Source organism: Kibdelosporangium persicum (assembly GCF_013280595.1).
Classification (GTDB): Bacteria; Actinomycetota; Actinomycetes; order Mycobacteriales; family Pseudonocardiaceae; genus Kibdelosporangium; species Kibdelosporangium persicum.
The window spans coordinates 1-57671 of record NZ_JAAATY010000022.1 but is presented as its reverse complement, the minus strand read 5'-3'; the positions used below and the strand labels follow the sequence as shown (position 1 = coordinate 57671).

The following is a 57671-nucleotide window of genomic DNA, read 5'->3' as shown; positions in this document are numbered from 1 at the left end:
AGGCGCCCACCTGCCTGCCGATCCGTTCGAAGATCTCCACCGTCACCGGTCCGGCCGGATTCCGGACGATCTGCAGCGTCAGCCGCGTGGCGAGCCACTGGTGGTGTTCGGCTATCGCATCGAACAGGGCCAGCGCGACCCGGCGGATCTCCTCCTCGGGCGTGGCCACAGCCTGGGAGGATTCGGTCTCCAGAGCCGAGGTGATGACCGTTTCCGTCGCCGTGTCCAGCAGTTGGTCCCTGTTGCCGACGTGGTAGTAGATCGCCCCGGACCCGGTCGCGAGGCGCTCGGACAGCGCCCGGACCGTCAGCGCGCCCTCGCCGCCCGAATCAAGCAGCCCGATCGCGGCATCGATGATCTGCTCCCGCGAGAGCACCTGGTTACGCCGCTGAGGCCGGCGGTCGCGCGTTGCCATACCGCCATAGTGGCACGCTTTGGAGCGTCGTACCAACTTGGTGCGTCGTTCCAACGCCCTGCGAGTCGGTAGGTGCCTTGGGTGGCGCGACGTTCGGGTTCATCCCTGTCGCGGGGTGTGGCGGCCAAGTGCCGGAAGCTGCGCAAGGTGTCTAATGGGGACACATGTGCTGGACGTCAGCCGAACGCGCAGCACAGTTTCACGGCGGGGTCAAACCGAACGTTAGTGATCTACGACAATCGGGTTGGTCACAGGGGTGGTGTTCGCCGACTTGCTCACCGCAATCCATTTGCGAGGAGGACTGCCATAAGGGCGGGGCGGTGCGGCCGGTCAGGTGGTGATGACTGCGTGACCCGATCGGGTGAAGTTCGCTAGTTTGGCGAGCGACGAATATAGAGCACACATGTGCGGTGCACGCGCTGCCTTCTTGTGTGTGTGACGTACATCGATGCAGTGTCTGCCGGTCGGATCAGTTCGTTTGCGTCGGAATGATGTGCTCAAAGATCCTCGGTGCATCGTCGTGTAGCTCTACGTGAGGGCCTCAGTGGCCTCTATGCGGTGATCGGGCTGTGTCAGTATTTGCCCGTGGCGAAGACCTTCAGCTACGCCGACGCGGTAAAGCGCCTGGGAGCCAAGGAGCATACGCTCGTCGCCGCCTTGGACAAGATCTTGGGTGGATCCCTGCTCGGTGGCGTGGCCTTCGGAGTTATGGAGTTGTTGAGTTGGTTTGATGCCAAGGTCGATGTTGTTCGGCTGAGTAGCGAACTGTTGATCAAAGCGGGTGAGAAACGACGCGGTGTCAGCCGGTACACCAGGACTCAACGTCTCCAGGCCGCCCATGCCATCGTTGTGGTGATCGCCTTCTTTGACGCCCTTCGTGAGCTGAAGTTGCCGGTGAAGCTGAAAGACCTCGGGTTGCGAGATCGTGAAGATCAGCTCGAACTCATCGGTTTGACTAGTCTGTTCGACGGCAACTGGCTGCTGCCTCACGCCAGTCAGCCCTACAGTCAGAATTTGAGCTCCATAGCATCACAGTACGAACGAGCCGGAGCGGCGCTGCTGCAACTGTTCAAGGAGCACGACGTCTGGAGCAAGCTCGAAGAAGACAACCAGAGCTGTGCCGAGGAACTCCTTGCCAACGTCAGCAAGCCCGCCACCAGCAGATACGAGGAATTGATCCGTCAAATCGCTGGTGACTATCCGGAACTGCGCTTCTGGTTGCAGGCGCACGAGAACAGCGCGGTGATGGCTGGCTTGGCGCAAGTCGAATCAGCCTTGCAAGCGATACAAGTTGGTGCCAAGCCCGACCGTCGCAGGGAGGAACTCGCGCGACGGTACCGCGCTGTGTTGGACAGGCCGATCATTGATCCCGACGAAGTATTCCCAGGGTTGTCGCTCCCGTCGACCCAAGCCGCCTACATCGACCCCGCCTACCAAGTCGTCCCGATGACCCCGACGGCGTCACCCGCAGTTCTATCATGGTGGAACCGGGTACCGGTCCGGCATGACCTGCATCAGTACCTCGTCGGATACCTGACCTCTCCTAAAGCGGCGACGCACCCTCTGGTCGTTCTGGGCGACCCGGGCTCCGGGAAATCGCTGCTGACGAAGGTCCTCGCCGCACGCCTGCCCGCCAGCGACTTTCTGACGGTACGGGTCGAGTTACGTACCGTACCAACCGAGGCGGACCTTCTGGAGCAGATCGAGCACGGGCTGCGGTCCGCCGTGCATGAAGACCTGTGCTTCGCCGAACTGTGCCGGTCTGCTGCGGACTCGCTACCCGTTCTCCTGTTGGACGGGTTCGATGAACTCCTTCAGGCCACCGGTGTCAACCAGACCAACTACCTGCACAGGATCGAACGGTTCCAACGCGAACACCTCGAACTCGGACGCCCGATAGCGGTTGTGGTCACCAGTCGCATCACCGTGTCCAGTGGGATGCAGATCCCACCGGACACGGACGTACTGAGGCTGACTCCTTTCAACGACGCGCAGGTAACGCAATGGTTGACGATATGGAACCAGTCGAACGCGGACTATTTCTCCCGCAACAACCTGGTTGGCTTACAGCCTGAACTTGCCTTGCGACATCGGGTCCTGGCAGTACAGCCCTTATTGTTGCTGATGCTGGCACTCTGCGATGCTGCGGACAACGTGCTGCATCGTCCGCACGACAGCCTCGGCCGCGCCGGTCTGTACGAGCGGTTGCTCATCGGGTTCGCCAGGCGTGAGGTGGGTAAAGACTGCAATGACCGTGCACCGAGAGATCTTGATGTCGCCATCGAGAACGAACTGGAACGGCTCGCTGTGGTGGCACTCGCCATGTTCCATCGAGGGTCTCAGTGGGTCACTGAAAAAGATCTCGATGACGACCTCCTGACACTCCTGGGCGTACAGCAACCGCAACGAGGACATGGCATGCGGACCCCACTGAGTGCCGGCAGTGCGGTACTCGGCCGCTTCTTCTTCATGCAATGTGCCGAAGCGCAGCGCGACTCACACACGCTGCGCACGTACGAGTTTCTGCACGCGACTTTCGGCGAGTATCTTGTCGCACGCTTCATCTGGCGAGTCCTGTGCGACCTGTTGCCCAACGAGTCGTCTCGTTCACGCCGACGAACAGACACTCCACTCCATGATGATGATCTTCACGCGATGCTGTCGTTTACACCCTTGACGTCAAGCAGATCCGTCATCGACTTCCTTGCCGAGATGGCAGCCGTCGAACACGAACGCGACAAACTCACGCACATCGTCCAGCGCCTTTTCGCGCTTTCTGTCGAACATCGGGCACGATCCCGAGACAGGTACCGGCCAGTTCTTCGACCGGCGCCCGCCCGCTACGCCATTTACAGCCTTAATCTGTTGGTGCTCTCGGTCGTGCTGCGCGACAAACTGGAGACCTCGACGCTCGGTATCGAGGACTGGTCGAAGCTCACCGCGTTCTGGCGATCGCAACTCTCGGCCGTGGAGTGGTCGGCTGTGATGCAATGCCTCAGCGTCTGGTGGTCAGACGTGTCAACTGTCACTGTGACGATCGGCGACACTTGGCCGACCTTTGTGGATCAGAGACGTCTCAACCGGTCTCTGCCACTCCAGGACGCCGCCCGGGAGTCACACTTCACCGCGGACCCGGTGAGTAACCTGTTCAGATATCCGTTCGAAGCACTACCAGAAGATCGATTCGACCCGGTGTACGCGCGTGCACTGCTCGAGGTGACCGCGTCCATAGGTGAACCTCATACTCGCGAACAGCGCTACATGCGCTGGGTCGACCAGTTTCCCCATGTGGTTTTGGACAACCTCAGGCGTGACGTCACAGTGGGCGTCGAGACACTGCGCCAACTGTCAACAACCTGCCTGAGCAGAAGCAGTGCCTTTATGGTGTTGGTGTGCGACCGCATTGGCCGCGGCGGCCCCGACACCGAACTGATCGAACTAGTCGAAGCCCTACAAAAGATGGGACTTCGCAGCAACAACTACGAGGTCGCACTTGTCGACGCATGGTTACGGCTCCACGAAATCGGACACCACTTCCCGGCTGAACGCTCCTACCCGGATCTCCTCGAGATGCTACTCAGCGTCGACCTTATACACATCGAGAAGGTCCGCCCCGACCTGATCAAACGAGCCCGGACCGCCGCGAAAGAGTTGGGTGTCCTCGGCTCAGAGAAAAATCAAGGCTGACAGCGGATCTCCGCGATGCCCACGTCGCAGGACCGCGGATCTATGCGGATCTATGACGTGACGGCGATAATCGCCAGGCCTTCGGGACTGAGCGCCGCCATCAGCACCTCGCCGTTCGGCGTTACCGAGGTGATCGCCGGTGGACGCAGATCCGTGCCGTTGACCCACATGTCTTCTCGCAGGCCTTCGGTGCCGGTGATCGCGCCGTTGGGGCTCAGCCGGAGCAACGAACTGTTCCCGGGGACCGGTTCACGGTGATAAAGGAGGTACTCGCCGGCTGTGGTCTGGCCGATCAGGATCGCGCCGTCGGCTTCGGTTCGTACGGTTGTGCCGTCGCTGAGCAGCAATTCGGTTCCCACCAGCATGGTGAGGTCATTGGCTGAGACCGCGGCACCGCGAGGATTGACCTGCCAGGCGACCGAGCCATCGGGAGCCACGCAGCCGAGCATGCCGTCGCTGAATCCGTACGCGCGACCCGTCAGGTCGACCCCGATCAGGCACGCCAGGAAGCCGAAGGCTTCCGCCGTCGCTTCAACAGTGGATTCCTTGCCAGTCAAGGGATCGAGCGACACGATGGTGCGGCCCGGACGTGTCTCGTCGTAACGGACGAAGGCTATCCGGCCGTCGGGGCGCAGTACCGGCTCACCACCGGGTGTCCATTGGGCAACACGAGTCCCGTTGCCGTCGAGCAGGAACAGCTCCGCGTCTGTCGCGGCATAAGCGGTGTCGTCGGCGGTGGCGAACAATCGTGCAGGGCCGGGCAGGTCGTGCACCGACCACGCGGGTGTGCCGTCTTGGTACTTGGTGATGGTGTTTCCGGCGCGTGCGATCAGCGAGCCGTCCGTCAGCATCACGGCGTCCTCGCCGGGCACCTCCGCCGCCATGACCGGGGAGGTAAGGCGGATCACCCGCACCGAACCGGCGAACGAGGGCGCACACACCTGGGCGATGCCGTCCGCGCCGGACCGGACCACGACGTTCAGGCGGCGCGGAGGTGAGGCGATGTCCGTGAGAGCGCTTGACTGCGGGCCCTGGACGATCCGCTCGGGAAGCCCGTCCGGACTGTTCCAGGGAATGCGCCCGGCCAGGCGTGCGGACATCACCATGGCCCGGGTCCGAACTCGACGCGCGTCGGCGGGGGCGACAGATTCGCCTCGATGTACTGGGTCAGCTGTTCGACGGTGGTCTCCTTGATGCCGTCCATGGTCCCCCTGATCGAGTCTTTCTGCGGTGGCGGCCAGAAACTGTAGACCTTCACCCGTCCGGCCCCGTCCCGGCCACCCATCGCCAGGCCGACATGGTCGACGCCGTTCCACAGCACGATGTCACCACGCGCCGGCGCGGGGCCGCCGGGATTGCCCGCGTTGTACGGCTGACGGGTGCGCGGGGTGAGCCGCCGGGCCAGGTAGTCGAACCAGGAAGTGCCGCCCAACGCGGCACCAGAGGCGACATAGGTCTCGTGAATCCACCGCCAGCTCAATGTGCCGGCGCGATAGGCGACGAGCAGCACCATCTCCCAGCAGTTGATCGTCATCGTGGGGGTGATCGTCGGGGCGGCGCTCTCCGACGCGGCAGACGCCCACGCGTCGAACGTGTCGCCCGATCCGGGACGCGACGGAACCCACGTCGCCTGGCTGCCGACCGCCGCGCCCATGGCGTCCGCGGTCACGGCTTGCAGGAGGTCGTGGATGGGGTCCACGACCCGGCTGTTCCAGCCGGCCATGAACTGCACGGCGGCGTCCCGGATGCCGGTCAGCGTCGGCACCGGGAGCCGCGGGTTGGTGTACATCTCCAGGATGTCGGGATTGCTGAACCCGTTGAGCGTCAACGCCGCCCGCCGCCAATCGGACGCTCCCACCACCTCGCGGAAGTACTCGATGCGCGCCTGCCGGGACGCCGCGCCGTTGATCGCGTGGATCGTGTCGGTGACGCGGTGCGGCGGCGGGGTCATCAGAAAGGCGCGGAGCGCGGCCTTGAACAACTCGACGTGCAGGGTCGGCGAGATCGCCCGGATCTCCGCGTCCCGATCCCCGTCGTTCATCTGGTCGAGCACCTGCACCGCACCATGGAAGTCGGGCGGCTGCTGGCCCATCTTCTGCTGTAGCTGGAGGTTGAGCTCGGAACCGCTGGGCTGTGCCGTGGACGTCAAGGGCTGACGTTGCACACCCAGCAGCCGGCACACCGCGGCATTGCCCGCCTGACGCTGGAGCTCGACGAGGCCCGCGCCCGGGGTGGCCGCCTTGTCGGGAATCGACGGCTGGGCCGGCCCACTCTCGTGGACGTGGTGGTCCCATTCCCTCGATCCCATCGGCCCAGGATGACGGCCCGTTCGGCGGCCGTCCAAGCCAGGAAGCCAGGATTGCCCCCGCGTGGCCCGTTCCTGCCCGATCGGGCGAGCGTCCGGTCTTGCCGTTCGTGCGCCGTCAGAGACGACCTCCGCGGGCGCGGGGCCGCGGTTCAGCCCGGTGTGCGACCACTGTGGTCATCCGGCTGGATGACACGGGGAGACAAGGTGTGAGAGTCCGGCGGCGACACCACTCTTTCGTTCAGGCTCCGGAGGCGTCACCCACCCAGCAGAGTGCATTTGTGGGTCGTGCCGTTGTGAGGCAGGTTCCGCCTCGATAACGTCGTTTCCGTTCAATGCTGGGACAACTCGGAGCAGGCCCGTGCACATCCGCGGCTCTGGCCGGGACTTGTCCGTCGTCCACTGTCGTCGAATGACAGGAATGTGGTCATGGTAGGGAAAAACCTGGTACGGGCCGTCGTGGCAGCGGTGATCGCGCTCGCCGGAGTCACCATCCCGTTGGCGGGCACCGCTTTCGCGGACCCCGCTGTCAAGATTGTGAACCGTGCGTTCGATCAGTGCCTGGATGCCGACACGGGCACACTCGATGCCAACGGCACGAAGGTGCAACTGTGGGACTGCCACGACGGTGACAACCAGTGGTGGCACTACGACCGGGACACGGGCACGCTCCGCAACGACGAATCTGGGCGTTGTCTCGACGTGGATCTGGCCGACCACAGGATTCAACTGTGGGATTGTCACGGCGGTGACAACCAGCGGTGGCGGGACGACCCGACAGGCCTGGCTCTGGAGTCCGACGCCCTCGACTCCTGCCTGGACGTCGCCCACGACTCCCTGAGGCAGAACGGAGCCGAGATCCAGGTGCAGGAGTGCACGGACGCACCGTCGCAGCAGTGGTCGTTCATTTATGACTGACTTACTGACTGAAGACACCGAGCGTCGGGCCTACGAACCCGACGCTCGGTGTCTTCTCGGGTCGGCTGGCCGCACCGAAACGCGCACAGATTGTCCGCACTTCGTCTCGATCACGTTGGCGGGAGGGGCTTCCAGAAAGGCGGAACGTTCCCGGTTCTCCGGGCGGACTTGGTCCGCCGACCTGGTCGCGATCGTCGGTAGGATCGGTGTAAGCGCCGCATGCTGGAGGTTTCCGCGATGACGCCAGATGATGGCCCGCAGTTCACCCTGCCGGGCTACAGCGGGCTGGTCGAGGTTGCCAAGGGCGGGGACAGCGTCGTGTACCGGGCCCGGCAGGAGGGACTGGACCGGGACGTCGCCGTCAAGGTGATTCTGGTCGACGACGCGGCCACGGCCGCCAGATTCCAGCGGGAACTGGAGATCACTGTACGGCTGGGGCGGCAGCACCCGAACATCGTGACGGTGATCGACACCGGCACGGTCGGTGAGGGCAAGCCGTGTCTGGTGATGGAGTATTACGACCTGGGTTCGTTACACGACCGGTTACGTGAGCGTGGTGCGTTCGCGGTGGAGGACGTCGTCGCGGTAGGTACCGTGGTGGCGGATGCGCTGGCATTCGCGCATGCCCAAGGCGTGTTGCACCGGGATGTCAAGCCACAGAACATCCTCATGCTGCCCACGTCATACGTACTGGCCGACTTCGGCTTGGCGCGGGGGATCGACGCAGGTCATTCCGTTTCGTTGGAGCGCTTCAGCTACCGGCACGCGGCACCGCAGATCCTCGACGGCGAGCCGCCCACAGTGGCGGACGACGTCTACTCCCTGGGTTCGACGCTGTACACGCTGCTTGACGGCAGGCCGCCGTTCGCGGCCGAGGACCCGGACTCCGACACAGCGTTGTCCTACATTCGGCGGGTGCGCAGCGACCGCCATCGGCCACTGTCCAGAGGGGACGTTCCGGCCGAGCTGGCCAGTATCGTCGACCGGTGCCTGTCGAAGGAGCGAGCCGACCGTTTTCCCGACGCTGCCTCGGTTCGTGCCGCGCTGGCCGCTGTGACCACCGACGCGCAGGCATGGGCGCCCCGGGCCACGGGTGGGACCAGGGCGACTGGCGACATCGCGGCGCGACTCGCGGGTACCGCGGTCGTGCGTGATCGGACCGCGGAGTCGTTCGACGCGCCGAAACCGCCGGAACCTGTTCGCACGGTGCGCCCCATCGCCACGTCCGCACTGGCCCATTTGGACAGTGGGGTGCCTGCCCAGGCAAGCGAGGAAGCCACGGGCAGTGGCAAGGATCTGGTGCTGGACGAACCTGCCGCGCCACCTGAGGACACGATCGAGAAACACAGGCCATGGCGGCGGATCGCGCTCCTCGGTGCGACCGCCGTCGTGGTCGGGACTGTGATCGGCGTGTTGATGGCCCTGTTGCGCGATTCGGCGCCGACGCGCCGCCCGGCGCCGTTGGACGGCGGGGTGTCGGTGCCGACGTACACCGGGCCGGAACCAGGGCGGACCGGCCTGCCTGAGGTCGACACCAGCGACCCCAAGCTCAGCCCGGCCATTGTCGGGCTGGAGGACCGGTCGACCAGCGTGGTGCTGCGATGGACCGACCCGACCGACAGAACCGGGACTTTTGTCGTGACGCGCAGAGCCGGCGACACGTACGAAGTCGTGGCACGCGTCTCGCAGGGCACGACGCAGTTCACCGTCGAAGGACTGGACCCTGCCGCGCGTCAGTACTGCTTCCAGGTAGTGGCCATTGTGGACAGTGGTCGCCGCGGCGCATCGCCGGAACGGTGCACCGGCATGCGCGGCTAGGTCGTGTTTCGGATGTCCCGGTCGATGAGAGTCTGCCCCGGCCGGAGGCCGGAATCGGCTCGGTGGCGTCAGGGGCCGCATCCGGCCCGGCTATCGCGATCGGGCATTTGAAACACGACCTACCGCCTGCGTAGGGGGCGCGGATCGACAGGCCACAAGAGCCGTCGATGCCATGGGACAACTCGCCGAGCCGCGCGTCGCAGCACGCGGAGGTCGGTCCAGGCTTCCGGACGAGGAGTTGGTGGATTGGGACCGAACGCGGCCTGGTCGGCGGCGCACGCGAGGCGTGCCGCCGGGTGGGGATCGCCGTGCCGCGGTAGCGGGAGCAGTGCCGCGAGACCGGCGGCGATGTCCGGAGCGGCCTGCGAGCCCACAGCGGGTCGCCCCAGCAGGACAAGCAGATCGAGGACTTCGGCCCACGCGCCCTGCGGACCGCGACGCCGGTGTCGCGCGCGCCGAACGGTCCGGGCGCCGGCCACCACGACCAACGGCAGCACCAGGAGCCCGATCAGCAACGCGATGGTCTGACCAAGCCGGCTCGCAGCGGGAGTACCGGTGGTTGCCGGTGGTGCTGCCTGCTGATGGCTGGGTGCCGGTGGTGTGGACCGAGGTGAGGCGGGCACGATCGCGCTCGTGGCGCGTTCCGCCAGTCGCGCGAGAACTTCTTGCCTTGCGGCGTCGACGGTGGGTGTCGAGCCGTCGCCCGACGGGGTCGGGTTGAACGCATGCCAGCCCCAACCGGCGAAGTAGACCTCAGGCCAAGCTGTCGCGTGTCTGCCGCGCACGATCAGCGTGCCGTCTTCGGCTCGCTCGCCAGGAGCAAAACCCACGACGATCCTCGTCGGCAGCCGGGCGGCGCGAGCCAGCACGGCGAACGCGGCGGAGAACTGCTCCGCCGTTCCCGCCTGTGCGCCTGCCTCTTCCGGCGGGCCGAGCAGGAACGTGGTCAGCCGCGCATAGGAGGTGCCGGTCGGCGCACCCGCGTCGAACTTGCGGCCTGAGCGCACGGCGTGCTCGATGGCGACGGCCTGTTCGTACGGGGTGTTCGCGTTGTGGGTGGCTTGCCGGGCGTATTCCGCGAGCTGCCACGGCAAGTTCGGCGTGGACAGGTATGGCGCGGTCACCGGGGTGTCGGGTACACCGGCCGCGGTGATGTCGTCCGGGCGGGCATCATCCAGGTCCCCGCTGATCTCGTAACGCGTTCCGGCCCGAAGTCCGCCGGGGACCACGCTGGATCCGGAGTCCGGGTCGACGTCCACGTTGGGCAGCGAGACGTGGACCGGATCGCCGACGGTGGGCAGCCAGGGACCGTCCAAACCGGACACATGTACGTTCGCGGTGACGCGAGTCCGGCGTTGCCCGGCAGGCAGGCTGGCCTGCTCGTCCGCGCCCAACGGCCGGTACAGCCCGCTGACGCGCCAGGAGGAGCCGGTGTACTCCGCCAGCGCGACCAGCCGGATCGGCCGGGGTTCACCTCGCACCCGCATCAGTTCCACGTCACCCTGGAGTGCCCACGCGGCCAGCCGGGGCAAGGGGCTTGGCTCGGACAGCCGATGCGAAGGCGGCCGGACCAGTTCTCGCGGCTCGAACGCGTCGCTCATCGGGAGAACCGCGGCGAACAGGCCGACACAGGCCGAGCCGACTGTCACCACGACGGCTGACGCGGGCGCGATGTGTCGGCCGTTGGGGCGGTCGAGAAACAGCCATCCCGCGGCGGTGAGCAGCAACAGGCCGGCAGCCGCCAAACCGTACCGATCTGCCTGCCCGTTGGTGAGCAACGCGGTCGCGACATACAGCACGCTGGCACCTGCCGGCGGCGCCACCAATGCACGACCGTCGCGCGCGACGCGTGCCGCGACAATCAATCCGACGATCGCGGCAAGCAGTGCGCCAGGAAGCATCAGGTCGATGGTGGCCGGAGCTGGCCGAGGCGCGGTCAGCAACCGGGGTACCGAGTCGCGCAACGCGGTCACGAGGCCAGTACCGGTCGAAATGGCCGCCAGAGACGTACCGAGGGCCACCACACCGGCGAGTACGCCCACCGCGATGCCGATCCTCATCTTGAGGCGTACGGCCAGCGCCACCAGAACAACCGGAGCGACGGCGGCGAGCATCATCGTCAGTAGTGCCTGCCATCCGGTCCACCCCTCCGACAGGTGGAACGAGGCCACCATGAGGAGTGCCGCGGCCCAGCACACACGGCCGATCACGGAACCATCCCCCGATCCCACAGCTCCAGCAGTTCCTCCGCGCGGGGACCGCGGAGCACAAGAACGTTGTCGGCGGTGTCGACGCGTCCGGTGTACCGAAGGTCGACCAGGAGCACGACGCCCACGACGGCACTGGCGGCAACCAGCACCAGCGAACCGGCGTCGGCGAGCGTGCCGCTGATCACCGCCACGACGTCACGGCTGTGCGGCAGCACGGCCGCTGGACGGTCGTCGCCTGGAGTTCCGGCCACATCGGCCAATGCCGCGAACAGGCTGGCTATCGCGGCGGCGTCGTCGCTGCCGGGCAACCCGCTGATCTCGACGTCCACGCCACCGGACACGGTGCGCAGCCGCACCGGACTACCAGCCTCGATCGCGGCACTCACCAGTGATGACGCCACCTCGACGGCATCCTCGAAGTCCACATCGACGTTGCGGTAACTGGAGATCCGGTCGTCGAGCAGAACGGCGAGCTGAGGCCGGGCGGGGTCGGCGTCTTCGCGGATCATGAGCGTGCCGGTCCGGGCACTGGTCGCCCAGTGCAGCCGTCGCAGGTCGTCTCCTGGCGTGTATTCCCTTAGTCCCACCAGGTCCGTGCCGCCGCGCTCGACTTGTTCGGTTGTTCCGTCGTGGTTGCGGCGTACCCCGGCTGGCAGCGTTCGGACCGTCAGCGTGCGGGGGAGGACATGCACGTTCACCGTGTCGCCGAGGCTGATGGTCCGGCGAGCAAGACCCGCTATGCCGTGCCGGTGCACCACCAGACGGCCGACGACACGCACTCCCCGCCGCAGAGTGGGAATCGCATATGTCATCTCCTTCGTCTCGCCGGGGCGCAGCCGGGAGGCCTGCACCGGAAGCGGCTCACCGTCCAGATGGTCGACGGCGTCCAAGGTGACAGGCCATGCGCTTCCCTTGTGCCGCACACGAAGCGTCGCGGTGCAGGTGCCGTACCGGGCGACTTGGACCGGAAAAACCGTGCGTTCCAACGAGATCGGTACCGGGACCGCGACCGACACGAGCCCCAGTGTCGCAAGCAGCAGCAGGCCCGCGCCGAAAGCGATCAGGCCGGGATAGCGCCACGCGATCCCCGTTGCCAGCAGTGCACCGCCGACCAGCAGCGCACCGCTGCCTCTCGGGGTCAACCAGCCCAGTACGCGGAACATGTGCGCTCAGTTCGTCGGGCTGGGCACGTCGACCTTGGCCACCGCGTCGGTGACGACCTGGTTCGCTGTTGTCCCAGCGAGGATCGCGTCTCTCGTGAGCACGAGGCGATGGGCCAGTACCGGCGCCGCGAGCCGTTGAACGTCGCTGGGGACGACATAGTTGCGGCCTTGTGCGGCGGCGTATACCTGGATACACCGCACGAGCGCTCGCAAACCTCGTGAGCTGGCACCGAGCCGGAGCCGCGTATCCGTTCGGGTGGCCATTCCGATCGACCGGACGTATCGCAGCAACGGCTCGGCCACGAACAACTGGCGCAGCATCCGTGTGTACGTGACCACCTCGTCCGGCCTGCTGACCGTCGGCACGTCCACGACCGCGCCCGCGCTGCCTGACGGCTGGAGCACTTCCAGTTCGTGCTCGACATCCGGGTAGCCGAGTGCGGTACGGATGAGGAACCGGTCGAGTTGTGCCTCCGGCAGGCGGTACGTGCCGTCCAGGTCGATGGGGTTTTGTGTTGCCACGACCAGGAACGGGTCGGGCACCAGGTGCACTGTGCCGTCCGCGGTCACTGTCCGTTCCTCCATCACTTCAAGGAGGGCGGACTGGGTTTTGGCCGCGGCGCGGTTGATCTCGTCGGCCAGCACGACGTTGCCGAACACCGGTCCCGGACGGAAGCGCACGTCGCCGGTGCGTGGGTCGTACACCGACGTGCCGGTGACATCGCTGGGCAACAGGTCGGGTGTGAACTGGATGCGGCGCGTCACGCCGCCCAGCGCCGCCGCGACCGACCGGGCCAGAGTGGTCTTCCCGGTCCCCGGGACGTCCTCGATCAGCACGTGGCCACCGGCGAACAAGGCCACCAGCACGAGGTCCACCGCGGAACGCTTGCCGCGTACGGCGATTTCGATGGCGTCGCCCAGTCTGGCGTGCAGGGTGCGGAATCCGACGATGTCACCGGTCGACAGGGCGGTTGGTGCGGTGGTCATCGACTTGCCTCCTTGCGACGGCGGCGCCGCCCTGCGATCAAACCGGTCAAGCCGGAAAGCAGCGACGGTATTGCTACCGGCACGACCGGGATCGGGCCGTTGCCCGACCTTTGCCGGGGAACGCCTTCGTGCTCCCATTCGATCTTCGCGGGCTGGCCTGCGCCGGCCTCGTTCACCGCTGTCACCTCGATTTCGACCTTGATACCGGCGAGGAAACAGTCGCTGCCGCAGGCGTACCGGCTCAGTGCGCCACGCCGGAACGTCTCGAGTTTGGCGTCGTCATCCCGATACGTTTCCCCGTTGCTGGCACGACCGACGAGCCGGTAGGCAGTGACCGTCCTGCCGTTGGGCTCGGCGGGTTGCCACCGCACCCACACGTAGAGGCGTCCGTCCTCGAAGTTGGCCCGTACGATGGTCAGGCTCGTGGGCGGTCCGGGCCTGGTGAAGACGGTCACCGCGTTGCTGGCGGGCGACGTCGGCAGGCCAGTGCCCTGCGGATGTCCCGGCGGTACGCCGATCACGAAGAAAGTGCCGGTAGTGCCAGGTTTCACGGTGGTGAGCACCGCCGAGGTGGCGGTGCCGGGCACCTGAGTGACCAGGGCAGGCGTCGTACCGTTGAGCAGCACCTGGAAACGCTCAGGCCGTTTCGGGCCAGGTGTCCAGGTCACCAGCACCGAACCGTCGGCCCGAGCGGTGGCCGTCACACTCTTCGGCCGCACTTCCTCAGGGGTCGGCGGAGGCGGTGGAACCGTTGTGGTGGTTGGTGTTGTCCTCGTGGTGGACGGTGGCGGCGGAGGTGGTGGTGTGGCCGCCGGTGGCGCGGTCACTGGCGGCGCGGTCACGGCTGGTTGTGTCACCACAGTCACCGCGTTGCCCGGTCCCTGCCCGGGAGGTGGCGCGGCTGGGGTGTCAGCCTGGGCTGGAGGAGGCGGCGGGGGTGGGGTTTCGCGCCCGTCGACGTCACGGACGCGGCCATTCGGATCCTTGGTGTCCACAGTGCGAGTACTTCCGTCGTGGTCCACCACGACCGCCGTGCTCGCGCCTGGCACATTGACGATCAGCCGCCCGTCGTCGAGAACCAGTTCGGGCTCACCACCCTCGGGCGTCACGATGTCCGCCCGGGCACGCCGTCCGTCCTTGTCGAGCACGATCACCTTGCGTGCGCCCGAACACGGCACGTACAGCAGATCGTGCAGGACGGCGGGCTTGGTGGGCTTGCGGCAGCCGATGTCGGTGACACGCACCTCAAGGACCTGATCGGCGCGTACGACAATGACGGTCCCGCTGCTTTCCACGGCGGCCGGGACCAGGTCGGCCGGACTGGCATCGGCCGCCCACAGGGGAGTTTTCAGGCCAGGCACCGCGATGGCACGATCATGACCGGTGTCCACCTGCACCACGACACCCTGATCAGGTCCGAGCACGGTGACGCCACGGTCGTGCGCGACCAAGGCGGACTGGCCGCCGCCGGCGCCCCGGACAGGCCGTTGCTGTTGCTGTTCCACGAACCTCGTCGCATCGTCCGACCAGGCGACCTCGGACAACCTGCCGTCCTTGTCGATCGCCCATACCCGGCTGGCGCCGTCCACCGCGGCGTCCGCCAACGGAGTGGGGGAGCGCCATTCCTCGCCGATCGTCTGGGTCGACGCGGGATCGACGTTCGTGATCGTGCCCTTGTCGCGGTCCACCACGTACATCCGGTTCTTGTCCAGCAACACTTCCGCCGCGTCACCCGCGGTCACCTGACGACGGCCCGACGCCAGCAAGGTGGCCAGGTCGATCGACGTGACCTCCCCGGTCCGCCGGTTGACCACCATCAGGCGCCCGTCGCGTTGTCGCACGTCCAGGTCCGATCCCGGCTGTCCCACGGCTACGCGGGCCTCCGGCTTGCCTGTGCTCGGGTTGACCTGCACCACTTGACCGCGTGAATCGTCCGCCAGCCAGGTAGATCCGTCCGAGATGTCGACGATCGTGCGTGCCACGCCGTCGCCGAACAGAACGCCGACGACCGTTCCCGCCACCACCACGCCGATCACCACCAGAGTGGCGGCCTTCGAACCCCACGGCTTGACGAGTCCGCGGAACCGCGAGAGCGGTCCCGACACGCGTCCGGTCATGATCCTCCCCCTTGGCCGGCTCGACAGACACGTTGTGAGCAATCCGGCGTGGTGGTACCGAGTCCACGGCTCACCCCGATCGCCGGCTCGGCAACGTCCACGTTAACGCCGGTCAACATGTCGCCGGTATCGCCATGTGGAGCAAGAGCACATGGCTCGCTGTGGTCAATTTTTCCCTGGCGTACCAGGATTTTCGCGTTACGGGCACTGATTCGGCGTTGTGGGACCGAGAGTAGGCCCACGCCGCGGCGTGGTCGAGAGGTTCACGGGCGGAACCTTCCGGATCTCGCGGCTGGCAGATACGTCACCGGGCAGGCGCGGAATCCGGCGTTTTCCGGGTACCGGGATCGGCCGGTCGCGCCGACCGGCTGAAGAATGGCCATTTGTCACGCTTCCGCTTCCACAGCTCCCGACACGGCATGCGCGACCTGGGCGATACCCGCCGTACACCACAGGCCCCGGCCAGGGCCGGTCAACGGTTCCACCGTGTGCGACGGCATGGTGATGCCGAGCAGCGATCCGTCCGAGTAGTCCGGTTGGAGCAACAAGCCTCGCCTGCCGCCTTTCGCGACCAGCACGGGGCCGTCCAGGTATGGGCGGCTGCGGGACTCGTCAGGGTCAGTCGCGACGATCACGGCAAGGCCGGTCCTGGCCGCGTCGGCGGCGATGCCCGCCAGCGTGGCGAGGACGTCGCGGGCCTCGCCACCGTTCTCGGCAGCCCGCTCCCACACGTGCACGTCATCGATGAGCAGAAGGCGCCAGCTGTCGTCCCCCGTGAGGGCCGCGCGCCATCCGGGTAGCCAGTCGGCGATGGTGGCGAGGTCGTCGAGCACGGTGTCGTAGTCCTGGCGGCCTCGGGCACCGGCACAACCCGGTCCGATTAGGACAGTTTCGGCGGGCGGGACGTCGGATCGCCGGGCAAGACCCGCGATGCCGGCCAAAGCGCTGCTCTTGCCGCTGCGACTGCGACCGGCGATCAGCACCGGGCCGTCGGTGAGGGCAATCGTGATGCCGCTGACGTAGTCCGCCTCGACGGCCACGACAAGTTCGTCCCGCGAAGGCGCGGGCAGCGCGGTCTGCGGCACACGGTCCGGCATTCGCGGCACACTTACCGGCGCCGCGTCGGCGTAACGATCCTCGACGAGCGCGGCCAGAGTACGCATCCGCTCCTGCTGCACCGGTGTGCCAGCGCCGCCGATGGTCGCGACCTGGATCTCAGTGCGTCCAAGCAGACCACGACCCGGTGGGCTGTCCGCGGTCACCACTCCGCTTGGCGCGCCCAGCATCATGTAGTCGTCGTCGGTCGTCATGCGCAGAACCAGCCGCTCCCCGAACGAGGCCTGCTGGTGCGCAGGCACCCCGGACCGGCGCGGGCTGGTAGCGGTGATGTGCACACCGCAGCGGCGGCCGTCCTGCAACACCGAGGCAAGAAGGTCGGCGTGTTGCCGGTACACCGCACCGCCTCCCTCCAGCGTGTCGTTGAGTGACGGCAGATTGTCGATGAGCACGTGGATGCGTGGCATCGGGTAGCCGGCCGCGGCCAGCGATCCGAGGTCGGCCGCGCCCGTCCCGGCGAGTGCCGCGTTGCGCTCGTCGACCGTGCGCTTGAGCATTCGCAGCAGCCGCAGCACCCGCTCCGGCTGCTGTTCCTTGATGATCGAGCCGACCGAGGGCCATCCGTCGAGCACGCCGAGACCGCCGCCGGCGAAGTCGATGCCGTAGACGTAGGGCGGGGGTTCGTCCGGGCCCGCGGCCAAGGTGGCGGCGATCGCGGTGGTGCGCAACAGTTCGGTCTTGCCACTGCCAGATGTGCCGTACACCAGGATGTGCCCGGCCTGCGGGAAGTCCAGCACCACCGGCGGTTGCGTCTGTTGCTTCGGCCGGTCGGCGAGTCCGATCGGGACCTGGCCTGTGTCGGCGCGCAGCCGCAGCACGTGCTCTGTCGCTCCCGGTACCTGCTCTTCGTCCACGGTGCCCGCGCCGATCAGCAGCTCGCCGAGTTCCCGGCAGCCGAGCGGCAGTTCGCCTGGCAGGGCCGGCAGCCAGGGGCGCTTCGGCCTGGATTGGCCGGAGCGCACGAATGCCCCGCCAATGGTGGTGACCAGTCGATCCAGATCGGTGCGGGCGTGCGACCGAACCGGGCCGGATGTTGTGTCGTAGCCCGCGTCGCCGCGCAACTCGCGAGCCGTGAACGGGCGGACGTCGACGCGCTCACCTGCCGCGCGCAACTCCTCACAGGCACCGACCCAAGCGGACTGGACCAGTTCAGTCGTGCCGTGCCCAGTGCGCCGGATCCATGCGCGGCCAGGGGTTCGGCGAGAGATCGTGGCGGCGTCCTTGCGCTCGATCACGTCACTCGAGTCGTCAGTGGAGTTGACCCGCAGCGCGATGCGCAAGTCGGTGTTCGCCTTGATCTGGGCCGTGATCACGCCGGCCGGGCGTTGCGTGGCGAGCAGCATGTGCATGCCGAGCGACCTGCCGCGTTGCGCGATGTTGACCATCCCGTCGACGAAGTCCGGTACCTCGGCGGTCAGCGCGGCGAACTCGTCGACACAGATCAACAGGCTGGGCGGGCACGCCTCGGGGTGCTCACGTTCCAGCGCGATCAGATCCTTGGCGCCGTACTGCTCGAGCGTTTCCTCACGGGCGTTCACTTCCGCGGTCAGCGACGTCAACGCGCGTTTGACCAGCGCCGGGGTGAGGTCGGTGATGTAGCCGACGGTGTGCGGCAGGTCAGCGCACTCGCGGAACGCCGCGCCACCCTTGTAGTCGACCAGCAGGAACGTCATCCGGCTCGGTGGGTTGTTCAGGGCCAGCGAGCAGATGAGTGTCTGCAACAGCTCACTCTTGCCGGAGCCTGTGGTGCCTGCGACCAACCCGTGCGGGCCGTCGTCGCGTAGGTCGAGGGTGACCGGGCCGTCCACACCCATACCGATCTGAGCGCGCAGTCCCCGGCTGGCCCGCCAGCGTTCCAGGACGGGGCCCTCGTCGTCCGCGTCCCTGACGTCGCCGGTGATCTCTGGCAACCGGACCATCTCGGGCAACGCGGTGTCCGCGGGCAGTACCGCCGCCTCGTCGGTGTACCCGGTCATGCTGCGCGCCACCGTCCACGCGGTGGCCAGGTCGAGCCGGTCAAGGTCGGTGACCAGGGCGACACCCGTCCGGTCCCGGTGGGCGACCTGGGCGACCGCGACCGGTGCGGGCCCATCCGGCAGCGTCATCGCGGCGGTGATCATCTTGGCCGGAACGGAAGCGGTCAGGTCGAGCAGCACATCGGTGCCGGACGGCACGTACCTCGGGTCCTTGCCCAGCCACAGCAGCCGCAGCCGCCGTTGCGCCGCGATGGCCGCGACCGCCTCGACGACACGGCGCGGGACGCCGGCATCCTCGTCGACGACGCACAACGTTTCACCGGTGCCGTTCTCCGCCGCGGCGAGCAAGTCGAGCAAGGCCTGTCCATCGGTGGCACCCACCGCGACCGGCGCCACTCCGCCGACCCTGCGAGTCACCTGCGGCAGCCATCGCAACCACGTCTCGTGGTGTTCGGCGTCGCGGCCCAGCACCGCGGCGATCGAAAGGTCTGTCGGGGAGTGATCGGTGCACAACCGGATGATCAGCGCACGGGCCACCGCGTTCACCGTGTCACGCGGACCGGCCAACGCGATCACGCCAGTGTCCCCAGTGGACACACACACCGGCATGGACGGCAACACCCGGCGGGTCGCCAGCTCGGTGCGGGCGGCGGCGAGCACGTCCCGCTCGCCGCCGTCCTTGATCTCCCCGTCGAGCATCGCGGGCACCGGGCCCAAGCCGAACCGGTAGGCGAGGAAGTCGGGGTCGGTGGGTTTGCGGTTCCACAGCGCGGGGTGCCGGACAAGGATGCGGCGCGGCAGTTCGGACAGCTCGGGATGGTCGTCGAAGGCGCGCTCGCGCTGAGCCTCGTTGTGCCGGTCGAGGTCGGTGAGGACGTCGTCGAAATCCTCCCGCCAGTGCGCGAGTTCCCGCTCATAACGTCTGGTTTCGTGACGGCGCTGGAGATAGTGCGTGCCGAGGATGGCCACCGGGTACGCGAGCAGATAGACCAGCCCGAAGGCGCCGCTGCTGGTGAACAGCATCCCGATCGCCAGGACCAGCGGCATCAGCAGCATCGTCCACACCGACATGTACTGGTCGTGCTTGTCGGGTGGTGCGGGAACCTCGATCGTGTCCGTGCGCAGCGGCTCGCCGAACCGCGGCGGCCGGAGCACCCCGGTGCCGGTCACCTCGCTGCCGGCCGGCTCCAGCACAACCGCGCTGTCGCCGAGCTCGATCGGCGCTCCCCAGCCCACCGGGGTCGGCCGCCGGATCGGACTACCGTCGACAGCGGTGCCGTGCGCGGAGCCCTCGTCCACCACGACCGGCGTAGGAGTGAGCAGGACACGGGCGTGCAGCCGGGACACCAGCGGGTCGGCCAAGGTCACCGTGCAACTGGCCTCCCGGCCGATCGTGGCGGACTCACTCGACAGGGCGACGGCCAGCCCGGCGTCCGGACCGGACACCACGCGCAGCACCGCCCGGCGCCGGGCCGGCGAACCGGGTCGCTGCGCCCAGTTCGCCGGCACCGTCACCACTTCGAGCACCTTGCCCGCGCGTAACCCGCACTCGTCGAGCCGACGGTCCGCCGGCCAGACCGTGCCGTTCTCGACCGGCGCGACGAGCAGGCCGGACTGGCCAGGGCTGATGTGCTGCCCGAGGGCGTTCGCGAGATCCAGCACGGTTGCGCCCGGTTGCGCCCGGACCGTCACATCCACCGGCGCCAGTCCGCTGTCCCGGGACGGGCGCACACTGAGTGTCCACATCGCACACCCTCCGGTTCTCTCGCGGGCTTGACGGCCGGGCCCTTCTGATCAGGGCTGCATACCCGGCGTGATCGCACCTGTCGTGCCGCCCGACACGTCGGCCTGCTGCTGGGCTTCCCTGCGCAGATACAGCGCTTCCGCCTTCAACATCTCCTCCATCTCCTTGAACCGCTTCTGCACCTGGCTGTTCCACGTCTCCCGGAACCGGAGGCTGTCCGTGCCTTTCCATTCGAACCCCGTCTGCACCTCGCCGTTCATGGCGTTGAAATCGGCCATGATCTTGCCCGCGAGGCTGTCGATCTTGGTGGCCACTTCCCGAGCCCGCTCGACTTCCATTCCGAGAATGCCGGACATCTTCTCCTCCTTGTGTTGGTTCGACTGGGTTGTCTGTTGCTCAGCTCGGCAGGGTTGCCCGGCCGAGCTGGACGGTCTGTTCGTTGCCGGCGTCGGCCCGGTTCGCTCTCACCTGCATCGCCAGCCGTCCGCCGCCCGCCAGGACCGCCGACGCCCCCAGCACCGCGGCCGCGGTCGGCAGGGCGGTACGGGACGCCGCGGCGGAGACCGGCATTCCGTCCGCCCGCTGCTCCAGTTCGGCTCCGGACGCGGCCAGGATCGCGCCGTGCGGGCCGAGCGTCGTACGGGCGACCTGGAGTTCACCCAGGTCGCCAGCCTCATCGACCGGCGGCGGCGCACTGTTCGCCAGACCGCCGCCCCCGCCGCCAGACAACCGGGGCGACGCCGAACCGTCCGGGCCGCCGGACGACCGGGGCGACGCCGAGCCATCCGGTGAGCCACCGAGTGTCCCGCCACCCGCCACCTCGATCGGGCGCTCCACGGGCGGGTCGGTTCCGACGGTTGGTGCGATCGCGTCCGGCAGGCCGGCGACAGTGGGCCGGGGAGCGGTCGGGGTGGTGTCCAGAGACGGTGGTGTGGGGGCCTGAGGGGTGTTCTGAACCTGGGGTGCCTGCTCGCTCTGCTGGAACAGCTTCTGGAACTTGCCCAGCTCCTCGCCGAGTTTGTTGATCTTTTCCAGGGTCGACGTGAGCTTGCCGAGAGCGTCCTGTTTCGGCGCGGCTGCCGGGCTGCCACCCTGGGCTGATCCCCCGCCGGACGCGACAGGCCGAGTGCTGGCGTCCGCCTGCTCCTGCGCGTTCGCGGTCAGGATCTCGGTGAACTTCTTCAGCGCGGCGATCACTTTTCGCATGAAGGCGATGAGCGTGCGAAGGTACGCCTTGAACGACTGTGCCCACGGCCCGGCCATCGACAATGCGTCGAGAATTCTCTGCGCGACATTCAGCACGTTCTCAGCGATATCGGCAGCTCGCTTCAGGAACGACGCGATCTGTCGCATTCCCTTGACATCTGCGCCCTTGAGCGACATGCCGCCCTCCCCGGTCCCTCAATTCCTGGAAACTACGTTAGGGATTGAACAACGGTCGTGTCCAGCGGAAGTTTCCGGTCGTCACCGGTGCACGGACGGCATGCTTGCCTTATCCTGCATCCAGGCCCTTCTGGACAGCTCACGGCTGTTTTCCGACGCGGCGTCCGCCTCCCTGATTACCGTGGGAGCGAAGTCGTTCCAGCCGTCCCGGAACCGGTCGGCGTCCTCGCCCTGCCAGTACAGTGCGTCCACCAGCTGCTGAATGCCGCGAGTGATCACACTCAGATTGGCCGACAGCTCACGCAGGTCATGGGCGTTTGTCAGTGCCCCCTCCGGATCCATTCCCCAAAAACTCTCGTATGCCATCGTTTCTCCTCTGGCGAACGTAATGACCCTCGTGAGTGTTTATCCGTGTTCTAACCCTGATAAACACTCACGAGGGGGCGGGCCGATGTCATTTCCCGGGGGTTCTCGCGTCCCCGGCAGTGGGGTCGAGCGAACCGTTGCCGAGCAGGTTGCCGCCGGACGCGCCGACCTGCCCGGTGACGGCAGCGACACCCTCAGCGGGCGGCAGGCCGGGGTGAAGGGACAGATGCAGCAGGGCCGGGTGCTTGCCGGCCCACCACGGCAGGTCGAGGCCACCGGAAGTCAGCACCTCGCAGGCCGCGGTGCTGCAGTTCGTGCCGGTCCTCGACCACGGCACCCGGGGGATGAGACTGTCCCTGCCGAACCTTTCGTCGAGGCCTCTCATGGCTTGCAGGGCTGTGGCCGCCTTGTCCGGCTCGGCGGGTATCTCGCGCACCCACATGCCGAAAGCTGGTCCTTGGAGCCGTTCGGCGTTCGCCATCGGACGGAACGACCATTGCAGTAACCCACTTTGGCGGTCACGGAGCAAGTCGCCCCACTGTTCCACGCCGTCGATCCGGACGCCCACCATGCTGTGCCAGGTCGACGAGCCGGCTCCGCGTTGGTTGGTCGCCAGCAGCAGCGCGTCGGTCTGAGACGCCACCTCCGGCGCCGCGCCGCGGATGAGAGACGCGCCCGCGGCAGGCCCTATTCCCGCGAGAAGGTCGACGCCGAAGCCGATCCACCACGATCCCCGCTCCGGGACCCCGGCCTTGCGCGCCGCGGCTTCCGCGAGTTGGTGAGTGTAGGTGTCATGTGGTTTCCCGTCGCGCAGCGTGCGATAGCCGGCCGCGACGGTATCCGACCCGTGCACGATCAGCGCGCCTCCCAGAGCGGTTCCGAGCACCTTGGTGACCACCGGTTCCGGCGCGACCCAGCCGGCTGCCGCCACGAGACCGCCCACCCCCGCTTCGATGGTTCCACCCGCTATCTGCAGGCCGCCGACGACCGTGTTCAGTACCCCGCCGGAGCCGGATTCCAACGGTGGCGTCTCGTACGCAGGCCGGGGGCCGGCCGGTGGACGTGCGGTGGAGTCCGACGCGTGCCGCTGCTCCTGGGCGTGCCAGGTCAGCACATCGGCCACCCTTGTCAGTGCGTCCTCGGCCTGGCGAAGCTGGGGGAGCAGCTGCCCCTCGAACTCGGCGACCATCCGGCGGCCGAGGTCGCCGAGCAGTGGACTCTCGGCGGCTATCCCCTCGGCGATCACCCGGATCGCGAGGATCGCCGCCGAGCCGTGGTTGGCCTTGTCCGCGAGCCGGTCGAGCGCATCAGGATCGCCGCCGCACATACTCTGGTTCGAGTTTGTCATCGTGGTCCTAACGTGGTCGCGGTGATTCGGAGACGGCACCCTGCCGATCGGCGCGTTCGGTCAACAGCGTGGCGTGCCGGCGGAGTTCGATGATCGCGTCGCCGAGGTTGCGCGACAGCGTTGTGCTCCAGTCGTCCCGGAAACGGTCGGCATCCTGGCCGGACCAGCCGCACGCCGTGAGTTCGACGCCGAACTCGTGGATCTTGGTCTCCAGTTGGGCGGCATAGGCGTTCAGCAGCCCGGCCGTCTGGTGGGCGGCCTCCGGGTGCAGACCCTCGAAACCCTCGCTCACATCGTCCACTGTGGACCTCCCTGTCGCGCTCCGAGTGAGTGCACGGACGGCTGTTCCAGCGGGCTGTCCGACGCACTGGCCGGACAGGGGTCCGCGTTCGCGATTCACGCTAGGGCGCCCCGGCCGGACTCGACGAGCCCTTCCCGGCCGGAAACTTCCGATTCGTCGGTCAGCCGCCGCGGGCACTCCGATCGACGGCAGTCAGGTCGGCCGCGGTCACCAGCCGCACCTCGGCCGTGCGGCGCCCCACTGCGAAACGTACGTTCTGCACTCGTTGCCCAGCGGGAACCCGGAAAGGGTCGTCGTTCGGTCCGAACGCGATCGACGCGATCGTCCGGATGGCCTCGTCGACCCGTTGGGGACGTTCGAGATTCCACGCATAACCGTGCCAGCCGAGCACACGCTCGTAGATCTCGCGGTTCGACGGTGGACGCGGGTAGTCGTCGGCGCCGGTCAGCCACGGTTCCGCAAGCGCCAGGGCGACATACCACTCCCGTTCACGTGCCACCAGGCCCGGCGCCTTGCCGGTCGGTGCGGCGTCCGGGTCACTGATCACCCGTGGATGCCGGGGTGGCGCCTGTCGCGGTACCGACACGTCGATGACGAGCAGCAGATCCTCATGTCCGGCGGACGAAATCTGGCGCCCACGGAGCAGCAGAAGCTGGTTCTCGCCCTCGTCGAGCAGCGCCGACATGCCTTGGGTGAGGGTCACGCGCCGGGCGCCGCCGGGCGCGTCGAACAGTCCGGAGAGTTGTGCCTCGCCGGAACCGCGCCACCGCAGGCGCACCATCTCGTCCCCGACCACGAACTCGCCGACGAGGCGTGAGACGTGCGGCGCGCATCCGGGCAGGGAGAGCGTCGTGTACCGAAGCTGCGTGTCGGGATCGTCCGCGGGCATCGCGGACAGTGGCGCCCGTCCGACGAGCAGTGTCTCCCCTGAACCGAGTACAACCGTTGGTGTCTGTGGTCCGCGTACGGTGACCCGCAACATCTTGTCCCCTTGTCGTCTCAGCAAACACCGCAGCGCTGTGCGGCTGCCGGGCGATCGTCACGCCCGTATGCCTTGCGGTGCCCGTCCAGCGGAGTCGCCCGATGTCACGCTAGGGCGGACCAGTCGGCCGTGACGAGGTCCGTTTGTCCCTCACTTCTCCGGCAGAGCCTGGCTCGGGGAGGGCGGCGAGGGACTGGGAGCGACGTTCGGGGAGCTCGGTACCGGTGCCATCGCGTTCGGCCCGTCGGAGCGGGCGGGCGCGCTCGGCCACTAACTCGTTCGGGGTCGGGTCTCGCGGATCGAGCGTGTTCCTGCCCGGTTGTACCACCTGCTCGCCGCTGTCGGGGTACCGGCGTTCGTCGGCCTCGCCGGCCGCATCGAGTGTGACCGGCAAGGCAGCCGGCGCCTCGCGGAACGCGCCCGGTCCTTTCAGGACGCGATGATCCTGATTTCGCCTACTTCGCAAACGCTTTGGGCTCGCAGTACACACAGGACCAAAGCGCAGTCCGGTGGATCTTCGCCACCCAGGTCATCGCCCGCGCCGGGCGTGTTCCGCAGGCCGTCGATCACGATTTGCGGGTAGCGTGTGCTGACCGAGGCTGACAGCAGGATCATCGTGCTGAACGCGAGCTCACCGAACACCTTATCCGTCGTTGATCAACTTGTATTCCGTGGCAGGCGAGGTGAAGCCCATGGCCGGCACCGAGACGGCGGCTGAGCGTGTGTTCACGCCGGAGTTCTTCCAGGATCCGCACTCCGTCCAGGCCGTGTTACGGGCCGAGGCCCCGGCCCGCGAGGTGGTCACACCCAACGGTCTGCGGGTCTGGATCGTCAGCCGGTACGAGGAGGCCAAGGCTGTGCTGGCCGATCCGGCCGTGCGGAAGAACAGCGCAGGCTTGCGGGCGGCGATCGCCAGGAACAGGGCGGACGTCCGCAAGGCGCCGAACGGCGCGCTCGACCTGAGCCAGCACATGCTGTCGATGGACCCGCCGGACCACACCCGGCTGCGCCGGCTGGTCACCAAGGCGTTCACCGCCCGGCGCATCGAGCGGATGCGGCCGCGGATCGAGGAGATCACCGCCGGCCTGCTGGGCCGGTTGTCCGCCGGTGACGAGGTCGACCTGCTGGACGTGTTCGCCTTCCCACTGCCCATCACCGTGATCAGCGAGCTGCTCGGGGTGGACCACGAGGACCGCGACGAGTTCCGCCGCTACTCCAACTCCCTGATCACCACCACCGGCCCGGAGGAAGCTCGCGCGACCGGCAGCTGGATGGCCACGTACTTCACCGAGCTGATCGCGGCCAAGCGGGCCGCCCCGGGAGAGGACCTGCTGTCGGCGCTGATCGAGACGAGTGAGGACAGCGACCGGTTCAGCGAGCGGGAACTGGTGTCCATGGCGTTCCTGCTGCTGGTCGCCGGGCACGAGACCACGGTCAACCTGATCGGCAACGGCGTGCTGGCCCTGCTGACCAATCCGGAGCAACTCGGGCGGCTCAGGGCCGACCTGTCGCTGATGCCCGGCGCGGTCGAGGAGTTCCTTCGCTTCCGCAGCCCGGTCAACATGGCCACGTTCCGGTTCACCGCCGAGCCGGTCGTGCTCGGTGACGTGACCATCCCGGCCGGGTCGGTGGTGCTGGTCGGGCTGGGCTCGGCCAACCGGGACGAGGACCGGTTCGAGCAGGCCGACCGGCTCGACATCACCCGCCCGGTCGGCGGGCACCTGGCGTTCGGCCACGGCATCCACTACTGCCTGGGCGCGCCGCTGGCCCGGCTCGAGGGTGAGATCGCCTTCCGCGGGCTGCTCACCGCCTTCCCGAACATGAAGCTGGCCACGCCGGTGTCCGAGCTGAGATGGCGGGCCAGCGTCCCCATCCACGGGCTCGAAAAGCTGCCCGTGGTGCTCTGACCGTCCGGGACCTGCCGCACGACGCCAGCGACGACCCCTCGTGAGTGTTTATCAGGGTTAGAACACGGATAAACACTCACGAGGGAGACCTGCGATCATGCTTCGCCATGGATCGTTACGAGCAATTCCGCCGTGCGGCAATCGACCGGGGTATCCCCGACGATGAGGTCGGCAAGTTCGCCGATCAGCTCCGCTTCGCGGTCTGGACGGCTGCCAGCGGCTCCGGCGAGGAGGTTGTCGGGCAGCGAGGAGGACTTCCCCGGTTACCGGTCGGCATGGAGTGGCCGGGCGGCGGGTACCCGTTGCCGTTCATCGCCTCCGTCGACTGTGCGCTTCTTCCGCGGGCCGAGGGGCTTCCCCTGCCGGTGGACGGCACGCTGCTCTTCTTCCTGCACCACGAGGCGGACGTGCAAGCTCATCCCAACACGGACAAGCCGGGCTTCGCGCGGGTCCTGTACGTCCCGGCAGGCACGGACACGGCGGTGGCGCCACCGCCGCCCGACCACGACAGCACCAGATTCTTCGACGAGGACATGCCGTTTCTCATCCCCGAGTGCGGGCTTTCCGCGTGGGTCGAGCCGGTTCTGCCGCAATGGATCAGGAAGCGGAACGTCAACCACGAGCCGGATGCCGTGCAGGACCTGTTCGAGGAACTGAAGCACATCGACGAGCTGTGCGAACTGGTCGACGGTCTCTGGCCGGTGCCGGACCAGAGCTCCTTGCTCCGCATCGGTGGGTACTGCATGAAGATAGGCGGCCAGGACAGCCCGTGGACGCGGATGGCGGAGGTCAGCGTCATGAGCCGGCATGGAACCGGCTCCGATCTTTCGACGTCGGACCTGTTCCGCCTGTGTGACGCGGAGGAGAGCCGGTTGATCCGGGAATGGGTGCCGCTGGCCCAGTTCCTCACGGAAAGCGACTACCACTACGGGTGCTTCCTGATCAGTCTCGATGATCTCGCCGCCAAGCGCTTCGACACGATGCTCTCGTTCACCATGTTCACCGAGTAGGTGCGGACCCCCCATCCGACGCAGCCCGGGGCGGCTGCTCCATCGAGGCCGTGTGTGCTGCCCTTCGACGGCCGCGTTGAACCGGGTTACGGTATCGGGACATGCCCGATCCGGAACCGCCGTCTACGCCTCGTCATCCGGGCCAGCTGCTCCCGCAGGGTCACGGGTACGACGCCCTCCCTGATCAGCACGGCCCGTCCTTTCGCCTTGGTACGCAAGGTATCGATCACTTCGCTCATCGGTACCTTGTGCACCGGCCTGCCGGAGTGCGTCGCGAGGTACTGCCGTACGGCGTCCTGGGCTGCCAGCGCGCTGGGATGGTCGCTGTCGCACAGTTTGTCGATCGCCTTGACTTCCCAGTCCTTGTCGAACTGGATCTTGCCGCCCCGTTCCCACAGCTTCGGGTCGGGGTTCTTGGTCTCGATGTAGTTCCACTTGATCTCGAAGTGCCAGACCTCGATCTTCCCGCTCTTGGTGCGGCGCAGGCCGATCCGGTCGATGCCGTTGCCGCTGGCGTTGTGGATGCCCGGAAGCACGATGTCCATCTGCGGGATTCCGGGCACAGCGCCGTTCTGCAGCTGGCCGGCGGCGTGGATCTCGAAGTCCTCCCAGATCGGTCTGGTGCCCTGGAGCTGGCGCTGAACGGGTAGCTCGTCGCCGGCCGGGCCGGAGAGGTCGATCTCGAACATGCTCTGGGACATCATGACGTCGTCCTGGAACATGTCCATGAGCTCCTGCACGGTCTGGGCGAGCTCGACGGCGTCGGCGGCATCCTGGACGGCGTTGGCGAGTCCCTTGTACTTCCCCACTTGGCCGAGGCCGAGGGTGGCCGCGGTGAGGACGGCCAGCGCCAGCTCCGTCTCGTCCGCGTCGGCCTGGGCTTTCGCGGCGTCGACCTGTCCCTGGTCGACCAGCTCGGTCCCGGGCTTGACGCTCGCCTTGGACAGGCCGAGCAGTTTGTCGTACTCCGTGACGCTGTTCGCGACGTTGGCCGCCGCGGCACCGACCCCGACGGCGAGGAGCATGGCCAAGCTCGCGCCCCCGGTGAAGGGCGCGACGATGAACGCGGCGGCGCTCAGCGTGGACAGTCCCAGATGGCCCAGTACCCTGCCGAACTCGTGGTCGCCGATCTGCTGCTCGGCCACCAGCTTGGGCAGGCTCTGTGTCCAGTCGTAGGCTCCCATGCCCTGACCGGTGGCGGCCGCCTGTCCCTGGAACATCTGCCGGTGGATCGGTTGCAGGTCGAGCGGGTCGATACCGCCACCGGCCACGTCCAGACCGGTCTGGGCTTTGGCGATGTTCTCCAGAACCGCGCGCATGGCGGTCCCCAGACGGACCCGGGCCGCCGCCGGATCGTTCTCCGCGGCCAACGCCCCGACGTCCTCGCTCTTGCCGGTCTTCGACAGTGCCATCAGGGCCGGGTAGTGGCCGAGCAGACCCGCCACGCTCGTGCTGGCCTTGGTGAAGAGCGTTTCCAGGGTCGCGAAGTCCTTGGTCTCAACCGGTGGGCCGAGCATCGTGAACCCCGCTGCCGTGGCCTGGCCGGGATCACCGAACGGGGGCGGCTTTCCGGGTTCGAACAGGGCGACGTCGGCGTACTTCACCGGTTTGGTCCCGTCAAAGCCGCCCGCCGAACCAGTCGAGTCCTGCGGCGCGGGGCCCTCGCCGTCACTGGGACCGCCCGCACTGTCGCCGAGCATCGGCACGGAGGACGCGGGTCCGTAACCCACAGGGACCTTCCGGGCAGCTTCCATCTGTCGCTGGAGATCGGCTACGGAAGCGGCGGCACGCTGCGTGGCGGCGAGCTTCTGGGATTGCGCCTCGGTGGGTGGCGCGGCCGCCTCGCCTGCTGTGGCCGGGATGCCAAGGCCGGCCATCTCCGAGGTGATCAGTTCGCCGTTCTGCTTGAGGTAGCCCAACGCGATCGACCGCGTGTCGGAAACGAAGTCACCCGCCATCAGCTTCACGTTGGCCAGCCGGTCGAGCTCGGCGCCCACCGTGACGCAGTGGTTGAACAGCACGATCTCCCGGGAACCTGTACGCACGAGTTCCTCGGTCGTGAGCGTCCCCCAGATCTCCTCGATCTTGGTTTCGTCGAACGGTCCGACCCAGCCCTGGTAGGCGAGGATCCGGATCAGGTCCATCTTCTTGTCGACCGGCAGACCCGCGATCTCCTTCGTGTCGATCGCCTTGACGTCGCCTGGGTCCTTGCTCCGCAGGGCCTTGTCGACCACGTTCTCACCTGAGTCCGCACTGCGCTGGGCGAACAAGCCGGACACGGCTTGGTTTCCTGCGTGGACAGGCAGTCGGGCCAGCTGAGCACGGGTGACCAGCCGGGCGGTCTCAATGTTGCCGTGTGGACCGGCGGAGACCGCGGAGTCAGCCATGGTGGTGTGATGCTCGTGGTCGGGCGGGTCTGCGACATCGAACTGTGCGGTCACGTCGGCTCCCTTCCCCGGGGAATCCGACACTGGTTGTGGTGGCGCACGCACACAAGCTCGCGGACGACGGCAACACGGGCCGGCATTCCTGCCCGAGCGGGCAGGAACGCCGGAAGGCCGGTTCGTGTCCGGCGGCTCACGCCGGTGGACGCAACCGCCGCCTGGTGCCGAACTCCATCGGCGAGATCAGAACGACCTTGTGTCGAGCGTGGTCAGGTGTTGCCGGACGCGTTCGGCGTCGGTGGTGCGCAATTGTTTTTGGTACAGGTCCAAAGCGTGTTCCCAGGCCGCGCGGGCGTGGTCGTGGTGGCCGAGGGCAGCGTGGGGGTGGCCGAGGCCGGTGAGGGTGTCGGCCATCCGGGGAGTGTGGCCGAGATCGCGGTACAGGTTGAGGGCCTGCTGGTAGTGGCCGATGGCGCGGTGGTGGTAGCCGGTGTGGTGCTCGATGTAGCCGAGGCTGTCCAGTGCGGTCGCCTCGCCGTCGGGATCGTGGTGATGGTGGTACAGGGTGAGGGCGGCCTGGCAGTGACTGCGCGCCGTGTCGTAGTCGCCGAGCTGAGCGGCGTACCAGCCCACCGCGTTGAGGGCGCGGGCTTCCTGCACCGGCTGATCGAGGGTGCGGACGAGTTCCAGGGCGAGCCTGGCGTGGTCCAAGGCTCGCTGGTCGTCTCCTCGTTGCTTCCAGGCCCACGAGAGCGTCAGGTGGGTGAGGACCTGGTGGGTGGGGTGGTGGTGTTCGGCCAGGGCGAGGGCTTGGTGCAGGTGTTCGATTGCTTCCTCATGGCGTCTCAGGTCGGCGTGAGCGATGCCGAGGTACCGATGGGTGCTGGTGTGGGTGGTGGGGTCGGGAAGGTGCACTGCTGCGTCCAGCGCGGCCTGCCACACGACGAGTTGGTCGTGGAGGAGTCCCTGCCGGTACTGGAAGGTGTTCAGCGCCCAGGCCATCTGCCACACGGTGTGATGCCACTGCTGGGTGGCGGCGGCGTGCTGGGCGGCCAGCAGATTGGCGTGCTCGCTGTCGAACCACGCCATCGCCGCCGGTCGGTCGGGTAGCGGGTGGGGATGGGTGCCGGGTGTGTGCGGGTCGAGCCGGATGGGTGAGCGGTGAGGAGCCAGGAGCCGGTCGGCGGCACAGGCGGTGTGGAGGTAGTAGTCGACCAGCCGGTGTAGTGCGGTGGTGCGAGTGGCTTCTGGGAGGTTGTTGTGCGCTTGCTCGTGAGCATGGAGCCGGATCAGGTCGTGCATGCGATAGCGGTCGGTGCTGTGGCGGTGGATGAGGTGGGCGTGTTCGAGTTCGCGGAGCACGCTGAGGGTCTGCGGCGCGGGCAGGGCGGTGAGACTGGCGGCGGCGGCCAGCCTGATGTCGGGGCCAGGAGCCAGTCCGAGCAGTGCGAACACCTCCGTCGCCTGGTGGGTGAGGCTGTGCTGCGACCAGGACAGCACCGCGCGCAGGTTGACGGCGAGTTCGCCGCCGTTCAGGGCGTCCAGCCGGGATGTGCGGTCGCGCAGTTCCCCGGCCACCGCGGCGAGGGGGACGTCGGGTTGGATGGTGGCGCGTGCAGCCACGATCCCGAGCGCCAGCGCCAGTCCTCCGCAGTAGTCCAGCAGTTCGTTTACGGCGTCGGGTTCGGCGGCCAGCCGCTCGGCCCCGATATCGCGGGCCAACAGGTCGCGGGCGTCGGTCTCGGTGAGCACGTCCAACTCCAGTAACTGCGCGCTGTACGCGGTGACCAAGCCGGTGAGCAGGCGGCGGCTGGTGACCAGGACCGTGCAGGTCGGACTGCCGGGCAGCAGCGGCACAACCTGACTGGTCTCGCGCGCGTTGTCGAGCAGGATCAGCATCCTGCGACCCGCCACCAGACTCCGGTACAACCCGGCCAACGCGTCCAGATCCGCGGAGATCGACCGCGTGTCCACCCCCAGCGCGTTCAACAACCCTCGCACCGCCACCTCCGGCGACAGCGGTTGTCCTGAGGGGGCAAACCCACGTAGATCGACATACAGCTGCCCATCCGGAAACCGGTCGACATTACGATGCGCCCAGTTCAGGGCCAGCCAGGTCTTGCCCACGCCTCCGCCACCGCTGATGACGGAGATCACCGTCGCCCCGCCCGCCTTCAGGGCGATCTTGTCCAGTTGGGCGAGTTCACTGACCCTGCCGACAAAACCCGCCGGCGCGATCGGTAGTTGGCGAGGCACGACCGCCATCGGTGCCGCCTGGGCGGTGTACCGCAGGGCACCGCCGATGTCGCTGTCCACTGTAGACGCTGTGTCGAGCATCGGGTCGTTGCGCAGAATCCGCTGGTGCAGCACCTGCAGTGCGGGACCGGGATCGACGCCGACCTCTTCCGCCAGGTGCTGCCGCACTTGCTGGTACTGGTCCAATGCCACCGTTCTGCGGCCGGAGCGGTACAAAGCAAGCATGAGCTGACCGGCTGAGCGTTCGTCCAAGGGGTGCGCGGCAACACGGGCGAACAGCTCGGACAGCAACTCACTGTGCCGGCCGCTGCGTAATGCGAGGTCCGTGCGCTCCAGAATCGCCGCGAACCGTTGCTTTTCCAGCACGTCACGCATCGCGTTGACCCACGGACTGTCCAGATTGGCGAAGGCGTCGCCACTCGACAAGCCAAGCGCCTGATCGAACAACACGAGGGACTGCTCGTCACTACTGGCAGTGCGGGCTTGGGTGACCAGATGACGGAAGCGATGCAGGTCCACCGCCATCACATCGACACTGAGGACGTAGCCGCCCGGCGTGCTGGAGATCTTGACGTCGTCGGCCGCCGACAGGGCACGGCGTAAGCGATACAGATAACCGTACAGCGTCTCCCGAGCGCGAAGCGGGGGATGGTCCGCCCATACCCGGTCGATCAGTTGCTCAACCGGCACGACCCGGTTGGCATCCGTCAACAGTGTCGCAAGCACACCCCTCTGCTTGATATGCCCGACGTCCACCTCCTGGCCGTCCAGACGTGCCTGAATGTCACCGAGCAGACGGAACTCCATCCCCACAACGAGCCCTCTCACCGCATGATCTTCCTGACTCGGTATCGCCGTACCCCGGTCGACCGATAGCGAGCAGTTACGAGATTTGGGGACGATACTCGTGCTCGAAGCGTTCGATTGATTGATTCACTGCAGCCAACACCGCAGGTCACGACGGTTGTCGCGACACATCGACGAGAAGGCTCTGGTTCGCTCGGTCGTGGTGTTCCTACCGTCGGACGACATGAGCGCCAACGACGATTCCACCCCGCATACCTCTGATCCCGACGTGGTGTGGGTACCCATTCGCCGGGACCAGGCCGCCTTTCCAGCACCACGGCGCGCCGCTGACAGCGGTCATGCTTTGCCCTGGTTGACGCTTGTCGCATCCGGTTTCCTGTTGTTGTCCGCGTTTCTGCCGTGGGGCGGCGGGATCGGCTCGAGCGATCTCGACGACGTGGGCAACGAGATTCAGCCGGTCGCCTGGGTGGTGGCCGGCGGTGGCGGCTTGTTGATGCTTCCGATCTCGATCGTCGCTGTGGTCCGCCGCCGCCCCCGTCTTACCGGATGGGGAATCCTGCCCGGCTTTCTGGGCCTGGTGGTGGCTGTGTTCATGTTCATCGTGGTCAGTGTCGGTGGCTTCGTGATCGGCGTCGGGTTGCCGTTCACCGCTGTTGCTTCCTTGGTGTTGCTTGTCTGTGGGTTCGTCGCACTGGTCTCGGTCCGTGGTGAGACGGGAAAGCGGGCCTCGCGGACTGGTGAGCTTGTGCTCGGCGGGTTGGCAGGTGCCGGCGGCGCGGTACTGGCCGTCTGCGGAGCAAGCACGTGGGTTGAGTGGAACGGGCGAAGCCCGGATCGGCAGGCCGTCTCAGACGCGCTTGACGTGGTCCAGCCGCTGGTCGTGGTCATGGGCCTCGTGGTGCTCGGGATGGCCGCACTGCACACCGCGCGTCGGCGACCGCGGTCACTCGGCTGGCTGGTGGCACTGGGACTGGTGAGCCTGCTGCTGACGGGATACTTCGCGCTGGGCACCGGCGTTGCCCGCAACGAAATGGGCGAACACGCCATGACCGGCACGGACGCCTTGTTCGTCGGCCTGATCGCGTCGGCAGCCTTGGTAGTCGTCGGGTTCGCCGCGCTGGCACGTCCGAAGGCCGCGATACCGCACAATCCACCGTCGCGTACCTGAAACCCGTGCACATCGTCGTCCGAGAAGCGGTTGTCTCGATCTCGCTCGTTGAGTTGCATTGCCTGTGGCACCATGGCTCCCCGCGTCCACAGGAGTGTGATCAACGTTGGCCCGAAGAGAGACGAGTCTGGGAGCACTCGACGACCCGGTCCAGCAGTTCGCCCATGATCTGCGCGAGTTGCGCAGACAGGTCGGCAATCCGAGCTATCGGGAACTGGCCAAACGGGCTCATTACTCCGCGTCGATGTTGTCCACCGCGGCGAACGGCCGGAAGCTGCCGTCGGAGGCGGTGACGCTCGCGTTCGTGCGGGCGTGCGGTGGCGACACCGAAGAGTGGAAACGCCGATGGCGCGAAGTGGGTGCCCGTGTTGGCGCCGCGACGGCGGTCAACGGCGGCGAGTCCGCCACGCGCGAGACCGCCGTCGAACCCGAGCACAAGCCTGCTCAGTCCCGTCGCTGGCTTTGGTACCTCTGCGCACTGGTCGTTCTTGCCGTTGCCGGGGGACTTGTGGCGTTTCTCCTCGTTCACCAACAGCCACCGCCACAAAAACGGACGTTCAGTGCGATCGCCGCTGAGGACTGCCGACAGGACGAGACCCGGCGGATCGGGATGAATCCCGGTGGCCCGGACGGCGCGAGCGGCTGGAGCCTGGAACCACTCGGTGGTTTCGCGGGCGACGGCTGTGGCGGCGGTTATCGCTATACACCCGGCAGCGGCACGGACAAACCGGGAACCGGTCCGGACAATTTCAGCTGGGTCTTCCGGCCGGACCTGCCCGGTGAATCCACCTGCGCGGTGCGAATCTACATACCCAACGGAAATCCGATGCGCGTCGGCGGTTCCCCGGCACACTACAGTGTCGAATCGGGACCCGACGGGGCGGTGATCGACACCTTCACGATCGATCAGCAGGCGCATAAAGGGAGTTGGGTGGACGCCGGTGAGGTCCGGTTCTCCGGAGTGCTGCTGATCATCCGAATGTCCGATCGCAACGCGGCCAAACTTCCCGTCGCGGCAAGCGCGGCGGCGGTCGACTGCCGAGTCACCGACGGATGACGTCGCGTTCGCACCGGACACAGCGAGAGCCCCGTTGACCACAGAAGCGCTGGTCAACGGGCTCTTTGCGCGGACGAGACGGCGTGCCTCCGGCAGGAGACGGATGAACTGCATCGCGAGCCACGGCGTTCACAATCGCCTCGGTGGCTGAGAGGTCAGGCATTCCGGACGCGTTCCGCCCGGATGGGAGCACTCACCAAGAACCGGGCCGTGAGAACGCAAGTGCTCGATGATGGTCACGCCCCAAGATCCCGTGACGGGGCACTCCAAGAATCGGGCCATCGCCGGGGGATTCTCGTCGCTGACCGCGACAGATCAGGCCGACTGCGACAGATCAGTTCGTCCCCTGGCGGACGTCCGTCCCCTGTTCGGCGAACGCCTTGAAGTCCCGCATGTGCTGCCGCGACTGCTTCCGGAAGGTGCCGGCCATCAGACGCCCCATCAGCCGCATCAGCAACCCGTCGAACCGGAACTCGCTTTCGCTCTCCCACAGCGTCGTTTCCGGACCGGCGTCGATGATCCGGTCGCGCTGGGCCTGCCACATGCCCTCGCCGACGATCTCGCGGTCGTAGTGCACGACGACCGAACTGGGGATGGCGTGCAGGTCTGCAGGTTCCAGGCGCGTGACGGTCTCGGTGGCCTCCATCCTCTGCTTCCCCATCTGAAACACGACTCGCGAGGTGGTGCCGACCTGGCCATGCACCCCGTTCACCGGCTCGTGCAGTACCAGGCCGCGCAGCCACTTCGGCATGTGCTCCGGGTCGGCGACCAGTTGGACCACCTTCTCGCGGGGCAGGGCGATCTCGATCGAGGTGGTGTACTTCATCGCGCGTTCGTTCCGGGGGCGTAGAACGCGGTGGTGGCCGCTACCGCGGCCGCCACGTGATCCGGATCGCCGCCGGCGGCCAGGTGAGCCTCGCCCCATGCCGCGGCGCTGCGCCGAGCGAACTCGCGCCCCTCGGGCGAGGTCCGGAACTCCTCGTGGTCGAGGGTCTCGCCGTCGGCCAGGAACCTGGCCAGGGTGAGCAGATGCAGGTCCCAGCCCACACCGCCGGCACCGGGGCCGTAGGTCGGGAACATGGGCTCCCCGACGGCCGCTGCATGGACCAGTTCGAGCTCGGTGTCCCCGGCAGCGCCCGGGGACAGGCGTACCTCGACCTCGCTCGTGCCCGGCCACTCGTCGGCCTCCGGTCCGAAGAGCCAGGACACCCGCAGCAGCCGCGGCGGGTCGCACCGGAGGATCTCGCCGTGCTCACCGCCGTCCAGCTCGAACGACCCACCGAGCCGCAGGTCTCCGGTGACCGACTTCAACCAGCGGCCCAGTCGATCGGGGTCGGTGATGGCGTTCCACACGTCGTCGACCGGCGCGTCGTAGCGACGCCGCAGCTCCATCGTGTACGCGTCGCCGGCGGGCAGGGTCGATGTGCCCATCGTCCGGCGTGCCGCGGCCAGTTCGTCGAGTACGTCCTTCATGTCATGGTCCTTTCTCTGGCGGTTCGGCCTTGCCGACCCCTGAGGTCCGGGATGCGCGTCTGCCGCGGGCCAGCTCAGTTCCCAGGGCATCGAGCCGCTGATCCCAGAACCCGCGAAACCGGTCCAGCCACGCGTCAACCTCGCTCAGCGGCGCGGGTTCGACGGCGTAGAACCGGCGAGTCCCTTCAGCCCGGACCGACGCGAATCCGCTCTCCCGCAGAACGCGCAGATGCTGGGAGACAGCCGGCTGGGACAGTGCGAACTCGGCCCGAATCACCTCCGTGATCGCGCCCGAGGTCTGCTCACCGTCGGCGAGTAGCTCGAGAATGCGCCGGCGCACCGGGTCACCGAGGACGTCGAACGCGTGCACGACCAGGACGGTACCAGCCCGGGATTATATAAGCCAGAGTGGGTACTCTGGCCTGCGGTGTCGACGCCCATCGACATCCGACACGTATCACCAATGCTGGTGTTGACCGGGACCGACTTCCGGTCGCCAGCGAGATATCAACCGGTGCCACGATCGCCCGTACCAGCCCGGTCGGCCAGCTCGTGCGGGTAAGCGCCGAGGACGGCGTCCAGCACATCGCCCGTCTGACGGGCCGGGTGTGCTCGGCGGTGCCGTGCCTGCTCGGTGATAACGGCATGAGGCCTGTCGGGGCGCCCGTCGGCAGGAGTCGCGAAAGAGTCAGCGTCCTGCTGGTGGAAACTTCGCCGTGCGCAGATCACCGAGGCGGCACAGCGCGGGCGCAGCCAGGAGGCGCGGTCCTGCAACAAGGCGGCAGCTGGAGAGCAGCGGTGTCTCGGTGCCTGAGGGTGTGGCCGGAGAGGGGGACTGAGCCCTGCTGGGTTCCGGGACGGGGAAGGAGAACGAGGACGCGTCGGCGAGATGGAGGCAGCGGGGTCATGTGACCGCCCGCCCCAACTGCGAGGCGCAGTGCGCTCGGCAGGCCATGCTCGCCGACGGGTGCTCTGCTCGCGCTTTCGTCCGGCTAGGGATGGGGTGTAGCCGGCCACCTCGCCTGCCTGAAGCCGAGCGGGACGTCGACCGGCGGGAACCACAGCACGTCGTCGATTTGCTTGACGAGCACGTCAAGTCCGGAGATTTCGACGAATCACATGAATCGGAAGTCCACGCCCGGTCAACGCCTTCTGGAGACTACTGGGGACGAGGTCTGACGTCATGGCGAGTCCGCGTCGAGTCAGTAGATGTGAAGTTCGTAGATCGTTCCATAGTACTTGTTCCGCACTTCGTTCTTGGCGAAGAAGTGGCGGTATTCGTAGCCATCGCCCGGGGCGTAGACGAACCAGCCGGCGTTGTTGCCGCTGCTGAAGTTGTTGACGTACCTCTGGTTGATGTTCATTTCACCGGCGTTGGCGAAGCACCGCCTGGTCCCGAGTGTCGCTCCCGGCTCCTGGAAGCCCACCGCAAAATATCCACCTTCGAAGATGCAGTTGACCAAATTCACCTCATTGATCGCATGAGCCGGAGTTGCGCCGATGATTCCGATGGCCAGCGCAGCGGAGGCGGCGGCGGCAAGGCGACGTTTCACCGTGTTCCTTTCGTGCTTCTTGTCCTTGCCGCGACCGTAGCTCGCCGATTACGCCAGGTGCAAGACAGCGGTGAAACTCTGGATCGTTCGGGAAGGGGAGCGGTGTTCAAAAGTGCAGAAGGGGTCCCGGGTAGTGCGGTCGGCAACAATCTACACGTTCCGCTCGGCGGACACGACCCACTGATGGTCGCGGTCCGGCGGGCGTTCCCGGTCGTCGACCTGAACGCCGTCCTGTTCGAATTGCGTCGTGTCGCTTGCCTGGTGTACTGCCGAGACCCAGTCCCCAGACGCGGTGGGATCACGCGGGTCGGTAATACGGATGGAGCCAGCGTTCGCGAATGTTCCGTGTGCGCGACTGTTTGCGCGCCCATTCATGACTTCCGTCGATCACGGCCACCCGGTTCGATGGCCGCCGCGAATGCTATGAGCGCCGGTGGATCCCGAGACGGCGATTCGGGTGGCTCTTTCGGGGTGACGCCAACCACGCGTCGGGCGGCGGCCAGTCGGCCGTAGGCCGCTCCATCCCTCGTGAGGACTACAGGAAGTGTTTACATCAAGGGGATTCGTGACGCCGAGGTCTTCCATAGGTTCGCTGGCGACGGCATCAGGGCACGCCGAGAACTGAAGGGCAAGGGCGTTGAAGACAATGCAACGGTCAGCGGGAACCGGTATCCCCCGGAGGTTCACCAGGGTGGTGATCGCGATGACGCTCACCGTCGCCGCGGTGACGGGCTGTGGTGCCGCCGCGGAAGAAGACGCGACGAGTGAGGACGCACCACCGGTCGCCGCCGAGGCGGCCGCCACGCCGCGCATCACTTGGGGCACGTGCCCGGCGTTGGGCGAGGGCGCCGGTCGCGACCCCCGGGTCACCTGCGGAACGGTGAAGGTTCCGCTCGACTACCGGAACCCCGGTGGCGAGCAGATCGAGGTGGCCGTCTCGAAGCTACCGGCAGCGAAGCCCCACGACCGCCGCGGCGTCCTGCTGCTGAACCCCGGCGGCCCGGCGTTGTCCGGCCTGGGCACACCGGGTGTCGTGGCGCCGACCCTGCCGCCGTCGGTGTTGGCGGCCTACGACCTGATCGGCTTCGACCCGCGTGGGGTCGGGCACAGCACCCCGCAGAGCTGCGGCCTCGACGACCCGTCTCTCGCCGGCCTCTTCCCGTACCCGGCCGCGGACGGCTCGATCACCGCGAACGTCGACCACGCCCGCGCCGACGCCGAACGGTGCGCGACGAACGCCGGCGAGAAGCTCCGGTACTTCACCACCGCCAACACGGCCCGCGACATGGACCGCATCCGCATGGCGCTCGGTGAGAAGAAGATCTCCTACTGGGGCCAGTCCTACGGCACGTACCTCGGCACCGTCTACGGGTCACTGTTCCCGGAGCACGCCGACCGGGTGGTCCTCGAGGGCAACGTCGACCCCACGAAGGTCTGGGCCAACGCGACGGACAACTGGGGCAAGGCCATGTCGGAACGCTTTCCCGACGCGGCAAAAGTCGCCGCGGCGCAGCACGCCACGCTCGGCCTGGGCGGCACCGTCGACGAGGTGACCCGGAAGTACCTCGCACTCGCCGACCGCCTCGACCGCACTCCCGCACCCGTCCCCGGCACCCCGCTGGCCCTGACGGGTCCGATGCTGCGCACCGTCACCTACGGCCTTCTGCTGGACAACGAGAACCTCCCGATGCTCGCACAGTTCTGGAAGGCCGCTGTCGGGCTGGCCGACGGCAAGCTCACCGAGGCGGACGGCCGGGTGCTGCAGCAGGTGTTCACCGCGCCGCCGCCGCCCCCGGGCGTGCCAGCCGACAACCAGGCCACCATGTTCCTGGCACTGACCTGTGGTGACGCGCCGTGGTCCGCCGACGTCGACGACTACGCCCGCCGCACCGCCGAGGACCGCGCGGCCTGGCCGCTCACCGCGGGGATGCCCGCCAACATCTGGGCGTGCGCGTTCTGGCCGAAGCCGATCGAAGAGCCCGTCCGCGTGACGGACAAGGGACCGCGCAACACGCTGATCCTGCAGAACCGCAGGGACAACGCCACGCCGTGGGAGGACGGCCTCGGGCTGTACAAGGTCCTCGGCAAGCGAGCGGCTTTCGTCGGCGCGGACAACGGCGGGCATTACGTCTACCACCGGGGCTCCACGTGCGTGGACGAGGCGACGGTGACGTTCCTGACCACCGGCCGGCTGCCGGACAAGAAGGTCTACTGCACCGACGTCGCCCCGCGGTGACCGTGGTCGCTGACGGTGAGTGTCGGTAGACGGGGAACTCCTCGTGGCTCGGCCGGTGTCCAGCCGCCGTTCCACCTGGAGTTCCGTTGCCATGTGACAGAGGGCTTGCTCAGAGACTGACGCTCTTGGCTGTTGCCCATGGGCCGAGGGCGAACCCGTCGCCCTCCTGCCGGACTTCCACCGCACCCGCGCCACCGAAGTGCGCGGGGACGAGTAGTTCCCGTTCGTCAGCCGCACGCTGGAGAATCCGGCGGCGGCTGGCTACCGCTTGTTCTGGGGACAGGCAAGCGTTGCTGTTGCAGTGGGGGTGCAGGAGCTGGATTGGGCTGTGCACAAGATCTCCGACGAAGACCGCCCGGTCGCTTTTGGATGCGAGCCGGAGCACGGAAGAACCGGGAGTGTGGCCGGGCGCGGACTCCAGGGTGAGGTGTTCGTCGATGCGGTACAGGCCGTCCCACAACACGGCCTGTCCAGCTTGGTGGATGGGCGCGATGCTGTCTTCGTAGATCATGCGGTCGACCGCTTGCAGGCCGTTCCCGTACCCGTTGTCCGGACCGTAGTGGAAGTCGTCCGCTGCGGGAATGAGGTAGTGGGCGTTGGGAAACGTCGGTATCCATTCCCCGTCCGCGTCGACGGTGTTCCAGCCGACGTGATCGACGTGGAGGTGGGTGTTGACGACGACATCGACATCCTGCGGGCGAACGTCGGCTCTGGCCAGGAGATCGAGAAAATCACCCTGACAGTGGTGGAACGGCGGCATGCCGGGCCTTTCCCGCCCGTTGCCTGCTCCTGTGTCGACCACGACTGTCCGTCCACCGCTGCGCAGCACCCACGTCTGCAGCGCGAGCACCGCCCAGTCGCTGTCCGGCTCCCAGTGGTCCGGCGCCAGCCAGCCCTGGTTGTCCTTCCACGCATCGGCGGCTGCCTCCGGAACGATGCCGGCAGCGGGCGCGAACGGTTTCTGCCACTCCATGACCCGGATGACCTCGACATCCCCCAGCACCATGGTCTGCACACGTTCGTCTTCCTTCGTCATGTGCTCGACCCTAAGAACGACCAGATGATTCGCTCAATGCTCATCTGGCTCATTGAGATAAGCGTCCGTCTCACATCTCATACGAGGAGATATCTTGCATCAGTGGATGTGGTGAGCGACGCGATCTCTGCCGTGCATCTCGGGCACCCCTCGTCCCACCGGGTGCGGACGAGAGGGAGTTGGTGTGCGCGGCTCGACTCGTACGACGGCGCGGGGTTCTACGTCGTCCTGAAGGGCAGTTGCTGGCTGCTGCCCGACGGGTGCGCCCCGGTGCTTCTCGCCGTGGGTGACGCAGTGTTGCTGCCGCACGGCGCCGGCCACGTGATCGCTGATTCCCCGGTCGACGCGGCGATCGCCCGGGAAAAGGCGGTGCCGTTCGAGCAATGGATCGCGGGGACAGGATCGCGAGACGAGCCCGATCGCGACGAGACGGAGATGGTCTGCGGCAAGTACCGGCTCGACTGCAGCCGCCTGCACCCGCTCATGACAGAGCTACCCGAAGTCGTCCACCTGCCCAACCGGGTAGGCAGCCACCTCGAACTCCGCGCTGCGATCGACCTGCTCGCCGGCGAGCTGGACGAGCGACGCCCCGGCTCCTGTATCGCGCTCCCGAGCCTGCTTGATCTCCTCCTCGTCTACATCATCCGTTCCTGGATGACCGAGGCCACCAGCGGAACCTGGCCCCGGGTACTGGGCGACCCGGTGACGGCCGCCGCTCTGCGGGCGCTGCACGCGAATCCGGCCGCCCCGTGGAGCAACGACCGCCTGGCCGCGGAGGCGGGCGTCTCCCGCCCCACCCTGGCCCGCCGGTTCACCACCCTGGTCGGTCGCCCTCCGATGGCCTATCTCACGTGGTGGCGCCTGATCCTTGCCGCCACCCAGCTCCGAAACACCTCGGACACCCTGGCCGCCGTCGCCGGCCGAGTCGGCTACGGCAGCCCGTACTCACTCTCACATGCCTTCGAAAAGGAGTTCGGCATCACGCCGGGGCGGTACCGCGCCCAGGCCGCGGAACGATCCCGCAGCTGAGGCTTTCGATGCAGCCGCAGTCGGATGCGTTGTCGCGCCGAGAATGTGGGCCGACGGGTGGATCGACGTCCAGGGCGGCTCCTTGTCCACCGAGCACGGTTTGCTTTGGGACACAAGGGGTTGCGATGTTCAGGTTCGGCTCAGCGTGCGTATTCAGCGGAGATTGAAGGTGGTGTCAGCAGATCAACACCTGCGATAGATTCCGGTCGAAGTGGTCTTTCGACACGTTATCTGGGGTGATCTACTTGAGAAAAAGCCTTGCCGCTCTTGCGGCCGGGGCTGTGTCGGCGACGCTCCTGACAAGCGTCATGGCCGGGCCGGCGGGGGCCGCGCCGTCTGTTGAGATCCGGGACGGCGTGAGTCAGCCGGTTTTCTCCTATGCCGACGCCATCAGGGAAACAGTGTACGTCGAGGCGCCGGTCGACGGCGACCGCGACGGGCGCAACGACCGGATCGTGGCCGATGTGATCCGGCCAGCGGAGACGGCACAAGGGCTGAAGGTACCGGTCATCTTCCAGGCCAGCCCGTACTTTGGGCCGGACCTCACAGCGGGTGCGCGGTCCGAGGACCCACGGGGGCGCTATCGGGCGCGTTCGCTGGACAGTGAGTTCAAGGACCTCGAGGACGACGGGACGCCCACCCGGTTCCCGGAGTACTACGACAACTACTTCGTCCCGCGGGGCTACGCGGTGGTGCAGGTGGACAGCCCTGGTACCCGCTACTCCGAGGGTTGCACCACTGTGGACGGCAAGGCCGAAGTGCTTGCCGTCAAGGCGGTCCTGGACTGGCTGGACGGCCGGGGCAAGGCGACCGACAAGGCGGGCCAGGCGGTCAGCGCCGACTGGGACACCAACCGGGTCGGCTGGGTCGGCCGGTCGCACCGAGGAATCTTCGGCAATCTAGTGTCCACTATGGACGTGCCGAACCTGAAGACGATCGTGCCGATCGCCACGCTCGGCAGCTGGTACCCGTACATGCGCAACCAAGGGCTGCCACGGTTCCAGGACTACGCCAGGTGGACCGCGGTCACCGACGGGAACACCTCCCGGCTCGGCACGACACGCTGCAAGGCCGTCCATGATGAACTCGCGGCGGCCAGTGACGACACACACGGCACTTACAACGCCTTCTGGCGAGAGCGCGACTACGTTCCCGCTGCCGGCAAGGTGAAGGCCAGCGTCTACATGGTGCACGGCCTCAACGACTGGAACGTCACGACCGACCTGGCGCTCGACTGGTGGAAAGCGCTGGGCACGGCGAACATCCCGCGCAAGCTGATGCTCACCCAGCAGGCGCACGTCGACCCGATCGACGCGCACCGCGAGCGGTGGCTGCCCAAGATCCACCAGTGGATGGACCACTGGTTGCTCGGTGTGCAGAACGGGATCATGAACGAGCCGCCGGTGGAGCTGGAACGCTCAGCGAACCAGTGGGAGGCGCACACCGCGTGGCCCGCACCGAACACGACCCCGCGCACCCTGTGGCTCGGGCCGACCCTGTCGGAAACCAGGCCAAGCCCTTCAGTGGTCCAGTTCGAGGAGAAGTACTCGCAACTGCAGCGGGACATGGCCAACCCTGATGTGTCGAACTTCAACCGTGCGCAGTTCATCAGCCGGCCGTTGACGCAGGCGACGCGGTTCAGCGGGGTCGCGGAGGTCAATCTGCGCGCCAAGGCCAGCGTGTCCGGCACACCGCTGACAGCTCTCCTGGTCGATTACGGCACCGACGCACGGAACGTCACCGACGAGGACGACTACCTCTCCGGTCTGGTGTCCGCACCCGGCAGTGACTGTCTCGGCCAGGGCACCGCGGTGGACACCGGCTGCTACAGCAGGCACACACAGGACGTGCAGACCCGGCCGTTCGAAATCGTCACCACGGTCCAGATCGACACCGAGAACCGGCGGACCCTGGAATTCGACGAGCCCGTACAGCCGGAGAAGTACTACACCTACAACCTCAAGCTCAAACCCGAGGATTACGTGTTCAAACCCGGTCACCGGATCGGTGTGGTGATCGCCGGGACCAACTGCACCGGCACCGAGGTTCCCGGCACCAACTGGTGCGCCAACGAGCCCGCAGCCGGCCAGGAGCCGTGGGGCCGGACGCTGTTCGAGATCGACACCGCCAACAGCTTCCTCACACTGCCGGTCGTCGCATCGCCCTGACGATCGGCCTGGTCCGGTCGTGCCCCAACCCCCTCGGGCACGGCCGGACTGTCCTACATGGAGGTCGTGAAACCGGTCGTCATTACCGTCGCCCACAAGGGGAACACACACATCGTTCCTACTCGGATGGATCGGAACTGTTTCGGAGCGGTAGCAGGCTGACAGCGCTGACGACGACACCAATGACCCCTAGCCAGAGTGCGGACCGATGGCCGAGCGTGTGGGCCAGTGCCCCGCCGGTGAGCGCGCCGACGGGCAGTCCGCCGTACATGATCAGCCGAACGGAAGCGCCGACTCGGCCGAGTAGGTGGCTCGGCGTCAGTTGGGTCCGCACGGTGACAACCAGCACGTTCACCATGCCACCCGTCAGCCCGGCCACAACCAGGGCGGCCGCCCAGCCGGCAAACGTCAGGGTGCTCGAGTGGTCTGTGAGCGGAATGACGAGCAGCGGCAGGTAGCCGGCACTGCCGACGACGATCGTGCGACCGTAGCCGAACCGGCGCGCCACGCGGGGTGCCAGAAGGGATCCGGACAGGGCACCGACTCCGGCGAGTTCACCTCCTCGTGGCCTTGACTGGACCGGGGAGCGCTGCACGCGTATTGGTGTGCTTCCGCTGATGTCTGCCGCGCTCAATGCGCGATGCGTACGTCGAGACGGTTGTCAGCAGCAGGGACGTCCACGCCGGCTGGGTATCGCACGCCGAGCCGGTTGCAGAACTCTCAGCTGTACGAGCGATGCGCTGCCGAACTGCGCCGCCAGCTTCGCTGGCGCGCTCAACTCGGCCGACGCCGCAACGGCGACGGTCGCCGCGGCGAGCTCACGCTCGACCATCGCGATAACCCCCCAGTTATCTCATCTTGATTGATGACGCCGTGGAACGGCGAGATGCAGTCTCGCTCCTAACGCGACTCGACCACAAGAGGTTTCAACGTCGACTGAAGCGAGGTCGCGGACATGTGCGAAGTAGGTGTCAGACTGGCCGGGGAGGGCCGACCAGGACGGGACACCCACGAGCCGATCAGTGCCCACTTGGTGCACTGATCAGCGGTCAGCGTGCCTGCCTAGGCCAACCGATCGCAGCAGCACGCCGACTGTCATGTAGACGCGTTCCAGGTCAACGGCCTCGGGAGCGATGCGCCACTGCTGGTGGATTCCCATGACCGCGCCGAGCAGCGTGATGCTCAGCTCGTCGGCGCCGACGCCCTGCGGGAGTTCGGCCTGCTCGAGCCAGGCGCGGATTCGGGCACGCAGCGCCGTGTGCAGGTCGGCGTACCACTTGCGCAGTGGCGAGCCCGGCTCCATGGCCTCGGCGATGAGGGTGACGAAGAGCTTGGCCGACGGGCTGCGGATGAACTCGTGGAGCGCGTGGAGTGCCTGGTCGAGTGTGGCCGGGGCGTTCGGCTCGGTGTGCAGTCCGGCCACCACGTGCTCGACGACCGCGGCCAGCAGTCCTTCTTTGTTGCCGAAGTGCCAGGGGATCGACCCGCGGCTCACCCCGGACCGCGTGGCGATGTCCTCGAACGTGGTCTGCCGGTAGCCGCGCTCGGCGAACAGCTCGGCGGCCGCGGTGATCAGGAGCCTGCGGCTTTCCTGGGTCATCTCGGCGCGCCTGGTGGCTCGTGGAGTCGTCACGAGCGTGGAGTCTACCGATGGGCCGATTGTTGACTGTGTAACACTCTCTATGTTGACCAACATAGGGAGTGGACATGAGATGGGTTACCTACCGGTCCGAGCAGGGTGACCGGGTCGGCGTCGTCGATGGCGACGACATCCATACGCTGGCCAGGGGCGCGGAGTTGGTCGAGCTGATCGGGCGGGGTGCCGAAGGGCTGCGTGCGGCGGGTGAGCAGGCGCTGCGGGCACCGGACGAGGTGGTGCCGCTGGCCGAGGCGACGCTGCGGGCTCCGATCCCGCGACCGCCCACTGTCCGGGACTGTCTGTGCTTCCTCGACCACATGCGCAACTGCCAGGAGGTGATGGGCGCGGGCCGGACGCTGAAGGACGCCTGGTACGAGATCCCCGCGTTCTACTTCGCCTGCCCGTCGACGGTGCTGGGGCCGCACGAGCCGGTACCTATGGCGCCGGGCAGCGTGTGGTGGGACTTCGAGCTCGAGATCGCCGCCGTGATCGGCACCGGCGGCCGGGACCTGACGCCAGACGAGGCAGAGCAGGCGATCGTCGGCTACACGATCTACAACGACTGGTCCGCCCGTGACCTGCAGCTTCGGGAGTCGCCGCTGGCCATCGGACAGGCGAAGGGCAAGGACGGCGCCACCACGCTGGGCCCGTACCTGGTGACGGCGGACGAGCTCGCGCCGTACCGGCGTGACGGCAGGCTCGCGCTGGAGGTCGAGGCCACTGTCAACGGCGAGCGGGTCGGTGGCGGCCGCACCGACGCCATGGACTGGACCTTCGGCGAGGTGATCTCGTACGCCTCCCGAGGCGTCGAGCTGCTGCCGGGTGAGGTGTTCGGGTCCGGCACGGTGCCGGGCTGCTGCCTCATCGAGCACTTCTCGCCCGGCGACCCGGCCGCGTTCCGGGGCTGGCTGAAACCAGGAGACGTCGTCTCTTTGCGGGTGCAAGGCCTGGGAGAGACCCGGCAGACCGTTACCGCAACGCCCGCCCCGCACCCGATCCCCGCGCGGCGCAACCCCGACGCCACGCCGCGACGGCAACGGGTGAACCCGGCGCGATCCGCGGTGCCGTACACGAAGGGCCTGCACGAGATCGGCCCGAACGTGTGGGCCTGGCTCCTGCCAGACGGCGGCTACGGATGGAGCAACGCCGGACTGGTCGCCGGCGCGAACGCCGCGCTGCTCGTCGACACGCTGTTCGACCTGCGCCTCACCGGCGAGATGCTCGCGGCGATGCGCCCGGTCACCGACCGGCACCCGTTGACCCACGCGGTCCTCACCCACGCCAACGGCGACCACACCCACGGCAACCAGCTGCTCGACGACTCCGTGCGCATCATCGCCGCGGCCGACACCGCCAAGCAGATGCACACCGAGATCGCGCCGGACATGCTCGCCGCGGTCCGGATCGCCGACTTCGGGCCGGTGCTCACCCCGTTCCTGCGCGAACGCTTCGGGCCCTTCGACTTCGACGGCATCAAGCTGCGGCTGCCGACCATCACGTTCGACCGCGACCTGACCCTCGACATCGGCGGCAGGGAGGTGCGCGTGCTGAACCTGGGCCCGGCGCACACCAGCGCCGACTCGGTGGTGCACGTCCCCGACGCCGGCGTTCTGTTCGCGGGCGACCTGCTGTTCGTCGGCTGCACCCCGATCGTGTGGGACGGGCCGATCGCCAACTGGATCGCCGCCTGCGACACCATGCTCGCCCTCGACGCACCCACCGTCGTACCCGGCCACGGCCCGGTCACCGACGCCGACGGCATCCGCGCCGTCCGCGCCTACCTCACCCACGTGGTCGAGCAGGCCGACGCCGCCCACGCCAGAGGCCTGACGTTCCAGGAAGCGGCCAAGGCCGTCGACCTGGCCGAGTACGCCGCCTGGCTGGACGCCGAACGGATCGTGGTCAACATCTACCAGCGCTACCGCGAACTCGACCCCGGCAACCCCCCGCTGGCACAGACCGAACTACTGGCCCTCATGGCCGAATGGGACGCCGCACGATGACCAGACTCGACACTTCCGCCTACACCGGACAACCGTGGCGCATCCACCAGTTCACTGCCGACTTCCGCGTCGAGGACACGTGGTCCTTCCGCACCCCCGGCGCGGGACCCGGCGACTTCCCGGTGATGATCGCCGCGATGCGGGCAGCCGGCGGGCTCGCGAAACAGCCCGCGTTGGTGCGATTCCTGTTCTGGGCACGATGGAAACTCGGCGCACTCTTCGGCTGGGACAACCCGTCGGACGGCATCGGCGCACGAGTCGCGTCGCTGCGCGACCACCTGCCCGACGACCTCCGCGACGCCCCACGCGGCCCCGACAGCGACAGCATGCCACTCAAACCGGTCTACGAACTCGACACGGAAGCCGCCCGCGAACTGGCGAACAAGACCGTGCACACGGTGATGCACCTCGGCTGGGCACGACGGCCCGACGGCGACCACGAACTGCGGATGACCGTGCTCGTCAAACCCAACGGCAGGTTCGGGCGCCTCTACCTGGCCGCTATCGCACCGTTCCGGTACCTGATCGTCTACCCCGCACTCACCCGGCGCTGGGAACGCGCCTGGCGTGAACACCACCAGCAGGAGATACGCGGGTGACAGGGACCGGGACAGGACACAGCCCCCCGGTGGGCCGCCATGGTCGCCTGGACGACGGTGCTGTGCTCGCGGAGCACACACACTCCCGGCGTTAGAGACCGCCACCCACAGCACAGTCATTGGCAACTCGACGCCGCGCGGCGTCGATGCCCAGAAGATGCCACCGGAATGGGAGATGGCAAGCCCGAACCGAACCGTGACAGTCTGCGTCATAGCCTCAATGAACGGGCTGTCGTCGGTAGGGGAGGGCAACTGTGCCTGGTCTCACCGAGCCGCACGCGGGGCGGACAGATCCCGCCGACCGGCCGGACGCGAGGATCCGGGTGGCGGTCGTGGACGACCACCCGATCGCCCGGCAGGGGCTGGCCAGGATCCTCGAAGGCGCGGGGAACATCGACCTGGTGGCGTCCTGCGCGGACCCGAATGAACTGGGCCCGGAACCCCCGATCGACGTCCTGCTGCTCGATCTCTATCTCAACGCGCACATGATGGCGCTGGACGTGATCACGAAGATTTCGGCTCGCGTGCCGGTGCTGGTCATTTCGGCGTAACGCATTCCAGTCCTTGACCTGCCGCTGCCCACGCCCGCACCGGAAGATGCGGAGTGGATTGACGCCTACCGTCGATGGGTGAGAGGAACATGAACACCGTTGTCCTGCGCCGCGGCAACATGAGCCCCACCATCGGCCGCAACGAGCTGAAGTTCCGCAAAGCCCCGCTCAAACTCGGCCACGTCCTCCCGGCGCAGCCGGTGACCTGACCGCCATCATCGCGGCTGCGCATCACGGTGTCGGCTCCAGCAGTGGCGCGTGCGTTCCTTCCGCCAGCAGGTTCAGCCGCACGAAGTACCGGCCGAGCGGCGTGAGTTCGACAAGGGTGCCCGCGACAGGGGTCACGGCCCAGCCCGGGTCACCCAGTAGGCCGCCCGAGCCGTCGATCGTTGAGGCGATGCCGGGGTCGATCTCGGCGCCGGTGGGCACGGTAACGGTGACCATGCTGGCTTCGGTCGCGGCGAGCAGGCCGTTACGCACGGCTGCGCCGGTCATCATCGCCAGCACGTCATCGGCCAACGGTCCGTGGTAGTCGGTGACCAACGTGTCGACCAGGTCCTCGACCTCTACCGAGCGGTTCATCCGGTACAGCTCGCCCAGCGCCCTTGGGCCCCACGGCCGGCTGAACTCGCCAAGTCCCGTCCGCGCAGTGTCCTTTGTGGCCAGTTGAGTCGGCCCGCTCACCGCGATGTCGGCGATGTCTTTCCACAGTCGCAGGGTGTGGTCCGGGTCGGTGCCACCGGCCATCGCTTTCTCCAGGGCCGCGAGCGCGGGCCCGGCGACCACCTTGGTCCGGTGCAGCCGCAGAACTTCCACGTCGAGGGCCAGCCACCAGGCGCGGATCAGGCCGAGGTGATCACGGGGATCGCGGACCGAAGCACGTACCGCCATGCCGATGGCCGCGGCCAGTGACCGGGTGTCCGCCGGTGAGGGGAAACCGTGTTTGGTCACCGCGCGCCCGGCCGCGGCCCACCGCCCGCACCCGATCATGGTGCGCAGCAGCGTGGATTCGCGTGCGGCATCGGCAAGCTCGTCGACGGCGGGCAGTGCGATGGGCGGATTGGCCGCAGCGTCCAGGCAACACTCGCAGGTGTCCGGGTCATGCCGACGAAACTGTGCCGGGATCGGCGCACCAGGTGCGATCGCGGCGACTTGGTTGTCCCGGATGACGAACTGGGCTGTCAGCAGTTCGGGTTGCCGGTCGAGCAGGACACCCAGCACGGCGCGCCGCCGTTCGGCCGGTGCTGTGCTGAACGCGGCGGCCCACGTGTCGACTGCGGTGTCGTCCGCGGGATCGACACCGTCGGCGCGCATCGCCATGAAGATTCGTTTGGCCATCCGCCATACCGACTCGTCGGCCATGGCCGCGGGAAACTTCGCCGCCGCCCGGTCCAGTTCTTTGCGTAGAGTGGTGACCCGCATGCTGGCCGGGTGGAAGCGATCGGTGTCGTCCAGGAAGTCGACCAGGATCTTCACCACGCCTGGACCGTGTTCGGTCAACCGGTAGGCATCGGTCAGCCGAGGCGCGGCGGCGTCGATGAGCAGACGATGCGCGTCACCGGTCTTCCACAGCGTCGGATCGGGACTGTTGAGCCAGTCCTGCCGTGCCTGCAGCAGCATCTCCAAGCTGCCGAGGGCGTTCCCATCGGACCGCCAGTCCTCTTCAGCCACATCGTGGTAGTCCTGGTCGGACAACCACTCACGAACGTCTCGGACAATCCTCACCGCGGCCCGGTTGAGCATGCATCGCAAGATAGAGCTCCGCGCACGCGCCGTGCACACTGGGGGTGATCAATGATGTGAGCCTGACGTGGCACAATCCGAACTCTTCGGTGGTGGTCGAAGGCCTGGAGATCTCGATCCGGCCGGTGGCGATTCGCCGTCTTGATGGGTCAGCTGAAGTGATTGGCGTGGTGGGTTGCCCATTCGCGGAAGGTACGTGCGGGCACTCGGGTGATGTCCTCCACGGTGGACGTGATGGGGCCGGGCTGGGTCGCCATGCGGGCGTACCCGTCGAGGACGACGTCGGCGATCGACGCGGGCAACCAGTCGAGCATGTGTTGCCGTGCGGCGTTCGGTGGGATTTCTTCCCAGCGTAACGGGCGACCGATCGCCTCACCGAGGATGCGTACCTGTTCGACCTGTGTCAGGACCTCTGGGCCGGTGAGGACGTACCTGCGTCCCGTGTGCTCGTCCCCGATGAGTGTGTGTGCCGCGACGGACGCGACGTCGAGTTCGTGGAGCAGGGTCATCGCCGCTGTTCCATACGCGCCGCGCACGATGTCACCCGCGCGGATCTGTGGTGCCCAGGAGAGGGTATTGCTGGCGAATCCGTGCGGCCGCAGGAACGTCCATTCCATTCCGGACTGCTCGATCGACCGCTCAACGCCGGCGTGGAGCCGGCCGATCGGATCGACCTGCTCGTCCAGGTCGTCGCGGACGGCTCCGGATGACAGGAAGACGATCCGCCGGGCGTGGCCGGCGAGGACATTCAGCACCGCGGGAGCAGCGTCCGCCGTGGCGAGTGGCCACATCAGGAACACCGCGTCCACACCCCGCACGGCGGTGGCCATGGTGCTCGGTACGAGAAGGTCACCAGGCGTGACGTCGACGCCATCAGGTAGCGTCGCGGAGTCCGGGTCGCGGGTCAACGCCCGGACCTTCGCCCCGGCATCGAGGAGTCGGGTGATCACGTGCCGGCCGATGGCGCCGGTAGCGCCTGTCACGAGAATCATGGGTTGCTCGGTTCCTTTCCGGCACGGCGCTCGACGATGACCAGCGGGATGTCCCGGCTGGCCTTGGCCTGGTAGGTGTCGTAGAGCGGGAAGACCGCTGTAGTCCGTTCCCACAGCAGGCGTTTCTCCTCCGCGGTGGCGGTCCTGGCCCGCGCGGGGAACGTCTCGCCGCGGACCTGGACGGTGACCTCCGGATGAGCGGCGAGGTTGAGGTACCACGCGGGATGGTGCGGCGCGCCCCCGTTCGAGGCCACCAGCAGATAGCGGTCACCGTCCTGCGCGTAGATCAACGCGGTGCGCCGGAGTTTGCCGGACTTGCGGCCACGCGTGGTGAGCAGCAGGGTCGGCCAGCCCTGGTACAGGTGGCCGCTCTCACCGTTCGTTTCAACATAGGTGCGGATGTGCTCGGCCACCCAGTCCGTGGGGCTGTCCGCCACATCGTCCTCTTCGGACACCGCGGTCGGCCGGGGCGCGGAAAGGCTGCGCATCGGGTGATATCGGCGGAACCCGCTGTCGCGGACCCCGGGGAAGTCCCGGACTCGCTGCCACCCGGGCGAAGATCCGACCGTTCCCTGACGGGAGCTTTCCAGGGCGTCGCGGTGCGCCTGTTCGTCGGTCCACTCGGCGTAGTTGAGCACTTTTGTGCCGTCGGTACTCACGTGGAAATGACCTGATATCCCACCAGGATGCGGCTCGGTCTCGCCCTCCAGCGCCTCGAACACGGTGTCCACCCAGCGTCGCTGCCGCTGCTCGTCGGGCCCGTCGAACTCCACCTTGACGACGACAACGCAGCCGGGCGGTGGTGGATTTTCTCGTGTCCGACCACGGTACAGCCGATACTCGACGGGCTCACCACCGGTGAGTCCACTGAGGAACTCGTGGCCGGCCGCGCCGGCCGCCCACTGGGTGTAGGCCAGCATCGTCTCGCCATCGGTGGCGGCGAACGTGCTGAACGAAAGCAGTCCCTCCGGCCACGGCTTCTGCTCCAGCTCGCCGAACACCTCGTCCATCGCGGCCGATGTCTCCACGACCAGGACGGTGTCGGCGTCAGGCCGGGTGGGGTCGGGCAGCGTGTTGTGGATGATGGTCATGTCACTCTTCCTCCAGGCATGGTCGGCGTTTCAGGCGGCGTACGGGCGCTCGGCACGGGCTGCCCTCGCGGCGCGGCCCCACCAGACGAGCTGGTCGAGCAACTTCGTGGCGGCCGCCCCGCACGCCACCGGGTCCGTGGGCTGGCCAGCCGGGTCGAACTGGGATTGAGCGCCGTGAAAACTGACCGTGTCGCGCACCGTCACCGCATGCAGTTCGGCGAACACCTGCCGGAGGTGCTCCACGGCCCGCAACCCGCCGGAAATACCGCCATAGGAGACGAATCCCACCGGCTTGGCCTGCCACTGCGTGAAGTGCCAGTCGATCGCGTTCTTCAAGGACGCGGGATAACTGTGGTTGTACTCCGGCGTCACGACGACGAACGCGTCGGCCGCGGCCAGTCGCGGCCCCACAGCCGCCAGCGCCCGTGCTCCTTCCTGTTCGGGTTCACTGGACAAACGCGCGGGCAGCCGCACCTCCGCCAGATCGATGACGTCGACCGCGACGTCCGCACGCTGCGCGGCGTTCCCGGCGAACCAGGTGGCGACGGTGGGGCCGAACCGGCCCTGCCGAGTGCTGCCCACGATCACCGCGAGCTGGACTGGGCTTCCAGGCATGGCGAGTCCCTTCGAGAGCTGATCATTCGCTGGACACCTGAAGCGTCGAACTTGAACAAGGGTTCAAGTCAAGTAATGTGATCCACATGGCATCGTTACCGGCCGGTACCACCGAGCTCACCATCGGTGAACTCGCCGAGCGCAGCGGAGTCCCCGCCTCAGCCTTGCGCTTCTACGAGCGACAAGGGCTCATCCGCAGCCGACGCACCGCCGGCAACCAGCGCCGCTACCCTCGGGAAACCCTTCGCCACATCGCCTTCATCCGCGCCTCGCATCACCTCGGCATCCCGCTCGCGTTCATCGGCGAGGTCCTCGCCCTGCTCCCCGACGGCGTAGCCCCCACCCGTGAATTCTGGGTCAGAGCGTCCGAATGCTGGAGCGCCGAACTCAACGCTCGGATCGCACGGCTGGAACAGATGCGGGACCGTTTCACCGAGTGCATCGGCTGCGGTTGCCTGTCCTTCGAGCAATGCGCGCTGGTCAACCCGAACGACAAGCTCGGACAGGAAGGCCCAGGCCCGAGGCGGCTGTTCAACTCCTGATCAGCCTGGCCCGCCACGTTGCCCTGTGCCGCGGCGCCGACCCCAAGGCCGCAGAGTTCGTGTGGACCCGCTGAGCGTCGAACTGTCAACTGTCGTCTCGCCGTGGCGAGACCGACGTGGTCCGCGATCTTCTGGACTGGGGTAGCCCAATAACCCATGCTGAGCAATCCATTGAGGATGGTGAAGCCGCATGACACCCGACCGCGCACCCGATGAGGTGACGGTCGACCCACCCGCACCCGCGTTGACCCGGCAGGCCGCTGTCGGCGACCGTGCCGGTGTCCGGGCCGTCCGGACTGTCGGACTACGCCGTCCCGCCGTTGGGAATGCCAGTGGCGTTCCTCGAACGTACGTCTACAGAGGACCGGCAGGACCCGAGACAATCCCTGTTGCGGCAACTCGGGAGCCAAGACCGCCATTCCCGAGTCGCGGCCCACTTCTACGACGTCGAGTCCGGCCGGATGGAACTGGAGGCACGCGGCCACGGGGACAACTACGAACGGTTCGACATCCCCATCGCCCGTGACGGCGGGATCGCCGACCCTGCTGGCCGAAGCCCAGCACCCCGGTCGCCGGTTCGACGTGGTGATCTACGAATCCGCGTCGCCCGTCGCCCGTCGCAGGTTCGAAATGCGGGCAGGATTCGAACCTGCGCTCCCGCCTCCGGAGGGCGGCACCTGCCGTCTTCAGTGAGCACTACCAGTGGCTATGTTTACTGGGGCTTTCTCATAGTCCCCATGATTGCTTGTGTTTGCGGTCGTTGGTGTCATGAACCATGTCATGGCGGTGTCCTATCTCGACATTCACCGAGCCAGTAGAGTTCGATGTGGATGATCGACTGTGGTGTGGTGGCAAAGGGAAGCCTGTGACGGTAAGTGACCGTGTTGTGAGGGTCGTCTGGCAGCGATTTCGTCCGTTGGACCGCTGGAGGAGCGCTGTTTGATCATTTGTGAGCACGCCAGCGGTCACCGGGCACGGCTGGATTCACCCATAAGGGGGACCGTCTCCAGGTGCAGGGTAGGGGTCGAAGTTTTGGCGTTATGTTCGTGCCATGGTGGGACACCTTGACGAGGAACCCGGCATTGTTCAAGTTGCTATGGCGGTGCGGCGCCGGAGGCTCCCACCAGCGGAGTTTGACGCCGCGTTCGCTGATGCCACGGTTTATGTGAGGCGTACGTCTGGTGATCGGCCTGGTGTGATGGTCTCGTCGGTACCTGGGAAAGGGCAGTGGGTGCTGGCGTTCTCGACGCTGGAGCGGTTCGCGGCGTTCGGGCAGGACAAGCCGTGGCTGAGTACCACGGGAAGTGATTTGTTGACGCAACTTCGCCCCGGTATCGGGGTTCTGTTCGACCTTGGTGAGGATCACGGACTTCCGTTGCTTCCTCAGCGTGCTGGGCCGGCGAAGTTCGCTGGTGCGGACTTGCCGGAACCGAACGGCGCTGGACGCGGTCAAAGGTCTGGAGGTGGTCAGGGTGCCTGATGGATTCGATGTCGATCTAACTGCGCTTGATCAAGCAGGCCAGGCCATTTCCCAGACGATGCACGATATGAAGACGTGCGAGGTCGACGATATCGTCGGTGCTACCCACCTGTATGGCCATGACGGTCTGCGCGGCGCGTTCGACCATTTTTGCGATAGGTGGCAGTACGGCGTCGAGGTGCTGCTTGAGGATGGCGGCAAGATCGCCAGAGCGCTCAATGCCTCGATGGATGCGTACATCGAGAACGACAACACTGTTGAGCAGACGTTCCGGGCTACCGGAGCTGGTGATGACCCGGCTCGGGAGGTGGCCGATGGCTGAACGTCGGCGACATCGGTGTCGGTTTGTGGGACGGTGTCACGGGAACAGCGGAGTTCCTCTGGGAACTCAGTCCTCATCACCTCATCGACGACCCGGACCACTACGGGAAGATGTGGGATGGCTTGACCTCGGCTGCGGCGTTCGCGGTGGACAATCCGCTCGAGTTCGGCAAGCAGATGATCAACTGGGATCAGTGGAGCAAGGAGCCCGGACGTGCCTTGGGCAACACGGCATTCGGGTTCATTCCGGTCGCCGGTGTGGTGGCCAAGCTCCGGAAGCTGCGCAAAATGTCCAAGATGGACGCCAAGGCGCCGGATGTCAAGCCGAACCTGCAGGACTACTTTCATGGTGGGGCCAAACCGAAAGCCAGCGATCTGGACAAGTGGGCCCAGGCGCAGGGGTGGACGAAGACGCAGACGCCCAACGGTCCGCCGAAGTACGTAGACGAGAACGGGGTTGTCCGGGTGACGATCAAGCAGGGTAGTCCTCGCGCGCCGGGCAGTGGGCATCCTCATGTTGAGATTCGTGATGAGAACGGTCAGCGTACGGACCCGTTCGGCAATCCTGTGACCCGCAGGGACCCTGGCAACCACACCGAGATCGACTGGGACTGGTGACGTGATGACCGACTACACGACCGTGGCTGATCTGTCCGCGGTGTATCTCGAGGACAGTTATGTTCTTCAGATCGTGGAGGAGCCTGGCACGGTTCGGTTTCGGCTCGAGGCCGTGTTGACCCCTGAGCATCCTGTCTACCGTCCACCGAAGCCAGGTGAGCAGTACTGCTACGCGACGGGTTGGCTGATCTTCTCTGAGGTTGGGAAGATCGAGTGGGCGCGTCGATCTGCTGCGCGTTTCACTGATGCGACAGGCGAAGTCGATCTCGGCAACGTCGACTACATGAAGCGTGAGGCAGAAGGCTGGGCGCTCGGAGGTGACTGGGGCGATGTCGTGATCGCCACCCGGGCAGATCCCCGTTTTCTCCTAGATGATTCGGCCCAAGGCGCCTAGGTGTATGAGGCCATGACGTTGGTGACGCCGGTGCGCAGCCGGGTGGCTGGTGGCTGGTTTCCGGCGGCAGTGTGGGGTCGATGGTAGTTGTAGTGCACATTCCAGACCGTGAGGGCGGTTGTGCGTTGTTGTTCGCTGGTCCAGGTGCGGGCGTAGAGGAATT

Annotated in this window: 46 protein-coding genes and 1 tRNA gene (1 of these 47 running past the window's edge); 18 read left to right on the top strand and 29 right to left on the bottom strand. The window is 67.0% G+C overall.

Features of this window, described 5'->3' with window-relative positions:
• A protein-coding gene (locus tag GC106_RS31665; protein ID WP_173138257.1) for a TetR/AcrR family transcriptional regulator crosses the window boundary here: on the bottom strand, positions 1-415 show its 5' portion. It extends 287 nt beyond the left edge of the window; only the first 415 of its 702 coding nucleotides appear in the window; its start codon is at positions 413-415; its stop codon lies beyond the left edge, outside the window.
• Between the two features lie 585 nt (positions 416-1000).
• On the opposite strand from GC106_RS31665, the gene GC106_RS31660 reads away from it, so the two are divergent.
• Entirely contained in the window at positions 1001-4102 is a 3102-nt protein-coding gene (locus tag GC106_RS31660) for an NACHT domain-containing protein (protein ID WP_173138255.1), read from the top strand.
• Positions 4103-4152: 50 nt separating this feature from the next.
• Here GC106_RS31660 and GC106_RS31655 read toward each other — a convergent pair whose 3' ends face one another.
• Both GC106_RS31655 and GC106_RS31650 read right to left on the bottom strand, forming a co-directional pair.
• Positions 4153-5202, bottom strand: a complete 1050-nt coding sequence (locus GC106_RS31655) for a hypothetical protein (RefSeq protein ID WP_173138253.1) — start codon at positions 5200-5202, stop codon at positions 4153-4155.
• Complete coding sequence (locus tag GC106_RS31650) at positions 5202-6410, bottom strand: hypothetical protein (RefSeq protein WP_173138251.1); 1209 nt, start codon at positions 6408-6410, stop codon at positions 5202-5204. Before GC106_RS31650 ends, GC106_RS31655 begins: the two co-directional genes overlap by 1 nt.
• A gap of 426 nt (positions 6411-6836) precedes the next feature.
• Here GC106_RS31650 and GC106_RS31645 point away from each other — a divergent pair, with 426 nt between their 5' ends.
• Both GC106_RS31645 and GC106_RS31640 read left to right on the top strand, forming a co-directional pair.
• A complete protein-coding gene (locus GC106_RS31645; RefSeq protein WP_173138249.1) occupies positions 6837-7325 on the top strand; it encodes an RICIN domain-containing protein in 489 nt (162 codons plus the stop codon).
• 237 nt (positions 7326-7562) lie between these two features.
• On the top strand, positions 7563-9143 hold the full coding sequence (locus tag GC106_RS31640; RefSeq protein WP_173138247.1) for a protein kinase domain-containing protein: 1581 nt from the start codon (positions 7563-7565) through the stop codon (positions 9141-9143).
• A 119-nt stretch (positions 9144-9262) separates the two neighbouring features.
• Here the strand turns inward: GC106_RS31640 and GC106_RS49495 are convergent, their stop codons facing one another.
• The 11 genes from GC106_RS49495 to GC106_RS31585 all read right to left on the bottom strand — a co-directional run bounded on the left by GC106_RS49495 (position 9263) and on the right by GC106_RS31585 (position 24836).
• Positions 9263-11353: a transglutaminase TgpA family protein gene (locus GC106_RS49495; protein ID WP_173138245.1), complete on the bottom strand. Its 2091-nt coding sequence runs from the start codon at positions 11351-11353 to the stop codon at positions 9263-9265.
• Positions 11350-12516: a DUF58 domain-containing protein gene (locus tag GC106_RS31630; protein ID WP_246367270.1), complete on the bottom strand. Its 1167-nt coding sequence runs from the start codon at positions 12514-12516 to the stop codon at positions 11350-11352. The genes GC106_RS49495 and GC106_RS31630 overlap by 4 nt, the downstream gene beginning before the upstream one ends.
• Before the next feature lie 6 nt (positions 12517-12522).
• Positions 12523-13503 carry an AAA family ATPase gene (locus GC106_RS31625; protein WP_173138243.1) on the bottom strand — a complete coding sequence of 327 codons (981 nt, stop codon included), beginning with the start codon at positions 13501-13503 and terminating at the stop codon, positions 12523-12525.
• Positions 13500-15620 (bottom strand): fibronectin type III domain-containing protein, encoded by a 2121-nt coding sequence (locus tag GC106_RS31620; RefSeq protein ID WP_173138242.1) that lies wholly within the window; start codon positions 15618-15620, stop codon positions 13500-13502. The genes GC106_RS31625 and GC106_RS31620 overlap by 4 nt, the downstream gene beginning before the upstream one ends.
• A gap of 386 nt (positions 15621-16006) precedes the next feature.
• Entirely contained in the window at positions 16007-20458 is a 4452-nt protein-coding gene (locus tag GC106_RS31615) for a type VII secretion EssC family protein (protein WP_173138240.1), read from the bottom strand.
• A 48-nt stretch (positions 20459-20506) separates the two neighbouring features.
• The gene (locus tag GC106_RS31610) at positions 20507-20812 is read right to left on the bottom strand and encodes a hypothetical protein (RefSeq protein WP_173138238.1); all 306 of its coding nucleotides are present in this window, start codon (positions 20810-20812) and stop codon (positions 20507-20509) included.
• Positions 20813-20852: 40 nt separating this feature from the next.
• The gene (locus GC106_RS31605; RefSeq protein ID WP_173138236.1) at positions 20853-21839 is read right to left on the bottom strand and encodes a hypothetical protein; all 987 of its coding nucleotides are present in this window, start codon (positions 21837-21839) and stop codon (positions 20853-20855) included.
• A gap of 81 nt (positions 21840-21920) precedes the next feature.
• Positions 21921-22205 (bottom strand): hypothetical protein, encoded by a 285-nt coding sequence (locus tag GC106_RS31600; protein WP_173138234.1) that lies wholly within the window; start codon positions 22203-22205, stop codon positions 21921-21923.
• An 88-nt stretch (positions 22206-22293) separates the two neighbouring features.
• A complete protein-coding gene (locus tag GC106_RS31595) occupies positions 22294-23553 on the bottom strand; it encodes a hypothetical protein (RefSeq protein WP_173138232.1) in 1260 nt (419 codons plus the stop codon).
• A 7-nt stretch (positions 23554-23560) separates the two neighbouring features.
• Positions 23561-23854 carry a hypothetical protein gene (locus GC106_RS31590; protein WP_173138230.1) on the bottom strand — a complete coding sequence of 98 codons (294 nt, stop codon included), beginning with the start codon at positions 23852-23854 and terminating at the stop codon, positions 23561-23563.
• A 160-nt stretch (positions 23855-24014) separates the two neighbouring features.
• A complete protein-coding gene (locus tag GC106_RS31585; RefSeq protein WP_173138228.1) occupies positions 24015-24836 on the bottom strand; it encodes a hypothetical protein in 822 nt (273 codons plus the stop codon).
• A gap of 692 nt (positions 24837-25528) precedes the next feature.
• Here GC106_RS31585 and GC106_RS31580 point away from each other — a divergent pair.
• A complete protein-coding gene (locus GC106_RS31580; RefSeq protein WP_173138226.1) occupies positions 25529-26743 on the top strand; it encodes a cytochrome P450 family protein in 1215 nt (404 codons plus the stop codon).
• 107 nt (positions 26744-26850) lie between these two features.
• Positions 26851-27753, top strand: coding sequence for a DUF1963 domain-containing protein (locus tag GC106_RS31575; RefSeq protein WP_173138224.1), 903 nt, complete (start codon positions 26851-26853; stop codon positions 27751-27753).
• A gap of 86 nt (positions 27754-27839) precedes the next feature.
• On the opposite strand, the gene GC106_RS31570 is transcribed toward GC106_RS31575, so the two are convergent.
• Together GC106_RS31570 and GC106_RS31565 are read right to left on the bottom strand one after the other, a co-directional pair.
• Complete coding sequence (locus GC106_RS31570) at positions 27840-30194, bottom strand: hypothetical protein (protein WP_173138222.1); 2355 nt, start codon at positions 30192-30194, stop codon at positions 27840-27842.
• A gap of 186 nt (positions 30195-30380) precedes the next feature.
• Positions 30381-33221 (bottom strand): AfsR/SARP family transcriptional regulator, encoded by a 2841-nt coding sequence (locus tag GC106_RS31565; RefSeq protein ID WP_312873024.1) that lies wholly within the window; start codon positions 33219-33221, stop codon positions 30381-30383.
• A 202-nt stretch (positions 33222-33423) separates the two neighbouring features.
• Here GC106_RS31565 and GC106_RS31560 point away from each other — a divergent pair, with 202 nt between their 5' ends.
• Together GC106_RS31560 and GC106_RS31555 are read left to right on the top strand one after the other, a co-directional pair.
• Positions 33424-34368 (top strand): hypothetical protein, encoded by a 945-nt coding sequence (locus GC106_RS31560; protein ID WP_173138220.1) that lies wholly within the window; start codon positions 33424-33426, stop codon positions 34366-34368.
• Between the two features lie 106 nt (positions 34369-34474).
• On the top strand, positions 34475-35425 hold the full coding sequence (locus tag GC106_RS31555; protein WP_246367268.1) for a helix-turn-helix domain-containing protein: 951 nt from the start codon (positions 34475-34477) through the stop codon (positions 35423-35425).
• A 334-nt stretch (positions 35426-35759) separates the two neighbouring features.
• Here the strand turns inward: GC106_RS31555 and GC106_RS31550 are convergent, their stop codons facing one another.
• From GC106_RS31550 to GC106_RS48965, 4 genes are all read right to left on the bottom strand, one after another.
• On the bottom strand, positions 35760-36251 hold the full coding sequence (locus GC106_RS31550; RefSeq protein WP_173138218.1) for an SRPBCC family protein: 492 nt from the start codon (positions 36249-36251) through the stop codon (positions 35760-35762).
• Positions 36248-36898, bottom strand: a complete 651-nt coding sequence (locus GC106_RS31545; RefSeq protein WP_173138216.1) for an SRPBCC family protein — start codon at positions 36896-36898, stop codon at positions 36248-36250. The genes GC106_RS31550 and GC106_RS31545 overlap by 4 nt, the downstream gene beginning before the upstream one ends.
• Before the next feature lies 1 nt (position 36899).
• Positions 36900-37268: an ArsR/SmtB family transcription factor gene (locus GC106_RS31540; protein ID WP_173138214.1), complete on the bottom strand. Its 369-nt coding sequence runs from the start codon at positions 37266-37268 to the stop codon at positions 36900-36902.
• An 832-nt stretch (positions 37269-38100) separates the two neighbouring features.
• Positions 38101-38451: a beta/gamma crystallin domain-containing protein gene (locus tag GC106_RS48965; protein WP_173138212.1), complete on the bottom strand. Its 351-nt coding sequence runs from the start codon at positions 38449-38451 to the stop codon at positions 38101-38103.
• Between the two features lie 703 nt (positions 38452-39154).
• On the opposite strand from GC106_RS48965, the gene GC106_RS31530 reads away from it, so the two are divergent.
• The gene (locus GC106_RS31530; RefSeq protein ID WP_246367265.1) at positions 39155-40687 is read left to right on the top strand and encodes an alpha/beta hydrolase; all 1533 of its coding nucleotides are present in this window, start codon (positions 39155-39157) and stop codon (positions 40685-40687) included.
• 109 nt (positions 40688-40796) lie between these two features.
• On the opposite strand, the gene GC106_RS31525 is transcribed toward GC106_RS31530, so the two are convergent.
• A complete protein-coding gene (locus GC106_RS31525; protein WP_173138208.1) occupies positions 40797-41723 on the bottom strand; it encodes an MBL fold metallo-hydrolase in 927 nt (308 codons plus the stop codon).
• Positions 41724-41825: 102 nt separating this feature from the next.
• On the opposite strand from GC106_RS31525, the gene GC106_RS31520 reads away from it, so the two are divergent.
• The gene (locus GC106_RS31520) at positions 41826-42752 is read left to right on the top strand and encodes an AraC family transcriptional regulator (RefSeq protein ID WP_173138206.1); all 927 of its coding nucleotides are present in this window, start codon (positions 41826-41828) and stop codon (positions 42750-42752) included.
• A gap of 356 nt (positions 42753-43108) precedes the next feature.
• Complete coding sequence (locus tag GC106_RS31515) at positions 43109-44920, top strand: CocE/NonD family hydrolase (RefSeq protein ID WP_173138204.1); 1812 nt, start codon at positions 43109-43111, stop codon at positions 44918-44920.
• 118 nt (positions 44921-45038) lie between these two features.
• Here the strand turns inward: GC106_RS31515 and GC106_RS31510 are convergent, their stop codons facing one another.
• The gene (locus GC106_RS31510) at positions 45039-45515 is read right to left on the bottom strand and encodes an MFS transporter (protein WP_312873036.1); all 477 of its coding nucleotides are present in this window, start codon (positions 45513-45515) and stop codon (positions 45039-45041) included.
• 447 nt (positions 45516-45962) lie between these two features.
• Positions 45963-46553 (bottom strand): TetR/AcrR family transcriptional regulator, encoded by a 591-nt coding sequence (locus GC106_RS31505; RefSeq protein WP_217281235.1) that lies wholly within the window; start codon positions 46551-46553, stop codon positions 45963-45965.
• A 74-nt stretch (positions 46554-46627) separates the two neighbouring features.
• Between GC106_RS31505 and GC106_RS48195 the strand changes: the two genes are divergently transcribed.
• From GC106_RS48195 to GC106_RS31490, 3 genes are all read left to right on the top strand, one after another.
• Positions 46628-48562 (top strand): fumarylacetoacetate hydrolase family protein, encoded by a 1935-nt coding sequence (locus tag GC106_RS48195; protein ID WP_173138198.1) that lies wholly within the window; start codon positions 46628-46630, stop codon positions 48560-48562.
• Entirely contained in the window at positions 48559-49161 is a 603-nt protein-coding gene (locus GC106_RS31495; RefSeq protein WP_173138189.1) for a DUF2867 domain-containing protein, read from the top strand. Before GC106_RS48195 ends, GC106_RS31495 begins: the two co-directional genes overlap by 4 nt.
• Positions 49162-49415: 254 nt before the next feature.
• Positions 49416-49712 (top strand): response regulator transcription factor, encoded by a 297-nt coding sequence (locus GC106_RS31490; protein WP_173138187.1) that lies wholly within the window; start codon positions 49416-49418, stop codon positions 49710-49712.
• A gap of 231 nt (positions 49713-49943) precedes the next feature.
• On the opposite strand, the gene GC106_RS31485 is transcribed toward GC106_RS31490, so the two are convergent.
• The 4 genes from GC106_RS31485 to GC106_RS31470 all read right to left on the bottom strand — a co-directional run bounded on the left by GC106_RS31485 (position 49944) and on the right by GC106_RS31470 (position 54153).
• Complete coding sequence (locus tag GC106_RS31485; RefSeq protein ID WP_173138185.1) at positions 49944-51455, bottom strand: hypothetical protein; 1512 nt, start codon at positions 51453-51455, stop codon at positions 49944-49946.
• Positions 51456-51604: 149 nt separating this feature from the next.
• Positions 51605-52447 carry an NAD(P)H-binding protein gene (locus GC106_RS31480; RefSeq protein ID WP_173138183.1) on the bottom strand — a complete coding sequence of 281 codons (843 nt, stop codon included), beginning with the start codon at positions 52445-52447 and terminating at the stop codon, positions 51605-51607.
• Entirely contained in the window at positions 52444-53538 is a 1095-nt protein-coding gene (locus GC106_RS49490) for a nitroreductase family deazaflavin-dependent oxidoreductase (RefSeq protein WP_173138181.1), read from the bottom strand. Before GC106_RS49490 ends, GC106_RS31480 begins: the two co-directional genes overlap by 4 nt.
• Before the next feature lie 30 nt (positions 53539-53568).
• Positions 53569-54153 carry an NADPH-dependent FMN reductase gene (locus GC106_RS31470; protein ID WP_173138172.1) on the bottom strand — a complete coding sequence of 195 codons (585 nt, stop codon included), beginning with the start codon at positions 54151-54153 and terminating at the stop codon, positions 53569-53571.
• Positions 54154-54239: 86 nt separating this feature from the next.
• Here GC106_RS31470 and soxR point away from each other — a divergent pair, with 86 nt between their 5' ends.
• Complete coding sequence (gene soxR, locus GC106_RS31465; RefSeq protein ID WP_173138170.1) at positions 54240-54695, top strand: redox-sensitive transcriptional activator SoxR; 456 nt, start codon at positions 54240-54242, stop codon at positions 54693-54695.
• Between the two features lie 628 nt (positions 54696-55323).
• On the opposite strand, the gene GC106_RS31460 is transcribed toward soxR, so the two are convergent.
• Positions 55324-55393, bottom strand: a tRNA-Arg gene (locus GC106_RS31460).
• A 353-nt stretch (positions 55394-55746) separates the two neighbouring features.
• Between GC106_RS31460 and GC106_RS49995 the strand changes: the two genes are divergently transcribed.
• Genes GC106_RS49995 through GC106_RS31445 form a run of 4 tightly spaced genes read left to right on the top strand, consistent with a single transcriptional unit; the run spans position 55747 to position 57508 of the window.
• Positions 55747-56175, top strand: coding sequence for an SseB family protein (locus tag GC106_RS49995; RefSeq protein WP_512698687.1), 429 nt, complete (start codon positions 55747-55749; stop codon positions 56173-56175).
• Positions 56168-56497, top strand: a complete 330-nt coding sequence (locus tag GC106_RS31455; RefSeq protein WP_173138168.1) for a hypothetical protein — start codon at positions 56168-56170, stop codon at positions 56495-56497. The genes GC106_RS49995 and GC106_RS31455 overlap by 8 nt, the downstream gene beginning before the upstream one ends.
• A 23-nt stretch (positions 56498-56520) precedes the next feature.
• Positions 56521-57114, top strand: coding sequence for a hypothetical protein (locus tag GC106_RS31450; RefSeq protein WP_173138166.1), 594 nt, complete (start codon positions 56521-56523; stop codon positions 57112-57114).
• Between the two features lie 4 nt (positions 57115-57118).
• Positions 57119-57508 carry a hypothetical protein gene (locus GC106_RS31445; RefSeq protein ID WP_173138165.1) on the top strand — a complete coding sequence of 130 codons (390 nt, stop codon included), beginning with the start codon at positions 57119-57121 and terminating at the stop codon, positions 57506-57508.
• On the opposite strand, the gene GC106_RS31440 is transcribed toward GC106_RS31445, so the two are convergent.
• On the bottom strand, positions 57505-57671 hold a 167-nt coding region (locus GC106_RS31440; protein ID WP_173123161.1), incomplete at its 5' end, for an integrase core domain-containing protein. The two genes, GC106_RS31445 and GC106_RS31440, sit on opposite strands and share 4 nt — an antisense overlap.

Excerpts from the sequence above, each read along its gene's own strand:
- GC106_RS48195 (WP_173138198.1), top strand. The coding sequence starts at position 46,628 with ATGAGATGGGTTACCTACCGGTCCGAGCAGGGTGACCGGGTCGGCGTC.
- GC106_RS31620 (WP_173138242.1), bottom strand. The coding sequence starts at position 15,620 with ATGACCGGACGCGTGTCGGGACCGCTCTCGCGGTTCCGCGGACTCGTC.
- GC106_RS49995 (WP_512698687.1), top strand. The coding sequence starts at position 55,747 with ATGGTGGGACACCTTGACGAGGAACCCGGCATTGTTCAAGTTGCTATG.
- GC106_RS31550 (WP_173138218.1), bottom strand. The coding sequence starts at position 36,251 with ATGAAGTACACCACCTCGATCGAGATCGCCCTGCCCCGCGAGAAGGTG.
- GC106_RS31655 (WP_173138253.1), bottom strand. The coding sequence starts at position 5,202 with ATGTCCGCACGCCTGGCCGGGCGCATTCCCTGGAACAGTCCGGACGGG.
- GC106_RS31545 (WP_173138216.1), bottom strand. The coding sequence starts at position 36,898 with ATGAAGGACGTACTCGACGAACTGGCCGCGGCACGCCGGACGATGGGC.
- GC106_RS31595 (WP_173138232.1), bottom strand. The coding sequence starts at position 23,553 with ATGACAAACTCGAACCAGAGTATGTGCGGCGGCGATCCTGATGCGCTC.
- GC106_RS31585 (WP_173138228.1), bottom strand. The coding sequence starts at position 24,836 with ATGTTGCGGGTCACCGTACGCGGACCACAGACACCAACGGTTGTACTC.
- GC106_RS31615 (WP_173138240.1), bottom strand. The coding sequence starts at position 20,458 with ATGTGGACACTCAGTGTGCGCCCGTCCCGGGACAGCGGACTGGCGCCG.
- GC106_RS31625 (WP_173138243.1), bottom strand. The coding sequence starts at position 13,503 with ATGACCACCGCACCAACCGCCCTGTCGACCGGTGACATCGTCGGATTC.
- GC106_RS31445 (WP_173138165.1), top strand. The coding sequence starts at position 57,119 with ATGACCGACTACACGACCGTGGCTGATCTGTCCGCGGTGTATCTCGAG.
- GC106_RS31580 (WP_173138226.1), top strand. The coding sequence starts at position 25,529 with ATGGCCGGCACCGAGACGGCGGCTGAGCGTGTGTTCACGCCGGAGTTC.
- GC106_RS31640 (WP_173138247.1), top strand. The coding sequence starts at position 7,563 with ATGACGCCAGATGATGGCCCGCAGTTCACCCTGCCGGGCTACAGCGGG.
- GC106_RS31525 (WP_173138208.1), bottom strand. The coding sequence starts at position 41,723 with ATGACGAAGGAAGACGAACGTGTGCAGACCATGGTGCTGGGGGATGTC.
- GC106_RS31630 (WP_246367270.1), bottom strand. The coding sequence starts at position 12,516 with ATGTTCCGCGTACTGGGCTGGTTGACCCCGAGAGGCAGCGGTGCGCTG.
- GC106_RS31605 (WP_173138236.1), bottom strand. The coding sequence starts at position 21,839 with ATGTCGCTCAAGGGCGCAGATGTCAAGGGAATGCGACAGATCGCGTCG.
- GC106_RS31645 (WP_173138249.1), top strand. The coding sequence starts at position 6,837 with ATGGTAGGGAAAAACCTGGTACGGGCCGTCGTGGCAGCGGTGATCGCG.
- GC106_RS31575 (WP_173138224.1), top strand. The coding sequence starts at position 26,851 with ATGGATCGTTACGAGCAATTCCGCCGTGCGGCAATCGACCGGGGTATC.
- GC106_RS31610 (WP_173138238.1), bottom strand. The coding sequence starts at position 20,812 with ATGTCCGGCATTCTCGGAATGGAAGTCGAGCGGGCTCGGGAAGTGGCC.
- GC106_RS49490 (WP_173138181.1), bottom strand. The coding sequence starts at position 53,538 with ATGACCATCATCCACAACACGCTGCCCGACCCCACCCGGCCTGACGCC.
- GC106_RS31470 (WP_173138172.1), bottom strand. The coding sequence starts at position 54,153 with ATGCCTGGAAGCCCAGTCCAGCTCGCGGTGATCGTGGGCAGCACTCGG.
- soxR (WP_173138170.1), top strand. The coding sequence starts at position 54,240 with ATGGCATCGTTACCGGCCGGTACCACCGAGCTCACCATCGGTGAACTC.
- GC106_RS31495 (WP_173138189.1), top strand. The coding sequence starts at position 48,559 with ATGACCAGACTCGACACTTCCGCCTACACCGGACAACCGTGGCGCATC.
- GC106_RS31560 (WP_173138220.1), top strand. The coding sequence starts at position 33,424 with ATGAGCGCCAACGACGATTCCACCCCGCATACCTCTGATCCCGACGTG.
- GC106_RS31600 (WP_173138234.1), bottom strand. The coding sequence starts at position 22,205 with ATGGCATACGAGAGTTTTTGGGGAATGGATCCGGAGGGGGCACTGACA.
- GC106_RS31530 (WP_246367265.1), top strand. The coding sequence starts at position 39,155 with ATGACGCTCACCGTCGCCGCGGTGACGGGCTGTGGTGCCGCCGCGGAA.
- GC106_RS31480 (WP_173138183.1), bottom strand. The coding sequence starts at position 52,447 with ATGATTCTCGTGACAGGCGCTACCGGCGCCATCGGCCGGCACGTGATC.
- GC106_RS31650 (WP_173138251.1), bottom strand. The coding sequence starts at position 6,410 with ATGGGATCGAGGGAATGGGACCACCACGTCCACGAGAGTGGGCCGGCC.
- GC106_RS31485 (WP_173138185.1), bottom strand. The coding sequence starts at position 51,455 with ATGCTCAACCGGGCCGCGGTGAGGATTGTCCGAGACGTTCGTGAGTGG.